We start from the raw sequence: 53,348 nt of genomic DNA on the forward strand, positions 1-53,348 counted from the left end.
GAACCAAAGATGGAGCGGAGCGGAATCGTGGTTGCGAGAAGGCAACGAGCCAATCGCAAGCTTGCTTGCAGTTGGCGACTGCCCGCGAACCAAAGATGGAGCGCAGCGGAATCGTGGTTGTGTGAAGGCAACGAGCCAATCGCAAGCTTGCTTGCAGTTGGCGACTGCCTGCGAACCAAAGATGGAGCGCAGCGGAATTGAGGTTAATTTTTTGGCTAAGGGTAGCTGGTTAAAAAGAAGGTGAACGAGGAGATCAAGATGGAAAAGAGAATTGGACTCATAGCAATTGTGGTGGAAAAAAAAGAAGCGGTGGAAAAGCTGAATCAGGTACTTCATGATTATGGCGAGCATATTGTCGGCCGAATGGGAATCCCCTATCATCAGCGAAATGTTTCAGTGATCAGCGTCGTTGTGGATGCATCCACCAATATTATCAGCTCGCTTTCCGGGAAGCTGGGAATGATTGACGGCGTGAATATTAAAACTGTTTATTCAAAATTGCCGAAAGGTGAAGAAGTGGATGAAAACCATGAATAAAATAACAGAAAAGCTGGAAAAAGAGCAGTTGCTGGAAAAAGAAGAATTCAGATGGCTGCTGGAAAATAACACCCCCGAGTTACGGGCAGATCTTTCAAACCGGGCGCAAAGAGTAGCCGGGGAAACCTTTGGCAAGGGGGTTTATGTCCGGGGGCTGATCGAATTCAGCAATTACTGCAAAAATGATTGCTATTACTGTGGCATCCGTTGCGGCAACGAACAGGCCCATCGGTATCGCTTAAGTGAAAAGGAAATTCTTGACTGCTGTGCCATCGGATACGACTTGGGTTTTCGCACCTTTGTGCTGCAGGGTGGTGAAGATCCGAGCTTTTCAGATGAAAAGATGGTTGAACTGATCCGCAAAATTAGGAGTGGCTATAACGACTGTGCTATTACCCTGTCGTTGGGAGAGCGCCCCCGGGATGTTTATCAAGCTTTTTTTGCCGCCGGTGCCAATCGTTATTTACTCCGCCACGAAACCGCCACTGCGGAGCACTATCAAAAGCTCCATCCCCGAGAACTGCAGCTGGAAAACCGCACCGAATGTCTCCACCATCTCAAAGAAATCGGATTTCAGGTCGGGACCGGCTTTATGGTCGGGTCGCCCCATCAGACGGTCGAAAATCTGGTGGCGGATCTGCTCTTTATCAAGGAACTGAACCCCCAAATGATTGGAATCGGACCATTTATCCCGCATCAGCATACCCCTTATAAGGATGCTAAGGCCGGCACCCTGGAAGAAACCCTGCTGCTCATTTCAATTCTACGACTGATGCTACCCAAAGCCCTGATTCCGGCGACCACGGCGCTGGGAACGATTGATCCCAACGGCCGGGAACTGGGAATCCTGGCCGGCGCCAATGTGGTCATGCCGAATCTGTCCCCGGTGTCAGTCCGAAAAGATTACAGCCTTTATGATAATAAAATTTGTACCGGTGACGAAGCCGCTGAATGCCGGGTTTGCTTAAGTAAGCGGATGGAAGGAATTGGCTACGAAATTTTAACCCACCGGGGCGATTACCCTCAAAAATAAAATTCAGGCACTTGTTTCAATAAACCAAAATAAAAACTTTAGGAGCGTAAAATGTATAATGTAATGTCAAAAAAAGCAGTTGAATTTATTGATGACCAGGAAATTCTGGACACCCTGGCCTATGCCGAAACAAATAAAACCAATGCTGTCCTGATTAATGAAATCATTGAAAAAGCCGGTACCTATCAGGGGTTGACCCATCGGGAGGCGGCCGTTTTACTGGCCTGCGAGCTGGAAGAACAGAATGATAGCTTGATAAAACTGGCGATGGATATCAAGAACAAGTTTTATGGCAATCGCATTGTCATGTTTGCGCCTCTTTATTTGTCAAATTATTGCGTCAATGGTTGCATCTATTGTCCTTATCATGCCAAAAATAAAAATATCAGCCGTAAGAAACTGACTCAGGAAGAAATTGTCAAGGAGGTCATCGCCCTTCAGGATATGGGCCATAAGCGGCTGGCTCTGGAAGCCGGCGAAGACCCTAAAAATAATCCCCTGGAATATATCTTAGAAAGCATCAAAACCATTTACAGCATCAAACATAAAAACGGCGATATCCGCCGGGTCAATGTCAATATCGCCGCCACTACGGTCGATGACTATCGACAGTTAAAAGAAGCTGGAATTGGAACCTATATCTTATTCCAGGAAACCTATCATAAGGAAAACTACGAAATGCTCCATCCCACCGGACCCAAACATGATTACGCCTGGCATACTGAAGCCATGGATCGGGCCATGGAAGGTGGCATCGATGATGTCGGGATTGGGGTCCTCTTCGGGCTGAACATGTACCGCTACGATTTTGTCGGGATGCTGATGCATGCCGAGCATCTTGAAGCCGCCATGGGGGTTGGCCCCCATACCATCTCGGTGCCGCGGATCTGTCCGGCTGATGATATTGACACCGGCGATTTTTCCAATGCCATTGCTGATGAAATATTTGAAAAAATTGTCACCGTGCTGCGAATTGCGGTACCTTATACCGGGATGATCATTTCCACCCGGGAGTCCCAGGCGTCCCGGGAGCGGGTGCTAAAACTGGGGATTTCACAGATCAGTGGCGGTTCCAGTACCAGTGTCGGTGGTTATGATACCCCCGAACCGGAAGAAGAAAACTCCGCCCAATTTGAATTAAATGATACCAGGAAACTGGATGAAATTGTCAACTGGCTGTTAGAAATGGGACATATCCCCAGCTTCTGCACCGCCTGTTACCGGGAAGGGCGCACCGGCGACCGCTTTATGCAACTGGTCAAATCCGGCCAGATTGCCAACTGCTGTCAGCCCAACGCAATTATGACCCTGAAAGAATATCTGGAAGACTATGCGGCACCGGCGACCAAACTAAATGGCGAGAAAACCATTGCCCGGGAACTGGCTTCGATCCCCAACGACAAGGTCCGCGGGATTGCCACCGCCCATCTAACCGAACTCAATTCCGGCAAGCGGGATTTTAGATTCTAAAACAATAAAGGGACTCACGCAGCTGATTTTAGTTTGCGTGAGTCCCTTTTAAATAGGAAGCTAATCAATTAAAAATTTAATTGGCCGAGGTGAATTCAATATCAATATTACCGCTGCTTGTTGATATGTCAAAAGTGTTTTTTCCATTTTCGGAGTGGGGGATGTCAATTTTGCCACTGAGACTGTCGGCAGTGATCGTGTAATTGGCGGGATCTCCGAGGATGCTTCCGATAACATTACCGCTGAGGGTGGTTATGGAAAGATTATTGGCGGCAAGTTTATTGAAGTTCACATTACCACTGCTGTTTCCAATAGAGCTATCGCCATTGATACTGGTATCAACTAAGTCGATATTGCTGCTGAGTGAAGATATTGACAGATTACCAGCGATTTTTCCGTTAGTGAGTTGTATTTCGCCGCTGGATGTTCCAATTTCCAGGTCTTTGCCAGCACGAAGATTGTCAAGAGCAAGGTCGCCACTCAAGGTAGAAGCACTAATATGATTTGCAGCCATCACATTTTTTAGGGTGATCCGTCCACTTGCAGTACTGGTGCTAACAGCAGCCAAGCCATCGAAGTCGGTCAGATCAAGATTCCCGCTCATGGTGGCAGCTTCAACTTCGCCGGTGAATTTTTGGGGAATAGCAACAGTCAGCGTTCTTTTTTGATTACTGATATTAAAACCAATGTATTCATACCAGTGTTTGTAAAGGGAACGATTGATATTCAGATTACCGTTGGCCTGTAGTTGGATGGTGTAAGCATCTTTTTTATTTTCATAGCAAGTTATTTTTATTTTGTCCTCGTCGGTTCCGACAATGATGACATCAGCATCGAGTTCACTGACAGTCAAGCTGGAAACACTTGCCAGATCATAACTGTAGCTCGTTTCCTCATCGGGAAGACTGGTATTAAACGAACTCCAGTTAAAACCAGCCAGCGCAAACGCCAGTAAGGCAATGACAAAACCAAGGATAATCAAACCACCGGCGACCAGCATTATTATTTTTTTGATTGATTGCATTTAAACGATCTCCTTTTTGATAAACAATGATTTAACCCAGCGCAGAAATCTCCTAGTCAGGCTGATCAGCCATACCGATAATTTCGTGACCCCGAAAAAAGCAAGCACCCCGATTCCGATACAGATCAGCGATAAACCAAACATCAGCAGACCAGCAGGAAAGCTTTGGGCGAATAAGAGACTGAAAATTCCGGCCACACCACTAAGTACAAAAGCAGCAACCGACGCATACAAGGAAATAATAACCGCCCAAACGGACACGTAAACAGCAAGGATGACGATAAAAAAGGCTGCCAGCAAGGGAAACCAGAGCGGAAATCCAAGCACCATCAGGACGATTTCCCACAGCTTCAATCCGGCTTTTGGTTGAATCTTGGCTTTCATCAGAGTCGGTAGCGGCAGCTCCAGGAGGGTGTTCTGGACAATGGTATCAATATCGCCGATGGCTGCCACCGCTTCTTCTTCACCCATACCATCTTCGATCCGGTCATCAATCATTTCTGCATAAAACCCCTGGGTTACTTCAATTTCTTTGGGGGGTAGTGCAACAAGTTTTTTCTCCAGGCTTAATAAAAATTCTGTTTTATTCATCTGTATAACACCTCATTTCTTCTGTAATAAAATTATAAACTGTCATAACCTCTTTCCAATTGTCAAGAAAATCAACGATTCGATTTCGACCAATTTCAGTTATTTTGTAATATTTTCGAAGTCTGCCGTTATGTTCCACCGAGTTCACGACCACACACTGGGTTGTCTCCAATCTTTTTAAGATCGGATAAAGTGTCGATTCGGAAATTTCGATATAGGGACTCACATCCTTGATGATCTGATAACCATATGAATCGCCACGATTGAGAACGGTCAGTACACAGATCTCCAGCAGTCCACGTTTTAATTGAATGTCCATATTAATACCTCCCCTCGCACAATACTATACAACACATAGTATTGTTCAGTCAATCTTTTTTTTAAAATAATCAAAAAAAAGCCTGGATACAATCACGATAATTACAAATTGATTGTATCCAGGTTCTATTGGAATGCGGTTTTAATTACAGCAGCGGAGAAAAAAGTCGGGATATCGATTCTTTGATTTTGACCCGCCGGCTCCGGTTGCGATAGAGTTCTTTGTTATAATAGGTGCATTTTTTAATATCTTCAACAAAGATGTTTTTAAGCTTAGTAGCAACCTTGCGATCATAAATAAAGGCGTTGGTTTCAAAATTCAGCCGGAAGCTGCGGATATCAAAATTACAGGATCCTACTGAACAGACCGAATCATCAACGACGATGGTTTTGGCATGAAGAAAGCCATTTTCATAGATGAATATCTTAGCGCCATATTCAATCAGCTCGCCCACATAGGCCAGAGTGACCCAGTAGATAAAAATATGATCCGGCTTGTTGGGTATCATAATCCGGACGTCAATGCCCGATAACAGCGCAATTTTCAAGGCTTCCAGAATACTTTCATCGGGCACAAAATAGGGCGATTGGATTAGAATATAATCTTCGGCGGTGTTAATCATCCGCAGGAAGCCCTGCTTGATTTGCTGGTTGATGTTATCCGGACCGCTGGAGACAATCTGGATGCCGGCTCCTGATTTTTGCGGAATGTTGGGAAAGTAGTGATTGAGTTTGGTGTCATCGATAAGCAGCTCTTCATTGGAACTGGCGCGCCAGTCGAGCAGAAAACGATGCTGCAATTCATAGGCGGCCGAACCGACTATTTTTAAGTGGGTATCCCGCCAGTATCCCATTTTTTTCTCCAGCCCCAGATATTCGTTACCGATGTTAAACCCGCCCACAAAACCGGTGACACCATCGATTACCACAATCTTGCGGTGATTCCGGTAATTCACCCGGAGATTCAGCAGCTTAAACCGGGATGGAAAAAAAACACCAATTTTTCCGCCGGCGGATTCAAAGCCATCGAGGATCGAGGAGGGCAGATAACGGCCGCCCATAGCGTCAAAAAGCAGACGAACCTCCACGCCTTCCAGGGCTTTGCGGGTCAGAATATCAAATAGTTTAGCGGTCAGGGTATCATTTTTAATAATATAGTATTCCAAATGAATCGATGAGCGGGCTTCTTCCATGGCGTGGAAAAGGGCGTCAAATTTTTGATAGCCATCGGTGAAAATCTCGACCGCATTATTGCTGGAGTAAAGTGATTCACTGACATTTAAATGAAATTCGATAGAATGACGATACTTTTCGATGGGGGTGTCCGGATCGATGGCGATAATCCGCGACAGCGATCGTTGCTGCTGTCTTAATAAATGGTGATACTGAATATTTTCGGGGGTGTTGTAGCGGAAAATTTTCCGTTTGGTCAAATTCTGGGAGAATAGAATATAAAATAAAAAGCCTAAAATAGGAACCATCCATAAAAACAATAACCAAGCATAGGTGCTTTGTGGGTTTTTACGTTCCAGAAAAATAATGGTGAAGGTCAGGGTAATATTGACGATGAAAATAATTACTGTAAAAATTGCGATAATGCCCAATAACATGAAAACCTCCGAAAGTATATTTCATCTATTATAGCATAAAAGGCATCAAATGGAATAGTCCTGTTTCGGAGGATTTGATTTCTCTTGACATTTTCGGGATCGTGATCTTATAATAGACGTTGTCTCAGGTTTGTGGTTGAAAGTCGATGCCAGATGCAGGCGAAGCGATCCACGTAAGACAATTCAATAGAGAGTTGTTGATCATGGTGCGTCTTAGAAGTAAGTCCAGCCGGGTACACCGAGAGAAGGAGTTGTGATGCGAACACTGAGCTAAACTTCCAGCTGGCGAGTGTGGGGGAAAAGACCAGGTCAACTGAGACAGCTTTTTAAAAATGAGGGATCTTTTTTAGATGATATTTTGTGACAAGAATTTGACACAAATGATTTTGACTAAAGGGGATTGGATTGGGTATAATAAGAATATACTCAAAAGCACTTTATTATAAGTGTAAACGAGTAAGGTTGACCTTTTGAAAGGAGTTGTCGTTATGAGATTCACAATTTACGGAAAAAATATGCATGTATCAGAAGGTTTAAAAGAAACATTAAAAAAGAAACTGGGAAAATTTGATCGTTACTTTGGTCAGGAAACAGAAGTGTATGCCACCTTCAGCAAGGAAAAGAATTTCCAGATGCTGGAAGTAACCATACCCGTTGGAAAAACCATTTTAAGAGCAGAAGAAAGATCTGAGGATATGGTGACATCGATTGAGGATGTTGTTAATAAACTTGAAGGTCAGCTCAGAAAACATAAAACCAAATTGCAGAAACGCAATCAGGACGAAACGGCTAAATTTAATCTGGAAGCGATCGAAGGGATCGAAGACGATGTGTTCCAGCCCAAAGTAGTCCGAACCAAAAAATTTGCCGTCAAACCCATGAATGTAGATGAAGCAACCTTACAAATGGAATTGCTGGGACATGATTTCTTCGTATTTCTCAATGGAGATACCGATGATGTTAATGTTGTTTACATGAGAAAAGACGGAAATTATGGTTTAATCGAACCTACTTTCTAAAACGCTCTTAAGAAAAAATGAAAAGAACGACAGACACCCCTTGAATAATAGTTTTAAGGGGTGTTTTTGATGATGTTGTTTTAAAAAATCAATTTATTTTCAAATTTATACATTATTTAGGCATAAAGTTTTGACAGAACTTTTCTTTTGTTTTAAAATAGATCTATATGCATTATTATCTAAGCATTAATATAGATGAGAACACCTAAGAAATGATTATAAATAAATAGTGGGGTTAAGATAAATATGTTAATACTAATTGCGATTATTTTAGGTTTTTTAATTGGAAAGATTCGAAGAGGGAGTCTGCATGGCTTCAGAGTCAGAAAGATTTCCTTGTTACCAGTAGGAATTTTAGGGTTGGTGTTGCAGATTGCCTTGCATCTTTATATTTACACTGGCGGCATTGCCCTGATTGAACCCTATCTGGAGATTGTAAACTTTGCCAGTTATATCCTGATATTGGTCATGCTGGTGTTTAATCTGGATGACTTCTGGGTTATCTTGATGGCCGTGGGGATTACTTCTAATTTTGTGGTAATCTTTATTAACGGTGGTCACATGCCGGTTGCCCAGGGTATCATTGATATTTTGCCGGCAGCCTTCGGTGAACAGATTACCCAGGGATTGAACCCCTTATATGCGCTGATTCAGCCCAATACGTTGTTATGGTTTTTGGGTATTAATCTGCCCATTCCGGTTCCCTACGTGCCCCTGGTCATGAGTCTCTACGGATCGGTAGCGGGTGTTACGGTTGGTTCAATTGTGACGATTATCGGTTTAATTGGTTTTATCCAATATGTAATGAACAAAAAGGCCTCGATCATGCATGACGATCGAAATGATCGCAGTGAGGATGAAGGTATTTTTGGCGATGATGAAGATAACGGATTTGATGGTGTATCGATCCAGAACAGTTATCAGGAAGGTTATGATGAACCGGAAGATATCGACGATTACTATCGGGATATGGCGGCAACCGGTGGCATCCGCGGTGATCGGGATGAAAATGCGACGATTATAATACCAGCTGAAGGCTTTAAATCGAACGAAAATAGCGGATCTCAAGATAGTTTTGAAACCATGTTGATTCCAGCTACGCTAGATGGAGTGAACTCTGAAATCGGAACTGAAACCGAAGAAATTATTATCAGAAAAAATGACAGTCAGGAAACCCGGGTTATGGAACCGGTTGATGACGGTAGCACCAAGATTATCAGTAATATCCAGGAAGTTGGAACCTATATCAAGGGTGACAAAGAATTAGAAGCTGCCGATATGGAAGAGATCTTAAACAGTGATGATGCCGGCTTCTTTACCAAGAAGTATTACGAGGAAAAGCTGGCAGTTGAAAAAGAACGGCTGATTCTGCAAATGCGGGAAATAGAGCTGAACAAGGTGGCTAAATCCCTCAGTGATCCCGATGGCGAACCCCATCCAGTGCCAGAATCTGATTTGCGAATTGTCGAAAGCTTCAAACTGACCGATCTTGACCAGCCCTTTGTTTTGCGTAGTGAAACCAATACCTATGATAGCGGCGTCAAAAGTAAAGATGAGGAAGACGTCGAGTTTTCAGAAGATGAGATGCTCAATGTCTGGCAGCGACTCAATCTAGAAGACGAAAAACGAAAAGCTGATCGACGCAAGCAACTGATGCGAGAAACCAGTAAAGAAGCAGAAAGCTTGATTAACGGAACACCCCGAGATGATGGTGGCATTCCGCTTAAGGAAATAGAAGAAGTTACCGAATCAGTTGTGGGGCGGGTATACGAAAGTACCAGCGAAGACAAGGAAAGAATGCTGGCAAATATGGACGATGATGAACGAAAAGATTTTCAGGAAACGGTCGATGAAAGAAAACGGGCCGGCTATGAACTGGTTGAATTGAAACTAGATGGCAAAGATGTGGCCTTTTGGCGCAAGAAAAAATAGATAATAAAATATGTTAAAGGGACTGTATAAAAAAATACAGTCCCTTTTAAATTATATAAAGTTTCATTAAAGAGAGTATGCTATAATAAAGTTTAGTGTACTAATTCAATAAATAACTATAGCAAGAAAGCTACAAAGGAGTGAATGTATTGGGAATTTTAGATCAGATATTTGATAGCAATAGAAAAGAATTAAAACGGATGCAAAAAAAGGTGGACCAGATTCTGGAGCTTGATAGCCGGTTCGCGGCGATGAGTGACGAGCAGTTAAAAGGTCAGACCCAGCTGTTAAAAGAACGACTTGCGCAAGGGGAAACCCTTGATGATTTATTAGTGGATGCCTTTGCCACCGTTCGGGAAACCGGCGCCCGGGTATTGGGCATGAAACATTTCCCGGTTCAGCTGCTGGGGGGCATGGCTCTCCATGAAGGTAATATTGCCGAGATGAAGACTGGGGAAGGTAAAACCCTGGTATCAACGTTACCCGCCTATTTAAATGCCCTGGATGGCCGCGGTGTCTACATCGTCACGGTTAATGATTATCTGGCTCGACGTGATAGTGAGTGGATGGGAAAAATTCATGAGTTTCTGGGACTGCAAGTAGGTCTGGTTGTCCATGGCTTATCCTTTGCGGAAAAGCAGAATGCTTATGCTTGTGATATTACCTACGGAACCAACAATGAATTTGGTTTTGACTACCTGAGAGATAATATGGCCTCGGTCAAGATCCAGCAGGTCCAGCGGGAACTTAATTTCGCCATCATCGATGAAGTGGATAGCGTGTTGGTCGATGAAGCCCGAACACCGCTGATTATTTCCGGCAGTGGGGACAAAAGCACCAAGCTGTATGCCCTGGCGAATAGTTTCGCAAAAGGCCTGAAGGCCGATGATTATATTAAAGACGAAAAAGCAAAATCAGTGATGTTATCAGACGAAGGGGTCATCAGAGCAGAGAATTATTTTAATCTCACCAATCTGGCGGATATGGAAAATATGGAAATTTCCCATCATATCAACCAGGCTCTTCATGCCAATACCCTGATGTTTAAAGATCGGGATTATGTGGTAAAGGATGGTGAAATCATTATTGTTGATGAGTTCACCGGACGTTTAATGCCGGGACGACGTTATTCTAATGGCCTTCACCAGGCTATTGAAGCCAAAGAAAATGTCAAAGTCAATCGGGAATCCAAAACCCTGGCAACCGTCACCTTTCAGAATTATTTTAGAATGTTCAATAAATTATCGGGGATGACCGGGACGGCTAAAACCGAAGAAGACGAATTTCAGACCATCTACAATCTCAATGTTTTAACCATCCCCACCAATAAACCGCTGATTCGTCAAGACCTCAATGACTTGATTTATAAAAGTGAGCAAGGGAAGTATCTGGCTGTGACTGAAGAGGTCAAAAATCGCCATGCCACTGGTCAGCCAATTTTGATTGGGACTATTTCGATTGAAAAGTCAGAGCTGCTCAGTACTTATCTGAAACGATCCGGGGTTAAGCACAATGTCTTAAATGCCAAGTTCCTGGAAAAAGAAGCGGAAATTGTTGCCAATGCTGGTCAAAAAGATGCCGTTACCATTTCCACCAATATGGCTGGCCGTGGGACCGATATTGTTCTTGGTGAAGGCGTTATCGAACTGGGTGGTCTTCATATTCTCGGTACCGAACGACATGAGAGTCGGCGGATTGATAACCAGCTGCGTGGTCGCGCCGGTCGTCAAGGCGATCCCGGTTCATCGCAATTCTTTGTCTCGCTGGAAGATGATCTGATGCGGGTATTCGGATCAGAAAAAATTCAGGGTCTGGTTGAATCCATTGGTCTGGATGAAGAAACGCCCATCGAAAACAAAATGCTCACCCGTGGAATCGAGAATTCCCAGAAACGGGTGGAAGGCCGTAACTTTGATATCCGCAAGCACGTACTTCAATATGATAACGTCATGAATCGCCAGCGTGAGCTGATTTATGAACAACGGCAACAGGTTATTGATGGAAAAGACATGGAAAATGAAATCTGGAGTATGACCGAAACTCTGATTAACGCTTATGTCAGCATGTATACCGGCGATGGCCAATATTACGACGATTGGGATTTGGAAGGCTTGTACAAGCATCTGGAGGCCAATGTCCTGCCTAAGGAAAGCTTAACCCTGCCGGAAAAACCGGAAACGACGGAAGTATTGGTGGAAGCGATTCTGGGTGAGTGCCGGAAAGTACTGGAAGATAAAAAAGAAAAACTGGGTCTGGAACAGCTTCAGAATATTGAACGGATGATTCTGTTAAGAAGCGTCGATGCCGCCTGGATGGAACATATCGACAATATGGAACAGCTGAAACAGGGGATCGGACTGCGCGCCTATGGTCAGAATGACCCGGTTAAAGAATACACCAAAGAGGGTTTTGACATGTTTGACGACATGATCATGCGGATTCAGGAAGATACCGTCAAATATCTTTTCAACCTGAATATTCAGGTGGCTCCAGCGGAAGAAGAACAGGTAATATCAGTGGATTTCAGTCAGCTGAAGACCAACGAAAATGAAATTGAGGGAAAACCGGCCGGACCGGCCAGCGCTCAGAATAAGGTCGGCCGAAACGATCTTTGTCCCTGCGGCAGCGGGAAAAAATACAAGAAATGCTGTGGCGCATAAAAATAATTAAGGTTGTCGATAAACTACCGTACCGACCAATTGTTAATCTGTTGTTCGCCGCGGAATCGGACAGGCTCTGCCGTGTCCGCTCCGATGCGTACAACATGATGTAACAATTGTCGGTACTGGGTTATCTTTTTTGACGATCTGAAATAATTTTAATAATTATTCAAACAATAAAAATAGAAGGGGTGTGATATTGATGATAGATTTGTATGAAGAAAAACAGATCATCAATGCAATGGAAACGAAACTGAAGGAAATGGGGAATTCACTTTGACTTGCCACGGCTTGTCAAAGAATTGGAAGCGCTAGAGAAGAAAACTGAGAATCCCGAATTCTGGAATGATCAAAAAAGTGCGCAAATTGTTTTAAAAGAGCAGAAGCTGATTAAACTCAAGGTCGATCATTATAATGAGCTGGCTGAAGCGCTGGATGATATTATGGTGATGCTGGAGCTGGCGGAAGACGGGGAGTTGCTGGAAGGGTTCAGTGCATCGATCCGGGAGCTAGACGAGAATCTCGACAATTTCCGGACCGAGACCCTGCTTTCCGGCGAATTTGACAGCAACAATGCAATCATTTCGCTACATCCTGGAGCTGGTGGAACCGAATCCCAGGACTGGGCCTCAATGCTTTTGAGAATGTATACCAGGTGGGCAGAGAAGAAAAAATTCAAGGTTAAAACCCTGGATCTTCAACCCGGCGATGTCGCCGGTATCAAAAGCGTCACCCTATTGATTGAGGGGATTAACGCTTACGGCTATTTAAAAACCGAGCGGGGCGTGCACCGGCTGGTGCGGATCTCGCCCTTTGATTCATCCGGTCGCCGGCATACCTCCTTTGCATCCCTGGATGTGATGCCCGAGGTGGATGAATCGGTAGAAATTGAAATATTGCCGGAAGATATCCGGGTTGATACCTTCCGCTCCAGTGGTGCTGGCGGCCAGCACGTCAACACGACCGACTCCGCCATCCGGATTACCCATTTAAAAACCGGGATAGTGGTGCAGTGTCAAAACGAACGATCCCAGCATCAGAACAAAGAGGTGGCCATGAACATGCTTAAAGGCAAGCTGGTGGAAGTCATGGAACAGGAAAAGATGGATCATATTGACGACATCAAAGGCGACTACAGCCAGATTGCCTGGGGCAGCCAAATCCGTTCCTACGTCTTCCATCCGTACAACATGGTCAAAGACCACCGCACCAATGTCGAAGTGGGTAACGTCGGTAGTGTTATGGATGGCGATCTGGACGGCTTTATGAACGCCTATCTCAATACCATGGTGTAAATCTCAAAGTTATAAATTGCGAGAGACGGCAATTACGAAAGTGCCGTGAGCTTCGCTACCGGTTTGCGCAAAACAATTTCTACACTGTACGGCGTACAGGCTACCGCCTGTTCGCCTACACGTTACAAAATTGTTTGCGGAAACCGGCATCAAAGCAATCATTGTTCGTTTTATATTCGTTTCTCAGTTAAATCAGAAGAATTGTTGGAGGGGAAAATGGCAAAGACCTATCAGGAAATTAACGAAAAAATCGCCCGCGGCGAGGCGGTGGTTGTTACCGCCGAAGAAGTCATCGGGATTGTAAAAGAACGGGGCGTTCAAGAGGCCGCCGAATATGTGGACGTTGTCACAACCGCCACCTTCGGGCCGATGTGCTCATCTGGCGCCTTTCTGAATTTTGGACACTCGGATCCACCGATCCGGATGGGTGAGATCACCATCAATGGGGTTGAAGCCTACGGCGGTCTAGCCGCAGTCGATACCTATCTGGGTGCAACTCAGCCGTCTGCCGACCGGGGCATTGAATATGGCGGTGCCCACGTGATTAGTGATCTCATCGCCGGAAAAGAAGTTCATCTGGTGGCAAAATCCCAGGGGACTGATTGTTACCCCAGAAAAGAGCTGGATACCTGGGTGAAGCTGGAAGATTTGAATGAAGCCTATTTGTTTAATCCCAGAAATGTCTATCAGAATTATAATGCGGCCATCAATGGCTCCAGTAAGCGTATTTACACCTATATGGGGATATTACAACCGAATATGGGCAATATCACCTATAGTACCGCCGGTGAATTAAGTCCCCTCCTCAATGATCCCTTACTTAAGACCATTGGTATGGGAACCCGGATCTTTTTTGGCGGCGCTCAGGGTCATGTATCCTGGATGGGAACTCAGTTTAATAGCGCCTGTCCCCGCGATGACAAGGGCTACCCCCAGACCCCCGGTGCGACGCTGGCGTTAATCGGGAACATGAAAGAAATGGATCCCAAATATATTCGCGGCGCTGTTTATGAAGGCTACGGTACCTCGATGTTTGTTGGCGTCGGTATCCCGATTCCGATTCTCAACGAGGAAATTATGTCTTTTGTCGCAGTCGAAAATAAGGATCTTTACACCAATGTGATTGACTATAGCGTTCCTAAAAAAGCGAAACCAAATCTGAAAAAAGTCAGCTATGCCGAGCTCAGAAGCGGGTCCGTGGATATTAATGGCAAAAGCATCAAGACTTCGCCGCTTTCCAGTCTGAAAATGGCCAGAGAAATTGCCGAGGAACTGAATAACTGGATCAAAAAAGGCGAGTTTTTCCTTCAGGAACCGATTCAGAGCTTCCCGATGGGAAATACCATTAAGGGTCTCGAAATCAAGGAAGGAGAATCCCGATGATAGCAAAAAAAATCTTATTGTCTTTCCCGCAAAAGTCAGCAGGTCAGCCGATGGCGATGGAACTCATTAAAACCTACCATCTCGATTTTAATATTCTTAAAGCATTTATCGATGACAATATTAAAGGAACCCTGCTGATCGAAATAAAAGGCGAAGAAGCGGATATTGAAGCGGGGATTGTCTATCTAAGAGAACATCAGATTGGCGTCAGAGATATTCAATCGGTGGTTGAGGTTGATGAAAATAAATGTGTTTCTTGTGGTGCCTGTACTGCGGTCTGTGCCGTTGGAGCGCTGGAAATGACTGTGGACTGGTCTTTGGTTCATCACGATGATAAGTGTCTGGAGTGTATGCTGTGCGTCAAAGCTTGTCCAATGCGGGCCATTCACGCCCTGATCTGAGGATGTTGTATGAACCCCGAACCTATCGAAAAGTAATGAAAGCCGAGGATCTGGATTATTTCCAGGTCCTCGAATTTGAATCCGACCTTTTTATTGGCGTCGATCATGGCAGCATGACGCCTCAGTTGACCGAGCGGGTGACCGCCGAGCTGCGGATGCTGCGCAAAACCATTGTTGACTACAATAATGACAATTCGGATTTTATTAAAACACTAACGCCGCTGACATTAAATCCCAATGCGGCCGCGATTGTTGCGGATATGCTAAAAGCCGGAAAAACAGCCGGTGTGGGACCGATGGCCGCCGTGGCCGGAGCGGTGTCAAAACATATTGGCAAAATGCTGGAATTGTATTCAACCGAGATTGTGGTGGAGAATGGCGGAGATCTGTTGATCCGGACAAAAAAAGAACGACGAATTGCCCTCCATACCGGAAATCCGCATTTTACGGATCTGGGCTTAAAAATAACACCCCGGGAAAATTCGCTGGGCGTTTGCACCTCATCGGGCGTTATGGGTCATTCCTTGAGCTTCGGGAAGGCCGATGCGGTAACTGTCATCAGTGCCGACATTCCCCTTGCGGATGCCGTGGCGACTGCGCTATGCAATCGCATAAAAAAACCGGAAGATGTGAAAAAGGGTCTTTCCTGGGTAAAAAACATAACAGGGATACTAGGTGCCCTAATTATAATTGAAGATCAACTGGGTGCCTGGGGTGAAATCGAACTATGTTAGATTATGTTATTTATTAATTCTATTAAATACGTAACCTGAAAAAAGGAAAGGAGAACCAGTGAAACTAAGCGAAATACTAGGAAGTAAACGGCTGTATCTTGATGGCGCCATGGGGAGCCTGCTTCAGAATAAATTGGAATCAATTGGAGCGGTACCGGAGGCCTTAAATCTGACCCATCCTGACTTGATCAAAGATATTCATCAATTATATATTGATGCCGGAGCCAATATCATTCTTTCCAATACCTTTGGGGTTAATGGTTACAAACTCCAGGGCAGCGGCTATACCGTCGAACAATTGGTCACGGCTGGAGTTGCGAATGTAAAATCATTGAACCCTGATTATACAGCGCTGGATGTCGGACCACTAGGGACTCTGATCGGAGCCCTGGGAGAAGTGTCTTTTGATGAAGCCGTGGACTATTTCAAAGAGGTCGTTATCGCTGGTGACAAAGCCGGTGCCGATTTAATCGTCATTGAAACCATGACCGATATCTGTGAGGCTCGGGCGGCTCTGGTTGCTGCCAAAGAAGTATCGGAGCTGCCGGTAATTGTTTCGATGACCTACGAGGAAAATAGCCGAACCCTCACTGGCAGTGATGCCTTAACGGTGGTTGCCATCCTGGAAGGACTTGGAGCCGACGTAATTGGCATTAATTGTTCCACCGGGCCAGATGCAATGCTGCCGATTATCAAAGAGCTGGTTCGCTATGCCTCGGTGCCAATTATGGTGGAACCCAACGCCGGGTTGCCGCACATGAAAGATGGCAAAACCGTCTATGACATTACCATCGACCAGTTTACCGATTATATGGTACAAATTGCCGAAATGGGGGCGTTAATTCTGGGCGGTTGCTGTGGCACAACCCCAGCGTATATCGAAAAAATGAAACGGGCAACCAAAGAGCTCCCCATTTATCCGGTAACACAAAAAAGTTTTACCGCCGTATCCTCAAGTACCAGGACGATTATTTTGGGCGAGGATATCAATATCATTGGCGAATGCATCAATCCCACCACTAATCCGGTGCTTAAGGCATCGCTGCGCCAGGGCGAACTGACAGTCGTGAACCAATTGGCCAGTGATCAGAAAAAAGACGGGGCGCATATTCTCGATATCAATTTAGGCTTGCCGGATATTGATGAATTAACGATGATGCAAGAGGCAGTCGATACGGTCAGCCGACTGGTGGACTGTCCCCTGCAGATTGATTCATCTAATCCGGAAGTCATCGAAGCGGTGCTGCGAGGCTATCCCGGCAAGGCGATCATTAATTCAGTAAATGGAAAAAAATCATCAATGGATAAGATTTTCCCCATTGCTAAGAAATACGGCGCTCTTGTGCTGGGGCTGACGATGGACGAAACCGGAATCCCCAGCTTGGCGGCCGATCGTTTTGCCATTGCTGAGAAAATCATTAAAACGGCCGAATCTTACGGCATCAACAAAAAAAATATCCTTATTGATGCCCTGGTGTTAACGGCTTCGGCGCAACAGGCTGAAGTTCGGGAAACCATCAAAACGCTGGAAAAACTCCGGACTGAGCTGGGAGTGCCAACGGTGCTGGGAGTTTCCAATATTTCTTTCGGCCTGCCCAACCGCGAGCTCTTAAACCGAACCTTTTTAGCAATGGCGCTGGAAGCCGGACTGACCACCCCGATTATGAACCCCAGTGATAAAGAAATGATGGACACCATCAAAGCATTCCGGGCGCTCTGGGGCTTGGATGGTCAATGCATCGCTTATGCCAATGCCTATAAAGACAGCAGCTTTGGCGAAGCCAAGTCAGAAACGGAGCGAGCCGCACTGGGTTTAAAAGAAATCATCGAAGAGGGTCTTACTGACCGGGCGGCCGAAGCCACTGCCATTCTTTTAAAAACCAGAGAACCACTCGATATTGTCAACAACGAGATCGTTCCCGCCCTTGATGCGGTGGGGGATGCCTTCGAAACCGGAGAATGCTTCCTGCCCCATCTGATTTTTGCGGCGGAGACGGCGCAAAAGGCCTTTGAAGTCATCAAAGAAACTATGGCCAAAGATGGTCAGGCTCAAGTGGTCAAAGGAAAAATCGTGTTAGCCACCGTTGAGGGGGATGTCCACGATATTGGAAAAAATATTCTTAAAGTAATTCTGGAGAACTACGGTTACGAGATTCTCGATCTAGGTAAGGATGTCAAGGCTGAAATTATTATCCAGACCATTCAAGCTGAAGACATCAAGCTCGTGGGTCTCAGCGCCCTGATGACAACTACTGTTAAAAATATGGAAAAAATCATCAAAGAAATCAAGGCTAGCTGCCCGGCCATCACCATCATGGTGGGCGGGGCGGTCTTAAACCCCGAATATGCCAAAACCATCGGTGCCGATTATTACGGCAAAGATGCCCGTGAAGGCGCCAGCATTGCCAAAACAGTATTTGAATAAGAATAAAAAACATAAACGGCTGAACCATCATTTTGGTTTAGCCGTTTTATCGTGTTGAAGGATTATAGTTTTATCTTTAAAAGTTCGGCTAAAAGAGGAGGGAGTCCTATTTTAGCCGAAAGAAAAGTCGCAATGAGATCAATTTATAACCATCGGGAGCCTGGCTTTGGTATAATCAGCAACCGTTTAAGATTTAATCAATTGGAAGGCATCCACATCAAAAAGCCCCAGATCGGTCAGGCGTAGCGAAGGAATTACCGGCAGCGCCATAAAGGAAAGGGTAATAAAGGGATCGACACCAGGGGCGACCCCTAATTTGTGGGCACTTGCGAGAAGTGAAGCGACCTTTTCCTGAACCACTTCCCCCGAATCAAGACTGATCAGACCGGCCAGGGTCAGGGGGACGGCTCCGATTATTTTATGATTCCCAGCTACCACATAGCCGCCGCCAATTTCAGCGAGATGATTGACTGCCAGCAGGATATCCTGATCATTATCGCCAACGACAATAATATTGTGAGAGTCATGCGCAACGGTCGTGGCAATGGCACCGCCTCTGATCCCAAAGCCCTTGATAGCCGCCACGCCGACATTGCCGGTATAATGATGCCGTTCAATAACACAAAGCTTAGCATAGCTTTCATTGGGGGCAAAAAAGCCGTCTTTCCCCGGTAGGGATTCAAGCAGATGATGGGTTTCGATCTGATCCTTGACAATTTCGATGACATGATCTTTTTTGCGAAGCGGGAGCTGCAAGTTTGCCGGGGTAAGGGTCTGGATATGAACGGAACTAAGAAGCCGGGGGTCAATCTCATAACAGGGTTTATGTTCCCAGATGCTGTCGTTCGCCGGGCGGCCGTTTTGATAGACCTGCTCCACATCCATGGTGCCGAGATCGGATACGATTACCAGATCGGCTCGGTAACCGGGAGCAATGGCGCCCAGTTTTTTTAGCCCATAAGCCTGGGCGGTGTTAATAGTGGCCATCTTGATCGCCTTGATTGGACACAATCCCAGATCAATGGCCTGTTTGATATTCCAGCGGATGTGTCCCTCCTGATGGATGTCTTCTAAATGTTTGTCGTCGGTACAGAAGAGGAATCGGTCGATGGGTAACTCTGTTGTTAATAAGCCGCTGATGATAGCATGCAGGTTTTTAGCGGCAGAACCTTCCCGAACGAGAATGTAGAAACCAGCCCGCAGTTTTTCGAGGGCTTCGGGCCAGGTAGTAGATTCATGCTCACTGTTGATCCCGGCGCAGGCATAAGCCTGGAGTGACTTGCCCGCCAGCCCCGGTGCATGACCATCAGCAAGCTTATGTCGGCATAGCGTCAGCTTATCAAGAATCACCGGATCACCGCTCAAAACATCGGGAAAACACATAACTTCTCCCAGTCCCAGAATTCGGGGATGATCCAGATAGCTCTGCATATCGGCGGCTAAAAAAGAACCGGCACCGTTTGTTTCAAAGGGGGTGGCGGGCACCGAAGAGGGCAGCATTACAAAAACGTTTAAGGGGATCGCTTCAGTGGCGTTTAGCAGATAGTTCAGCCCGATTTTTCCGGCGACATTCACAATCTCATGGGGATCGGCAATAATCGTCGTGGTACCGGTGGGAACAATCGCTCGAGCCAGCTCAAAGGGTGTAACCATGGTGGATTCGATGTGCATGTGGGCATCAATAAATCCCGGAATAATATATTTCCCCTCCAGATCCACCTCTTCGAGACCCTCGTAAGATCCGATCCCCACAATAGTACCATTGGTAACGGCCAGATCAGCCAAACAGATTTCTTCAGAAAATACGTTAAGAATCCTGGCGTTTTTAAAAACCAGATCGGCTTTTTCAAAACCATTGGCGACAGCAATATTTTCTTTGAGTTCTTCTTTATATTTTCTCATGTTCCATCCTATCTATAATAAGCAATTTTTAGCAGTGATTCTATTGGGTGCGATGAATTATTATAACCTGATATATGCCCTTTTTTTACAAAAAAAAGCATTTTTTATATGAATCGCATCAAAAAAGGGTTATAATGACAAACAGAACATCAATTTATTCCTGTACTTCAACTTACTTTTAAATTATAATAATTACAAAGTAGACAGTAATTCTAAGAAAGTGGTGAACAAAATGAAAAAATGGCGCTGCACAGTATGCAATTATGTACATGAAGGTGATACCCCGCCAGACAAATGCCCGATTTGTGGAGTGGGACCGGATAAGTTTGTTTTAATTGAAGAGTCGGAAGTCATTGATACTGTTAAAGAAAAGAAATGGCGTTGTACCGTTTGTAATTATATCCATGTGGGCGAAACCCCTCCAGATGTTTGCCCAGTTTGTGGCGTGGGACCCGAAAAATTTGTTCTGGTTGAAGAAGTCGCGGATGGTTTAACCGATAAAAAAAGAGACGCCTTACAGACGATATTATTTAATGTCAGTTATGGTTTATATATTATTTCATCAATCAAAGATGAAAAACTCAATGGGATGGTATCCAATACCTTTATTCAGGTCACCAGCACTCCCTTAAAAGCCAGCGTCTGCCTGGGAAAAGGAACATTGACATCTGAATATGTCCGAGAATCCGGAGTCTTTGGAGTCTCCATTCTGGGAAAAGATAATCATGATCTGATCAAACATTTTGGTTACCAGAGTGGCCGAGATGTTGATAAATTCAAAAACCTCAGCTATATTACCGGTAAAACCGGCTGTCCCGGTTTACTGGAAACCCTCTGTTTTGTAGAGTGTGAGGTGGAGCAAACCATCGATTTGGGAACCCACTATATGTTCATCGGCAAGGTTGTTGACGGCGACGGGTTCAGCAAAGACGAACCGATGACCTACGCTTATTATCACGCCACCCGATAGTTAATAAAAAGCCCATGCGAAAATCGCATGGGCTTTTTTTTAGGTGGTGGTTTTTTCTTTTAATTCAGGAAAAGCCTCTAAAATAGTCTTAACCAGCTTGTTGCAGCCATGGAACAGGGTGTCCGTGGTGGGCAGCTGATAGTCTTGTTCATAAGCCTTAATCGTATCAGCCACTTCATTCTCGGTCATATCATCATGATTAATTGTGATCGCAATAACCTTGGCTTCAGAGAAGCGTTCAATCAGTTCGATTTCACTGGAGAGGGTGGGCATTTGCAGATAATCAAAATCGACCCGGTTTACTCGCTTGGGTGGATGCTGAACAATGATGCCATCGGGCTTTCCGCCGCGGATGATGGCACAGGAACTGATAAATGCCGGATGACTAAGGGCGCCCTGTCCTTCCAGAATGATCACATCCGGTTTTTCGTGAATATTTGCTTCAACAACCGCATTTTCCAATTCGCCAGTCATAAATTCAGAGGGAATGGCATCCAACGCAATTCCGTATTTTTCACCCTGGATTAATGAGGTTTGACCGGTACCGATAAAGCTGGCCCGTAGTCCCCGTTCTTTCAGGGCGGCAATCAGCAGCATCGCAGTGGTTCGTTTACCGACGGCACAATCGGTGCCGAGGATAGCGATCTTCGGCGTTTTGACATTTAAAATATCACCGGTAAAAAGATGGAGGTAGCGATTGGCAAGTGGTTTTCGGATATCATAGAGTTTAACCCGATAGCGTTTTGCCTGTTGTTTAAATTCAGAATCTTCAGAAATAAATTCATGGAGACCATTGACAATATCCATTCCCAAAGACATGGCATTGAGAAAAATACGCCGTTCGTTGATGGATAAGATGGCATCCTTTGGGGCGATGCCATAAATAAAATACTTGGGAACCGCACTTAATTGATCCATGGCTTCGGATAAATCACGGTAGATAGGGATACCATTGTTAACCCCTTCCAATATTTTTCCGGCATCCATGCCTGATTTGGTGCTGTCTATCACACATGCGATCTGGTATTTTTGAGAACGTCGGATTAAACCATTGGCAGTCTTTCCATCGGATTCACCAAATTGACCTTCACAGTAGAGTAAAGCTTTTTCTTTCATAGAGTTTAGAACTCCTTTCACGTGGACAAGAACAAGTTTTTTACTAGACAAACGATTCAATTAAATTTTCTTAAAGTGTTTGAGAATAAAAGCAGTTCGATACGCACTCTTATAATCATACCACATAAAACGGTAAATAAACGCTTCCTTAAGAAATGCCAGAAATAAGCAGCACTTCCTAAAAAAACTCGATTAGCCGCTAGAGCAGTTTTTGATAAAAAATCAAACTTGTATATTGACAAAAATTGCCCCGGATGATATATTGAATATATGTTCAATATATCATCCGGGAGGGATCATGGCTCGATCAAAGGAACAAAACGAAAGAATGAGAGAAACTCGCAAAGAAAAGATTCGTAACGCCGCCCTACTACAATTTGTCAAACAGGGGCTATTTGCCACGCGGATCCAGGATATAGCTGCAGAAGCCGGAATTGCCCAGGGGCTTTTATATCATTATTATGCATCAAAAGACGAAATCTTCGTGGATCTCATCAATGATGCCCTGGATAAGACCATTGAGGCATCCTACTCGGTTCGGGATATGGAGACCGGGCCAGGTGAAAAAATCCGCTTTGCCCTGGAAAAACTGGTGGAGACAATTGAGCACAGTCAGACTTTTTTAGACACCTGTCGTTTGATTACGCAGGCAACCAATTCAACGGCAATTCCACTGGAAGCTCAGAATCTTATTCTGGAAAAAAGAAATATCCCCTATCAAGTCATTGAAAAAATTATGGAAGCAGGACAGAAAGAAGGAACCGTGGTAGCGGGCGATCCCAAAATGTTGTCCATTTTTTTCTGGACAAGTATCAATGGTCTGGCGATATACTATTCAACCAATGATAATCGGGGCGTAAAACTGGATTATTGGGTGATCGCATCGATGTTTTTGATTGAAACTGAAAGAGAAAGAGAGGAATAACGTTATCATGAGTACAAAAGCAAAAATAATGCACTATACATTGAAATATCGACATTTCTTTAAAGGGCAATTGCGTCCGGAAGTGATTGATAAAAACACTTCAATTGAAAAGCTGCGTCGGGATTGTGATGAAACTGCCGTACGTTTCTTTAAACAAATCCCGGGGATCACTTTTAAACCCAGTGATTACCCGAATTTTTATGCGGAATGGGTTGAAATAGACGATGCTCCTGAAGAAAAGGCAGTCTTGTACTTTCATGGTGGCGGTTTTGTCATGGGTAATGCCAGATCGCATCGAAATATTGTTGGCAATTTTGTCAAACATCTGGGCATTAAAGCTCTGGTCTTTGACTATCGGCTGGCTCCGGAACACCCGGCACCAGCAGCGGTCAATGATTCAGCTGCCATTTATAGCTGGTTGCTTGAGCAAGGGTATCAGCCTGAAAAGATCGCTTTTGTAGGGGATTCGGCCGGTGGCGGGATTGCTTTGGCCACACTGCTAAAATGCAAGGATAATGGTATACCGCTACCCGGGGTCTGTGCGACATTTTCACCATGTATTGATATGACGATTTCTGGAGAGTCTCATAAAACCCGGGTAAAGGCCGATCCCTGCACCCCCAAAGGTGCAAATGAGACCTATCTTGGCTATTATGTGGGTAATGGCGATCCTAGGCACCCTTATGCGTCCCCGCTATTTGGAGACTTAACCGGTATACCACCGCTTATCATTCAAGTTGGAAATAATGAAACACTGAGAGACGATTCAACCCGTTTTGCAAAAAAAGCCAAAGAATCAGGTGTTGAAGTTGAGATGAAGGTCTGGCAGGGGATGTTTCACTGTTTTCCATTGCTGGCTCCAATGTTCCCGGAGGCAATTGCAGCCATGGAAGAGGTCTGTCAATTTGTCAGAAAAAAGCTGCAAGACTAAGATGAATGTGATCGGGAATTATCCTTGCCTTCCTCTTTCAACGGGGCTATAATTTAACCATATGGAGGTAGTGGATGAAAAAGACAGGTATAGTGCTTTTAGTTTTGAGTTTTGTAATTTTGGGACTCACCGGCTGTGGACTGGCAGAAATTTTTAACAGGCAAACAGCTTCAGCTGGCACTGAAGCAAAGAAGCTGCCGGAAATGCTAATAAATGAGCCTTTCTTAGTAACTACCGTCAATGGCGATTATAGTGTCACGATTAACGGAGCGAGAAAAACTGCGGCAAGAAGTAAGGACACCAGCGTCAATCCCAAACAGGTTATTTTTCTGGATTATACATACAACAATATCAGTTATGAAACAAAATATAATATGGAATTCTTTTTGGCGCAGGGCGACTTTGTAGTCGTAGATGACCAGGGGAATACCCTTGAGGCCTATAATATCAAAGATCCTGACCGCATGATTCAGGAGACCCCAAGCGGCGGAAGTTGTTCGGCAAGCATCGCCTATGCACTGGAAACAGATAGTAAAAACCTCACCATTACCTTTATCAGAGGAAAGGGCAGAGAGGTTGCCCAAATTACCATCCCTATCAAATAAAAGGGTTCGCATATAATTGTTTCAAAAGAAATGATTTGTTCCGATTTTTACAATAAGATCAATGAAAAATAGCGTAAAGTATAGTCAGAAAGACAAAGCGGTCTGATTTCCCCAAGGGAAAGAAGCGGCGTTGTCTTTTTTTATTTCCGAAGAAAATGATGCGCTTGCGTGTGGGCGATGGTTTTCCGAGAACTGATGAGAAATACCAAGCGGTATTTCTCATCAAATAAAAAAAAGAGGAGAAAAAAATGATGGAAACTAAAATCGATTTTTTATACTTAAGTGAACCGGATATGATTAAAGCCGGGGTTTTGGATATGGCTGAATGTGTGGATACCATGATTGAAATGTTTAAATTGATGAGCGATGGCGATTATATTATGGGTGGAGCGAATCAGAATTCTCACGGAATTATGCTGTCCTTTCCAGAAACGTCACCCTTTCCTAATATGCCACTTAATGGACCGGATCGACGCTATATGGCCATGCCCGCCTACTTAGGCGGTGAATTTGATATGGCCGGAATGAAATGGTATGGATCCAATACCAGCAATAAGGAAAAGGGTCTGCCGCGATCCATTCTGACTGTGATGTTGAATGAAAAAGAGACGGGTGCCCCCATGGCACTGATGTCAGCAAATATCTTAAGTGCTATTCGCACCGGGGCGATTCCCGGAGTTGGTGCCAAATATCTGGCCAGAAAGGATTCACAGGTGGTGGGGATTATTGGTCCTGGGGTGATGAATAAAACCGCTTTAGCATCCTTTATGGTGACCTGTCCGAACATCAACACGATTAAAATTAACGGTCGGCGAAGCGTCACCGCAGAGGCATTTGCAGACTACGTCAAGACAGAATTTCCCCAGATTACGACCATTGAAATTGTGGATAGCATGGAAGCCGCAGTCAGAGAATCCGATATTGTCAGTGTGGCAACCTCCGGATCGGTTGGCTCTGAGTCCTATCCCTATATTAAGGAAGAATGGATTAAACCCGGAGCCTTATTCTGTATGCCAGCAAATGTCCGGTTTGATGATGACTTTATTTTAAACCGAGCCAGAAATGTGGTTGATAATTTTAAGCTATATGAAGCCTGGAGTGAAGAATTGCCGGCACCGCGTTACGAAATTGTAGGATTGCTGGCCGTTCATTACATGGATCTGATTGAAAAAGGGTTGATGAAACCGGAGGATATCAGCGATTTGGGTAACATTATCGCCGGCAGAACTCTTGCACGACAATCGGAGGATGAGATCATCCTTTACACTGTCGGTGGCATGCCGGTGGAAGACATTGCCTGGGGAACAAGACTCTATCGCAAGGCTCTTGAAAAAGGGATCGGAACCAAGCTGAACCTTTGGGATGAACCCTATCTGGCATAAGCGGTTGTAACTGAAAGGAGAATAACAATGCGAATCACAGAACACCCGATTTTGGGTGAAAGTAATAAAGGCCGCTTGGTCACCTTTTACTTTGATGGAAAACCATTAGAAGGATATGAAACGGAGCCGATTGCCATGGCACTGCGGGCTGCTGGGGTGATGGTTTTACGCCATACTCATAAAGAAAAGGCGCCAAGAGGAATCTTTTGTGCCATTGGACGCTGTACTGATTGTGTCATGGTTGTGGATGGAAAAGCAAATGTACGAACCTGTGTCACTCCGCTGGTGGCAGGAATGACCGTTCAAACCCAGTACGGGGTTGGTGCAAAGAAATAAGAACAACTCGAGTTGAGGACAAGAAAAAGGAATGGGTGGGTTATGAAAAGATATGATGTAATAGTCGTCGGCGCAGGTCCGGCCGGGCTATCGGCCGCCATTGAGGCGGCAAAAAGAGGACTGCGGGTTATTGTTTTTGACGAAAACGCCAGACCCGGTGGACAATTATTTAAACAAATCCATAAATTTTTTGGATCAAAAGAACATAAGGCTAAAATTCGCGGCTTTAAAATTGGCGAGGATTTACTAAAAGAAGCCCAAACTGCCGGGGTCGAGGTCGTTCTTAACGCCGTGGTGTTGGGGCTCTATCTGGATAAGGAGGTGGTGGTTTCCCATGGTGATGAGGTGACTCATTACAAAGGGGATGCCATTATTGTCGCAACCGGGGCTTCTGAAAACATGATCACCTTTGACGGCTGGACCTTACCTGGGGTTATTGGTGCCGGAGCGGCTCAGACCATGATGAATCTTCACAGTATTCGGCCGGGAAAAAAAGTGCTGATGCTGGGAACTGGCAACGTCGGGCTGGTGGTCAGCTATCAATTGCTGCAAGCTGGCTGTGAGGTGGTTGCTTTGGTGGATGCCGCCGCCAAAATTGGCGGCTATGGGGTTCATGCTGCCAAGCTGGCTCGCTGTGGGGTGCCCTTTTATTTATCCCACACTATTATCAAAGCCCATGGACAGGATTGTGTTACCGGGGTGACCATCGGTGAAGTGGATTCAAAATGGCAGGTGATCCCGGGATCTGAGAAAGATTTTGAGGTCGACACCATCTGTCTGGCGGTCGGTTTATCGCCGATGTCCCAGCTGCTTAAAATGGCTGGCTGCGAGATGGAAGAAAATCCCGCTAAAGGCGGTTATGTGCCAATTGGTAACAGTTATGGCGAAACCTCCATACCGGGTATCTTTGTGGCTGGTGATGTTTCTGGAATTGAAGAAGCCAGTTCAGCCATGATTGAAGGACGGATTGCCGGCGTGGCGGCCGCCGCTCGACTGGGATTTATTGACAAGGCAGAACTAACCGAAAAGACCTGGGAGTTGGAACAGGCACTACTGGCTCTAAGAGCGGGGATGTTCAGTCCTGAAAATAAGGGCCGGGAAGTTATACACACCGAGGAAGGCTATGATGTCTCCCAGAGTTTGTTGACAAGAGGTTATCTCACAAATGATGAAGTTTTAACCTACCCGGGAGTCACCGCAGCGCAGGGGATTCACGCCGTTATCGAATGTTCTCAGAATATTCCCTGTAATCCCTGTCAGGATGCCTGTCCGAAAAAGTGTATCACCATTGGTGAAAAAATTACCTCGCTACCGGTGGTCAACAGCGATGCCCAATGCTCCGGCTGTGGACTCTGTGTAGCGGCCTGTTCCGGACAGTCGATCTTCTTAGTCAAAGAGGACGAAGAAGTGGGTACGGCAATGGTTACCATCCCTTATGAATTTTATCCATTGCCTGAAAAAGGATGTCAGGGAATGGCGCTGGATCGCAGTGGCAAAGAAATCTGTGCGGCCGAGATCATCGAGATTAAAAACGTTCCGGCTTTTGATAAAACCAGTTTATTAACCATGAAGGTGCCATTTAACATGGCCATGAAGGCCCGGTTCTTTAAACAAGTGCAGGAGGTGTGATGATGAATAAAATAAATGATCGATCCCGAAATCTGGGTGACTACAGTGTGGGAGCAGATGACGCCATGATAATCTGCCGTTGTGAAGAAATCACCAAAGGCGATATCAGACAAGCGGTTCACGCTGGGATGTTCACATTAACAGAAATTAGACGGTACTTAAGAACCGGTATGGGTCTTTGTCAGGGTCAAACCTGCGGCCGTTTGATTAAGGGGATTGTAGCCCGGGAACTTGGAGTATCTCCCCTGGATCTGGAACCGGCGGTCTCCCGGGCACCAATGCGGCCGATTGAAATGAAGGTTTTAGGAAATGAAAGATAGCAGCGAAAGAAAAATAGAAATTAGATGAGGAAAATAACATGAAAAACAATGCAGACATCATTATTATTGGCAGCGGCGTGATTGGCAATGCGGCCGCCTATTATCTGGCTAAAAAAGGCTGTTCTGTTATTGTCCTGGAAAAAAGCGAAAGCATCGGGAACGGCGGTTCGTCACGAAATGGCGGCGGTGTTCGCCAGTCCGGCCGGGATAAGCGGGAACTGCCACTGGCCATGTATGGCATTAAAAATATCTGGCCGACTCTGTCTGAGGAGCTGGATATGGATGTGGAGTATTATCAGCAAGGTAATTTGCGACTGGGCAAAACCGAGGCGCACCGGAATATCTTGAGCGGATTGACCAAAAACGCCGCCGATGGCGGTTTGAATGTACGGATGATCGATGGCGAAGAAGCCCGAGCGATCTGTCCGTATCTTTCCGAAGAGGTCACTGGTGCCAGTTGGTGTCCCACCGACGGTCATGCCAACCCGATGTTGACAACCCTGGCTTATTATCGTAAAGCGCGGCAATTGGGGGTTCGCTTTATCACCGGCGAAGGGGTACAAGAAATCCGTAAGATCCGGGGTAAGGCCAGGCAGGTGGTCACCCAAAACGCTGTTTACGAAGGTGAGACAATTATTCTGGCCGCCGGTTACGAAAGTCGCGAAATTGCGTCCCAGTTGGGGATTGACATCCCCATGACCCAGGCGTTGTTGGAGGTATTGGTAACCGAAGCCCTGCCGCCGATGTTTTACCAGATGCTGGGAACAGCCGCCGCCGATTTTTACGGCCATCAGAGCACCCATGGATCCTTTGTTTTTGGGGGATCATCCGGGTTTGAAGGGGTGAACCGGGACAATGGCACACCGACGACCGCCAGCATCACGGCTTCCTGTATCTGCCGGGGGATTATGAAATACTTCCCGATGCTTGAGGAAGCAAAGATTGTCAGATCATGGGCGGGCTGGATGGATGTCTGTGCCGACATGGTACCGGTAATTAGTCCGGTGGAGGAAGTGCCGGGACTCATTATCGCTGCCGCCTTTTCTGGCCATGGCTTTGGCATCGCGCCCACGGTGGGGCTACTTTTATCCGAAATGGCAACAGCAAAAACAACAACCCTGGATTTGAGTGCGTTTCGATATGACCGCTTTAAAGCGAAAATTTAAGGAGTAAATAGAATCGTTGTATTTCCGAATATTCGTATGTTATAATGTGTCTATGCCAAAGTGGTAAAAATAACAGGACGGAGGAGGCCAATGATCGGTGATCAGAATAAAATAATTGTCAGTCCCAAACAGCCCTATTTTGTAATGGCAACCTCTCGTTATTACAAGGCTGTGGTGATGGATTATGGCATTTCTCATTTTTATAGTTTTAATAATGATGTCATCGGCAGTTCGGTTATTGCGGTACCCGACGGATGCATTGATATGCTCTTTTGCTGTGATGACAAACAGCCTTATGCCAATATTTGCGGAACGGTGTTGCAGCCCCGGGTGGTGAATAATCTACGCAGTTATTTTTTCGGCATTCGTTTTATGCCCGGTTTGTCCTTTAAATTTAATAATGTGGTGATGTCAGATTTTGTGGAAAATGAAATTCCCTTTCTGGAAGTGATTAAAGATAAGGAATTGTTTGATAAGATCACTACCAGCAGAGATTTTAATTATCAGATTCAGGAATTTATGAAAATGTACATACCCCTGTATCAGAAGTCTCAGGCAGACGATAAAAATCTGGAGTTGAAGAGCTTTCTATTAAAAAAAATAAACGCCACCGCCGGACAGATCAAGGTCAGTGAATTGGCAGAGAACGCCGGTTATTCGGTTCGCTACATCAATAAGGTATTTTCCCAGGAATTTGGTTTGCCGCCGAAGATCTTTTGCAAACTGATCCGGTTTCAGCATTTACTGAGCAATCTGAATAATTTTGATAAAAATATTTTTGATGCCAATCTGGCACAGCTTTCCATTGAGTTGGGTTATTATGACCAGTCCCACATGATTCGTGATTTTTATGAATTGTCCAACACAACACCGGGAAAGTATATCCATTCGTTAAAAAAGATCGAATACAACAAGCGGTTAATTGTAATTTAAAGATTAATTATTATATAAATAAAAGCAAGAGCAAAGGTGCTCGGATATCTGTTAGCAGGTGTCCGGGCATCTTTTTTAGGTACCAATAACTGAAGAATTTAATTATAAGGAGAATTATAATGGAAAACAAGAAAAAATTGGGATTGGGAAGCGCCGTATCCGTTTGCGTGGGACTCATTGTGGCGACCAGTTGTCTACTGACTCTCGGTCGTGGAATGGGTCTGGCCGGAACAGGATTTGTTGTGTCGTTGTTCATTGTGCTGATTTTAAATATCATGCTGTCCATAACATTTGGTGAGCTTTATTCGATCATGCCGAATGTAGAAGGTGGACTGGGACAATATACATTGGCTGGTCTGGGGCCGGTGGCGTCGATCATCTCAAATCTGTCAGCTTATGTCATTACCAGCATTCTGGCGGCTTCGGTGGAGATGGCCATGTGTGGGATGGTTATTAATCAATACTTTTTACCAATGATTCCCGCTCCGGTTCTCAGTGTGGCGATTTTGACCATCTTATTTTTTATCAATTACAATGGGGTTGACCTTTTTGCAAAGGTTCAAAATATTGTTGTTATTTTACTCATCGGATCAATGACCGTGATGGGAATTATCAGTTTTTTTAAGCTGGGGGTTGGCCCGGTGGTAACGGCAGCCCAGCAGACAGCAGCTCCGGTAGTCGGGATCAGTGGCTATGTCTCACTGGCAGCCGTAGTATTCTGGCTGTTTATCGGTATCGAATTTGTGATTCCCCTGGCTAAAGACCTAAAGAACCCTAAGCGCGATGTCCCCCTTTCGATGATTCTGGGGATTGTGATGCTATTTGTTGTTCAGGCGATGCTGGGTGTTGGCATGACGAACTATGTCACCTTAGCAGAATTGGGAAGTGCATCATTACCGCATATGATCTTTGCTGAGAATTTATTAGGTCAATTTGGGATCTACTGGATGGGGATTGTCACCCTTCTGGCTGGCGTCAGCACCGTAAATACTGTACTTGGTAGTGTCGGTAGAATTCTTTCCGGGATGGCCCAAGATGAATGTATGCCCCGTATATTTGCGAAAAAGAACAAACGCAATGTACCGATTGGCGGTCTCATTCTCATTTTTGGCGGGAATTTTGTTTTGCTGGCAACAGGATTTACCCAATCATCGGGTCTTTCAAATATCTTACTGGCGGCATCCTGTTTCTGGTTAACCTCATATATTCTGGTGAATGTTTCAGTGCTGGTACTGCGAAAAAAATATCCGGATATGCCGGGTCGAAATAAGAAATTGACCTTATTTGGAATTCCGCAAATTTTATGTATCGCCGGGAACCTTTTTATGATCTGGAATATTGCCGAAGGGGAAGCGCGAACCCTGATCTACAAGATATTCTTTATTTTGTTAGCTCTGCTGGTCACCTATTCGGTGGTGTGGGTGAAGATCATTAAAAAAATGCCTCTATTTCACACACCGGATGTGCATGCACTTAATCTGAAAAGTGAGGCACCAGCAGTGATCATCGAACCGAAAGCGGTTGTCGAACCAATGATTGGCTAGTCTGCGCTAAAAAATGAACAGCATCATTTAAGTAAGGATCAGAAATTTGAATAAGGACTAGAAATGTCGAAAATAAAAGTCATGCATCAGTGAGATGTGTGGCTTTTTTTGTGATCATTTGTGATCATTATTGAATAATAAAAAAACATTATGAAAAGCATCTTTAAGTCGATAACAAAAAAATAGGCATTGTATTGAAGGCTGCTGAAGTTATGCGTGCTTGATTTTATTGAAAGCGGGTATAAAAATTCAGATTCTATCAAATTATCTGAAGTTAGATAAAATGGATTGATGTGGTAGTGATTGCTCACGATGGAAAAGACAATGTTGTAATGATAAAGAAAACAAAATCCTTGTCACCTTATCCCAGAAACCAGATCATAAAAAATAAGGAGAAGAAAATGAAGAAATTTAAAAAATTTGCAATTCTGCTTTCATTGGTATTGGTATTAAATACCATCCTACCCCAGGCCGCAGTTTTTGCGCAAGCGGCGAATAACAGTATAGAAACTAACGGAGCCACCGTTAATGTTACCCTGGCCGATGTTGATCCGGCTTTCGGGACGGTCACTCTCAGTGGCAGCGGTCAAACCGGCCCGGGAGCCTACCCCCAGGGCTCCACCCTGAAGGTAAATGCCGTGGCCAACCCGGGCTATGCGGTTTATCTGATTTCGGCATCAATGGGGGGACTGATCTACGAAACCCCACTGACACCCACTACTTTTAACTTAACTGCGGATACCCTGATTACAGTTAGCTTTTATGCGGTTACACCACCGCCGGTCAGCACCGTACAGGTTCAAGTAGAAGACCTCAATCCCATCTTTGGCAGTGTCGCCATTAGCGGAACAGGTGGACAAACCGGTAACGGTGCTTATCCCACCGGATCGACGCTCAGTGTTAATGTAACCCCCATTAATGGTTATAAGGTCACCAGCATTTTAGCAACCTTTGCGGATGGCACCACCCAGGTAGTTGACAATGCTGCTACCGCTGATTTTATTTTACATGATGATGTCGGCATCTCCTTTACTTTTGATGGGGCTTATAATATCGTCGTGGAAAGTTCCGATCCAACCAGAGGAACCGTGTTTGATGAAACAGGTTCGTATAGTTTGCTGGATAGTGTTTATTTGTACGCTGCCGGCAACCCTGGTTATGAATGTACGGGTTATTATTTTATTGATTCAAATAATAACACCTCATACTCGACTTATACTGTGCCGGTGAATGTACCGGTAACGGAATCCGGCACCTATCAAATGATTTTTGAGCCGATCATGTGTAGTGTCGCAGTCGCCAGTGACGGCAACGGAACCGTCACTGGTGGCGGTAATATTGCCAACGGTTCCAAGGTAACGCTTACGGCCACGCCGAATGCCGGTTATAAGTTCAGCCAATGGATCGACCAAAACAATGCGGTGGTGGGAACCAGCGCAGTTCTGAATGTCACAGTGACGGATAATGTCAACTATACGGCCAATTTTGTTCCGGATACCGTGGATATTCAGGTTTCGGCCACCCCCACCGGTGGCGGCACCGTAAGTGGTGCTGGCACCTATATCAGTGGTGATGCGGTGACGCTTACCGTCACCCCGGCGGCCGGATTTACCTTTGTCAATTGGATCAACACCGAATTCCCGGCGGCTGTCAGTGAAAATGCCAGCTATGCATTTACCGCCAGCGATGCCACTGCCGGAGCTTATACAGCAGTATTTGAAGCAACCCAGATGCCGGTAAAAATTTCAACCATTGCTTCACCAGCAGCCCTTAAGACTATTACTGTGACCCCGGTAACCGGCACCTATGCCAGTGGAACGGTGTTGCCTTTGAGTGCCAGCAGTACCGATTCTGGCGTGACGTTCTCAGGATGGTATGCAAACGGCGTCTTATTATCAAAATCGCCGACCTTTTCTTATACCGTTACAGAGCCGGTACTGATTAATGCCGTTTTTGGGACGAATTGGGGTTCGGTGATTGTTCTGGGAAATCCGTTTTCATCAAGAGATGTGGATATCGAAGTCCAACCGATTGGAACCAACCTGAGTTATAACGGTTCCTCGGATACCTATGATTTTGTGAACTGGACCAACAGTGCCGGGACGGTCGTGAGCACTGATCCGAATCTCACGGTGCAGGTGCAAAAAGGGTTACAGACCTATATTGCCAATGTTACCCCCAAAACATTCACCATATCGGTTGCGGCAACCCCTACACTGGGAGGAACCGCTCAGGTAACCTCGGCAACTTCGATAACCTATGGCAAAACCGCCACTGTTGTGGCGACCCCAGCTAATGGCTACAGTTTTGCCGGCTGGACCGATGGGGATACCGGACAAAGTGTCAGCGCCGATCTGAGCTACTCCTTTGAGCCTAGTAAGAATACCCGCCTGATTGCCAATTTTTCTCAGCAGGGGTATACCATGAGTCTGACTGCCAATCCAACCAATGGCGGAACCGTCAGCGGGGGAGGGACTAACCTGGTTTATGGTCAGCAAGTAAATATCCAGGCCACTCCGGCGGACGGCTATGTTTTTAATAATTGGGTGGATGGATCGGGAAGCATCGTGTCCACAAATTCCAATGAAAAAATTACCGTCACCACGAACTTGGCACTGGCGGCCAACTTTTCGGCGGTTCAATATCCCATTACGGTTACGCCTGCGCCGGCAGCAGGTGGAACCGTCACTGGCGGCGGTTCCTTTGAAGATGGCACAAGTGTAACCTTAAGCGCCATTCCCAATGAAAACTATAATTTTATTCGCTGGACCCAGGGCGATTCGGATTTAGCCGTGAGTACCAATCCTCAATATACCTTTGCTGCCAGTGAAGCCAGCCAGGGACAGTACACGGCGGTTTTTGCACCGGAAACCTATCTGGTGAATATTTCGATGGTCGCTCAGAAATCGATTGCCGATCAGGTATCAGTCAGTCCCGCAAAGGACATTTACAGCTACGGAACGGTTCTAAATATGGCGGCCAATACCAGCAATGCAGCAACTCTGTTTCTTGGCTGGTATGAGGATGGTAAGCTGATCAGTAAAACTGCAGATTTTAATTATACGGTAACAAAAGCGACCAATCTGGTGGCTGTCTTTGTCACGGATTACGGCGTGATTATCACCCAAGGCGATCCCGCGGCGGCGAAAAAGACAGATATCCTGATTGGCCCTAAAAATACGACCAAAACTATTTCGGCTGAAACCTCGGCTAATTATGATTTTGTCAATTGGACCGATGCAGCCGGAAACGTCTATCCCGATGTCATCTTTGACGTGACCTTTGGACCGGATCCGGTGGAAACCTATGTAGCAAACTATACTCCTAAAACATATACCGTGGCAGTGGCTGGCCAAACCCCGGGCGGAACCGTGAGCCAGTCCCAGGATTCGGTACTCTATGGCCAATCGCTGACGGTAACGGCAACCCCGGATAGCGGCTATGCCTTTGTGAACTGGACCGATGCCCTGGCAGATCCTCAGCCCGGAGCTGTTTTAAGCACCGATGCTAACTGGATCTTACAACCGGATGCCAATATGTCCTTACAGGCAAATTTCACTCCGATTGCCTATACCCTGGGCATTAATGTGGCGGCAAGCGGCGGCGGAACCGCGGCCTGGGCCAATTACCCGCCCACTGGTCCCTTTTATGGGGAGGTGATCACAGCTGTAGCAACGCCAGATCCCAATTACGTTTTTGATGGCTGGGTCAATGCCGGCGGAGATGTGGTCTCAATGGACAGCTCCTACGATGTTACGGTGACAGGAAATGATACGTTAACCGCCCAGTTCCATACCAGCCAGAATAATATTGGCGCGGTAGCAAACCCGACTACTATGGGAACCGTTACCGGTGGCGGAACCTTTAACTATCAGACCCAGACAACCCTCACCGCCATCCCCAATACCGGTTTTGAATTTGTCAACTGGAGCAACAATCTGGATGACACGGTTGTCACCACCCCAGAACTGGCAGTAGATGTCGCAAATGATGTCATCTACACAGCCAATTTTGACGTCTTAAAATGCCCGGTGACCCTGACCCCGGTGGATCCAGGTCGGGCTGTTTATGGCAGCGTGGCCATGGCTGTCTATGAAAATGGGGTCCTGGCACCGGCTGGAACCATCCCGGAATATGGCGACAAGGTGGTCTTAACCGCCACCGCCAATCAAACCATGCCGAATTCGATATTTAAAGATTATCTGGACGGCACCGGCGCACTGATTTCCTATGATTCAGTTTATACCATCGAAGCCATCGCCGAACCACTGGTAATTCAGTATGATTTCGTTCAGGAATATACGGTAACTGTTCCTGTTTCTGCCGAGTGGACGGATAATTATCAACGGAACCTGCTGCCCGGCGTGGTTCCCCAGGTAACCCAGTTTCCCAACCAACAGGTGAGTGGGAATTTTAAGGATTCCATTACCCTTAACTACGGAACAGTGGATGCCAATCTGGTTTTTGATGGCTGGTATACCGATGAGGAAACCCCGGTTTTAGTCAGCAATGAGCTCTCATTCAGCTATCAGCTACTGGATAGCACCCCGTTGGTGGCCAAGCTGCATTTAAAAGATATTGGTATTTTGGTTGAAAATGCCTACATTCCGGATCAACCCCTTCCCGGGGTGGATTTAAACGGCGGCGAGGTGTCCGGCAGCGGCTATCGAAATGCCGGGGAGACCTTTAATATCAGTACTACCGTGGATGCCAATTATAGCTTTGAAAACTGGACTCAAGTTAATACGACCCTGAGTAAAAAAAGCAACTTTGTCTATACGGTAGCTGGACAACCGGGAGTGGATGCACCCCCGATTCAGGCCAATTATTCGCCGGAGGCCTGTTACCTGACTCTGAATGCCAATCCAAAAGGCAGCGGCCAGGCCGCTCCCTCGGGATATTATCCCTATGGAACCCTGGTTACTATCTCTCAGGGAAATCAGGCCGGGTATGCCTTCTCGCATTTTGAAGACGGCAACGGCAATACCTTGAAAAGTGTTACCCCCAACACTAAGGCAGGCACACTGACTCTCTATATGACCGGAAATACAACCGTTGTGGCGGTTTATAAAGAAAGTAGTGGCAGTGAAGCCCAAAAAATCGTGAAAATCGCCGCCGCCGCTGCTACGGCTGCCGCCATTGCCGCCGGTATCGCTGCGGCCATCTATTTTGGCGGCGATGAGCTGCTGGCTGATGGCGCATTGGATTTAGCAGAGGTAGCATTAGAAGATCTGGGTGAAGTGGCTGGCGGCGTTGTTGACAAAAACCCGCCAGACCCTGATCCGGATCCCGACGATCCCGATAATAAAACCGATATCCTGATTACTACCGTCGCCTCACCGCTAGATGGCGGAACGGCCATTGGCGGAGAATCCTACCGGGTTGGCGAAATGGCGGTCTTAAAAGCCACCGCCAATCCAGGCTGGGTTTTTGAAAACTGGACCGGTGAGGGTGCCGTAGTCATTGATGATCCAGAGGCAGAAAGCATTTCATTTCTGGTTGATGAGGCTGACGAAGGTTCTGTTTTAACGGCCCACTTCAACCAGGAATTTACGATTACCACCAGTGCCACCCCGGAGAGCGGCGGAACCGTTACTCCCACCATGACAGTAGTCAGTGGTGAAGCAGCCACCGTGACAGCCACCGCCAATGAGGGTTATCTCTTTGACGGCTGGTATGAAAATGGGGTTCAGGTGTCAACCGAAGAAACCTATACCCTGGAAGCAGTGGCAGCTGATCATACTCTCACCGCCCAATTTGAAGCGGGATTCAATGTCACCCTGACGGCTGATCCAGTGGCGATGGACACCCTGGTGACTTTTACCGGAGAGGGATTATCCCAAACCGGGGAACATACCGTCACCGCCACCTTATTAGATACCGAAGCTGAAAATTACGTCTTTAATGGCTGGTATGTCAATCTGACCGACCCGGCACCGGTGTCAACCGAAGCCACCTACACCTTTACCCTAACTGCAGACACCAGTTACATTGCCAGTTATAGTCAGCAATACACCATTACCACCACTGCCACGCCAGCAGAAGGCGGAACAGTTACCCCGACCGAGCAGGTGATCGCCGGTGGAACGGCCACCGTGACAGCCACCGCCAATGAGGGTTATCTCTTTGAAGGCTGGTATGAAAATGAGGTTCAGGTGTCAACCGAAGCAACCTATACCCTTGAAGCAGTGGCAACGGATCATAGTCTCACCGCCCAATTTGAAGCGGGATTCGAGGTAAACCTCACCGCTGATCCGGTGGCGATGGACACCCTGGTGACCTTTACCGGAGGCGGATTATCCCAAACTGGCGAACATACTATTACCGCCACCCTGATCGATACCGAAGCTGAAAATTATGTCTTTAATGGCTGGTACGTCAATTTGACCGACCCGGCACCGGTGTCAACCGAAGCAACCTACACCTTCACCCTAACCGCAGACACCAGTTACATTGCCAGCTATAGTGAACAATTTACCATTACCACCAGTGCCACCCCGGAAGAGGGGGGAACGGTTACGCCAACTCAGCAGGTCACTGTTGGCAATGATGCGACTGTCACAGCAACGCCAAATGAAGACTATGTTTTTGATGGCTGGTACGAAGGTGAAGCCCAGGTTTCTGAGGACGAAACTTATGTCCTGGAAGCGGTGGCAGCTGATCATAATCTCACCGCCCAATTTGAATTGGGTGCCAATGTCACCCTGACGGCTGATCCGACCACCATGGACACCCTGGTGACCTTTACCGGAAACGGATTATCCCAAACCGGAGAACATACCATTACCGCAACCCTGGATGATGCGGAAACCGATAATTATATCTTTAAAGGCTGGTTTAGCGCATTGACGGATGACGTGCCGGCTTCTACTTCAGAAACATATACCTTTGACTTGACGGCGGATACCAGTTATATCGCCAGTTATGAAGAAAACGCTTTTACCGTGGCAGCAGAATCAGAAGATGCTACCCAGGGAACCGTCACCCAAACCGGAACCAGCCCCTATAAACTTTCGGATTCAGTAACTGTCAGTGCTACCGCTTTAAAAGGATATGCCTTTGCCAACTGGACCGATGAAAACAGTGCCGTGGTCTCGCAAACAGCCGATTATACTTTTGATGTCACTGAAAATACAACATTAACCGCCAATTTTGAAGCCGAAGCGGCGGTCACCATTCAAGTCCAATGCGATTATGTGGAGGGCGGTACGGTGACTTCGGATGATAAAGACATACCAGAAACTGGACTGGTCATTACAAATGGCGAGTCGGTCACCTTAAAAGCCGAGGAAAAGAAGGGCTACGAATTTGAAGGCTGGTATGAGAACGGAAAAGAAGTCGAGAAGAAGGATTCATATACCTTTACTGCCGCAAAAGACCGGACCCTGGTCGCCGCTTTTTCTCACAAAGGAGTTATGGCGTTGGCTTTCCCGGATCCCCTTGAAGGCGGACGGGTTTATAAGGTTTACCAGACATCCGAAACAAAAGATGAATTTTATCTGAACGCCGTGCCATTTACCGGCTATGAATTTGTAGGCTGGTACGATATTGCCGGAATAAAGGTCTGTGATACCCCGGAATATGATTTTGTGGCTTATTACTCCCGGGTGCTTTTTGCCAAATTCAAGCTCGAACAAGTTGCCGTGAATGTTAGTATTGCACCAGCTGGCGGTGGCACTGTATCCGGAACGGGAACCTATGATTATGGAAAGGCAGTCACCTTAACGGCGACCCCGGAAGAAGGGTATATTTTCAACGGCTTTATGGATGCTACCGGAAACCGGTTGAGTTCCGATGCCGTTTATACCTTTACCCTGCGGGCGGAGGCAGACCTGACCGCTAACTTCTCCCCGCAAACCTATACCATGACCACCACCGTTAATGATCCGGCCCTGGGGACGGTTTCTAATAGCGATTCGGATGGCGTCTATCCGGCTGGCGCCGCGGTTTCACTGCAGGCTTCACCCGCCAGCGGTTCGCAATTTGTGGGGTGGTTTGAAAACGGCCAATGCGTGAGTCAGACACCCAACTATACGTTCACAGCCACCGCCGACCGCAATCTGGAAGCCGATTTCAGTAATGAAGAATTTGTCCTGACGCTAATGGCTGACCCGGTTACTGGTGGAACCCTATCCGGTGAGGGCGGCTACAATCCCTCCACAGATGCCGATCAGGCAAGTATCTCAGCGGTTGCCTTGCCAGGCTATGCATTTACTGCCTGGATGGATGCAGACACCGGGGAACAGGTCTCAACTTTAAGCAGTGATGCCATTACGCTAACAAAAGACACCAATCTTACTGCGGTCTTTACCCCCAATGTTTATCAGGTCGAGCTGACCGTTGGCGAGGGTGGTACCGCCACCGGGGACGGCTATTACAATTTCGGTGATACTGTCAATTTATCGGCTACTGCCAAAGATGGCTATAGCTTTGCCGGTTGGATGATAACCGATGCCCAGGGAACGCAGTCCTGTATCTCACCAGATGGGGATTATACCTTTACCTTAAATGAAGACTGGATTAATCTGGCACCGATCACTATTTCCGCAACCTTTAAAAATGCTAAAGGGGCTCTGATTATTCCTTTGGCCGAAGAGTACCTTCGTGGCAATATTGCCAGAGGCTACCATTTGGATGCCATCGTTGGGAATCAGACAACAGTAGAAGCCATCCCCGGTTATGGCTATGAATTTACCAACTGGACTGATATGAAAGGAAATGTCCTTAGTCAGGATGCAGTCTATACCTTTACGGTCACGGGTGATACCGTGGTGATGGCTCATTTTAAATCTAATGCGACGGTAAAGCTGACCGTGACGGAACAGTCTGTTTTACAAGGCAAGGCGCTCCTGGTGGGGGATCTTATTTCTGGTGAAAAGACTGTCGAATCCGGCCAATATGTGATGGCTTACGCAGTGGCCTACCCTGGCTACCAATTCCTCCACTGGGTCAATCAGAACGGATTGAAAGTTTCTAATGCGAGGAGTTATCTTTTTAGAATATCTGAAGATACGGCCTTAACAGCGGTGTTTGAAAAAACCACCCATGACATTAGTGCCAATGTTGATCCAAAAGGTGCTGGTTATATCACTGGCCAGAAAACCTATGCTTATGGCGATACGGCCACCCTAACAGCTGTGCCGACTCAGTCCGGTTATATCTTTGGCTACTGGTCTGATGAAAATGGCCGGATTAAAGGGGCGATATCACCAGTCTTTAAGACGACGGTTAATGGCAGTAAAACCTATACAGCCCATTTTGTCCAGGGGAAATACAGCATCACCGCCAAAGCGGTTCCTGAACAAGGGGGAACGGTATCCGGAGGCGGATCATTTGGACAGGAAGAGGCGGTCACCTTAACGGCAGTTCCCAATATCGGGTATCAATTTGATGGCTGGTTTGTGGCTGGCGCCAGTGTCAGCACCGATGCCAGCTGGGCCTTTGATGCCACCGAATCGGTGGATGCGGAAGCTCACTTTTCGACGGTTCCGCCGTCCGACAGCAATGGACCGAGTCATCCTCACCCCGGTCTTCCACATCGAGGGAGAAATAAGTAAAATTTCACATTAACAGATAAAGCACCCATAATCAAAAAAGATCATGGGTGCTTTATTAATTGATTTTTTAAGGGGGGTGTATTTGATTGCATCACTTCTGTTAGTTTAGTATAATGATTTATAAGTAAAATTGAAAGGGCGGTTATGATGGATTTTAAAAATAAACGAATAAATCAAATGCTCAAGAATTTTATCATAATCTTTGTGCCGGGATTACTTATTGTGGCGGTTTTGGCGGGGATCTTTATTAATATCAATATTGAAAACAGCAAAAATATTATTAAAATCAGACAACTGAACAATAGCGAGATTGTCAGCGTCAATGTCAATTCGATCTTTGAAGATATCAAGTCAGACGGAAATATTATTCTGAACTCCAGTGAAATTAAGGCTTATGTGGCTAATGCCGCAGAGGTCAACAATCAAAATGAACTCAAACGAATTTTTTCCAATATGATGATCAATAAAAAAATCTATGATTCAATCCGGTTTGTCGGCGTCGATGGCTATGAGAAGGTACGGGTGAATGCGGCCGATAATGGCACCACCGCTGCCGTAGCGGATAGCGAGTTAGAATACAAAGGCGATCAGTTCTACTTTGCAGAAGGAATGAAACTTAACGCCGGCGAGCTTTTTATTTCGCCCATGGATTTAAGAATGAACGGTGAGGAAGTCGAAATGCCTGTCAAACCAGTGATGCGACTGGTATTGCCGGTATTTAATGATCAGAACGAGCGTCAGGGAATGCTGGTTTTGAACTATCTGGCCCAAAATATGTTGGATCAAATCGAGAATTATTCAAAAAGCAACATGGATATGAAAATTTTGCTGTTAAATGATGACGGCTATTATTTATTAAGTGAGAACAGCGACAAAGACTTTTCGTTTGTGTACGCCGATCAGCAGGGCGTTTCATTCAGTCAGGAAAATCCCGAAATCTGGCAGGCTATTTTGAATAGTGGCAGCGGATATTTTGATGATGGCAAAGATCTTTACTTTTATGCCCCCATTTATCCCCTCCAAGGTTATCGGAATCTCCATTGGGTGCTGGTTGGTGCCGCGCCGTTAGATGTTCTGGGTGTTTTTGCCAACGAGGATAACCGCACTATGGTGCTCATTGCGGCTCTATTGGTTCTTGTTTTAGGCATCATCAGCCTGGTTGTGTCCTGGTTATTGCTGATCAAAAAAGAAGCCAGCTCACGAGAAAAAATAACCGACGGTATTTTCAAAAATTCCAAAGAAGGAATCATGATTATGGATGCCGAAATGCGGATTGTCTATATCAATAAGGCGTTCTCAAGCATTACCGGCTATCCCGAAGATGAAGTCATGGGTCAGAAACCCATTGATTTCAAGTCAGGGGTGAAGCTGAGAGAAGTCTACAGTAATATCTGGAAAACCGTCAACAAAGACGGCAATTGGCAGGGTGAAATTGTCGATGAAAGAAAAGATGGTACCACCTATCCCAAATATATTACCATCTCAAAAATATTTGACAGTAAAAGTGATACCTTAAGTAATTATCTGGAGGTTTTTGAAGATTTAACCAATATCAAAATTGCCGAAGAGGCCATCAATAAAATTAAACATTACGATGAGGTCACCGGATTGCCAACCCAGGCGCTTTTTGAAATTAAAACCCGGGAATTCATCAAACAATACGATAGCTTGGCCATCATTATCCTTCAGGTTACAAATTTTAACGCCCTCTATGATAATTTAGGAAAAAAATCTGGGACTATTTTAATCAATGAAGTATCCCAGCGGATCCAGACATTTCTAAGAGATGAGGATCTTTTAGGGATTTTCCACAAAGACCAATTCATCATCGCCCGGATCAAGAGCAGTGATAAACTGGAAATGGGACATCTGATGAATAAAATGATGACCTATCTCAAAGAGCCGGTTGAAATAGAAAACGAGCGGGTTTATTTAAATGTGTCCATTGGCATCGCCGTTTTCCAGGAAGACAGCGCCGATCTGGAAAAACTCATTGAATACGGAAATATTGCCAAAAACTATGCCCTTCAAACCGGTGACAACACTTATGTATTTTACGAAAAAGAAATCAAAGATAACTATCTTAATAATCTGAAGCTGGAAACAGAATTGCGAAGTGCACTTGAGAAGAACGAACTCAGTTTAGCCTATCAGCCGCAAGTTCAGGTTGAGACGGGAGAAATCATCGCCAGTGAGGCGCTGCTGAGATGGAAAAATCAGAACCTGGGACAGGTAAGCCCGGGGCAATTTATCCCAGTGGCAGAAAGAACGGATTTAATCATCCCGATCGGGAATTGGGTTTTGGAAGAAGCCATAAAACAAAACAAAAAGTGGTACGATATAACGAACAAAAAAATTGTCGTGGCGGTGAATTTATCCCCCATTCAATTCAAAAAATCAGACCTGCCGCAGATCATTAAAGATCTTCTGGAAAAATACCAAATGCCGGCAGAATTATTGGAAATTGAGATTACTGAAGGTATTCTGGTGGAAAATATCGAAGGACTCAGCGGCCAGTTGGAGAAGATCAAAGCCCTGGGGGTGAAGGTGGCCATCGATGATTTTGGAACTGGATATTCATCATTAAAATACCTTCAAAATGTCAATTTTGACAAACTGAAAATTGACCGGGAATTTATCAAAGATTATCCGCAAAATGATACCGGAAACATTGCCAAAACGATTCTCCATCTGGCTGCGCAAATGGACATCAATGTGATTGCTGAGGGGGTTGAAACCCGCGAACAGTTTTTGTTTTTAAAAGAAAACAACTGTCAGGAAATTCAGGGCTATTATTTCCATAAACCGCTGTCGGTAAGGGACTTTGAAACGCTGATAACAGAGAGTCGTTCGGGCAGCGAGGATTAAAGAAAAATAACCCTTCATATGATATGATTAGCCATTAAGTCAGATTCATAAAAAAGAATTTGCCAAAATAAAAAATGCTGTGATTGATGGCAATTGTTTCGATGATCCCTTTTGCAACGTCATTGTGGGGAAGAAACGGTGAAAGGATTCAAAGTGAAGCAATTAAAAAACATTTTGTCCCCCCAGGATTTAAAGCATCTGTCAGATGCAGAACTCCAAAATCTGGCGGGGGAGCTACGCAATAGAATTTTAGAAACGGTATCAAAAAATGGTGGCCACCTGGCTTCAAATCTCGGTATCGTTGAAACAACCCTGGCGATCCACCGGGTTTTTGACACTCCCGAGGATCAAATTGTTTTTGATGTCGGGCACCAATGTTATGCCCATAAATTAGTAACTGGGCGACAGCAGGAATTTGACACCCTGCGGCAGTGGAACGGAATCTCCGGTTTCACCAATCGCAAAGAGAGTGACAAAGACGCTTTTGGAGCCGGCCACAGCGGCACCTCGATATCGGCGGCGCTGGGTCTGGCCACGGCCAATCAGCTAGACAGTAAAGATAATTATGTTATTGCCGTAGTCGGGGATGGCTCATTCACCAATGGGATGATTTACGAAGCCTTAAATAATTGTAACAAAAAAAACCTGCGCCTGATTATTATCTTGAATGATAATGAAATGTCGATTTCTGAAAATGTCGGCGGACTGTCTAATTATTTATCAAAAATCAGAAACAGTCAGAATTATTTTAATTTAAAGCATCAGACTCAGTCGTTTTTACACAAAATACCCTTAGTCGGGGATGGCCTGGTTGAAGGCACCCGAAAATTTAAAAAGCACATTAAAAAACGGGTCGTTGCCGAGAACTTCTTTGAACATCTTGGTCTTGATTACCTGGGGCCGGTTGATGGTTGTGATCTCAAAAAACTGGAATCGGTGCTTGGCGAAGCAAAAAGCAAAACCAGTTGCTGTCTGGTTCATATCCACACGGTTAAAGGTAAGGGCTATCCTCATGCTGAGGAACATCCGGAAATGTATCACTCTTCAGGGCCCTTCGACCGAGCTAAAGGGATTGAAAAAAAAGCATCAGAGAACAGCTTTTCAACCGCATTTGGGAAAATAATGGTTGAAGCCGCCAATAGTAATGACTCCATTTGTGCCATTACCGCCGCCATGACTGGTGGCACTGGCCTGGATAAATTTAGCCAGACCCATCCCCAGCGTTTTTACGATGTGGGGATCGCCGAAGAACACGCCGTTACCTTTGCTACTGGTCTTTCGGCCAATGGCAAGACCCCGGTCTGTGCTATCTATTCAACCTTTGTCCAACGGGTCTATGATCAACTGATTCATGATGCGGCGATTCAAAAGCTGCCGTTGATTATGGCTCTGGATCGCTGTGGACTGGTGCCTGGCGACGGGATTACCCACCAGGGTATTTACGACTGCTCCTATCTATCTTCGATCCCGGGAATGGCGATCTATAGCCCGGAAACCTATGACGAAATGAAACAGAGTTTTAAGCAATGCTTTGAGCGCAAAAATCTGGCCGTCATCCGCTATCCGAAAGGAGCTGAGCAGCAATACGATCGCAGCGGTTTTATGGACTGCGGGGAGTTCAGTTATCAGGATTTTGAAGCAACTGGCGAAGACTTTGAGGATCCCGAAATTGTGATCCTGACCTATGGCCGAATTACCAAAAACGCCTATGATGCAATTCAATTATTAACAGCAAACAAGCGGATCCGGTTAATTAAACTGGTCAAGGTTTACCCGCTGCAGATCGAAAAAATCTGCTCACTAATGGGACAACCAAAGCTTGTTTATATTCTGGAAGAAGGCATCAGAAGTGGTGGAATCGGCGAAAAACTGGCGGCCGTATTTGCTCAGAACGAAGATTTCAGACCGGGAAAGATCCGCATTCGCGCCATCGAAAACCCCTTGATGGAACAGGGCGATCTCCCTGCTTTGTATGACTGCTGCGGTTTTTTACCAGCACAGCTTGCCGACGAAATTATGGAAATATTGGGAAATAAATAAAAAACGGCGTAAGCCGTTTTTTATATTTCCGCAATAATATTGCCCATTTCTTCGATGTAATAGCCGTCGATGCCTTCAAATTCCAGCCGGAATTCTTCGGAACGGAGAATTTTAATAATCGTCTGAACCGGAGCCGAGTTGAAATCTTCCTTCTTAATGACCAGTTCATAACGTTCTTTTTGTAGCGGGATAAAATCAATGTCCTTAATCTGGCTGGCCACTTTTTCCTGTCCCACGGCCACATCTGCTCCACCCCGGCCAACCGTGCTGGCAACGGCAAAGTGAGATTGGCTCTCGCGCAGATAGCCGTTAATTGAAGCGCCGTTGATCCCCAGCAGGCGCAGGTGCTCATCCAAAAGGATCCGTGATCCTGAGCCCTTTTCGCGGTTAATGATGGTCAGATTCGGCTGGGCCAGATCAGCCCAGGTGTGAATGTTTTTGGGATTGCCTTTGGCCACATAAAAACCCTGAATCCGGGCGGTCAGATGGATAATAATGGTGGGAACGCCTGGCAGCAGGCGCCGTACATAAGGCAAATTATAATCGCCGCTGTCGCCATCCCAGAGATGGGCAGTAGCAACTTGAACATTACCCTGATAGAGCGCAACCAGGCTGTTATAGCTACCAATATAAGATCGCAGGGTACGGGTTCCCGGTGCTTGCTTTTCAATATGACTGGACAAAACATCCAACATCAAATCCTGCCCACAGATAATAAAATCATTCCCCGAAAAGGTCGGGATTGTCTGGACTAAGGATGGTTGAGAAGGATTGATTACGGATCCCGCCAGCGGTTTCTGAATGCATTTGGAGCTGGCAATGTATTCTTCCACGTCGCTGAGCGTAAAGCGAACCTTTCGGCCGACCTTATAGGAATTCAATTCGCCCCGTTTGATCAACTCATAAACTGTATTCTTGGCTATCTTAAGGATGTCAGCAACATCTTGAGCGGTTAAAGCGGTGTTATTTTCCATATTCATCTCCATGTCGTTAGTTATTAAATGAATTATAACACGTTTCATCACGTTTGACAATTTGCAATTTTAGTTATATTGATTGACAAACGTGATGAAAATTATTATAATAGGAAAAAATAGAAAATAATCCGTTATATAACGTTTCGAATCGTTATATAACGGATTATGGTAATGAAATACTTATTTATAAACATTGATGGACATCGTTTTAAAAACCGCATAAAGATCGCAGCCCTTGGTGATGTTCATGCTTTCCATTGACTTTTTAGTGATCAATGACATCAACGGAATACCGATGTCCAGGACAATTTTGACACCGTCTTCATTTGCAATAAGATCCACCACGGTGCCTTTGAAAATATTTCGGGCACTGCTGGTAAATGGTTCAAGGCTAAGAATAATATCCTCTGGCCGGATGGAAAGCTTCACTTCTCCGGTTAAATCGGTATGAACGTGGATGTTGACATCATCAATTTTGACGAATTGTTCATCTTGTTCCTCAAATACCGTTCCCTGATACTGATTGGCTGAACCCTTTGACTTTAATAAATAGTTTTCGAACTGGGACTGGGAAATACGCAGATGCTTGCCCAGACGATGCGCATCAAGATCCCCCCGTTTGATCATCTCGTAAACTGTGTTTTTAGTTATTTTGAGTTTTTTGCTGATTTCTTCTGGGGTGAATAAAAGTTCGTCATTCACTATGATCGCCTCCTTCTGATTGTTGTTTTATTGACTAATTGCGAGATCATAAAAGCTTCAATTTATTTTTGCATTAAAATAGACAGCGAAGCTGACAGCCATATCGCAATTGCATGGTTGTTTCTATTATAACCAATCTCAGGTGAATGTAAAAGAAATAAAACAGTCTGAAGAGGTTATTTAAAGAAAAACTGATATCGATGTACTGAAAAAAAACAGAATAATCATTTGACTTGAACAATTCTGTTTTGTATAATGAAAAATAATCAAACACAATAAAACATAACTAAAGAAAGAAAAAGGAGAAAAGTGATGAAGTTGTTTAAAAAAGGAATTGTCTTAATCGCATTGTTGTCTATGGTTTTTGCACTGGCAGGGTGTCAGCCAGCAGCCAAGGAGGAAGCGAAGTCTGAACCGGTAGCATTGACCATTTCGGCGGCAGCTAGCTTGAAAGATGCGATGGCAGAAATCCAGACGTTGTATTTAAAAGAAGCGCCTGATACGACCTTAACCCTTAATTTTGGATCATCCGGATCGCTGGCTCAGCAGATTCAGCAAGGCGCAGAGGTAGACGTCTTTATGTCGGCATCATCAAAGGAAATGAATAATGTCAAGGATGCGGGATTTATGAATGACAACACAGTAAAAAACATACTGGGAAATGAAATTGTTTTGGTTGTTCCTAAAGATTCAACAACGACCATTGCCGATTTTGCCCAGGTGGTCGATCCAGCCATTACAAAACTAGCGTTAGGGGAACCGTCAAGCGTTCCAGCTGGTCAATATGCAGTTGATGTGTTTACATATTATAATGTCATGGATCAAATTTCAGACAAAGTTATTTATGGAAAAGACGTAAAAGAGGTTTTAACCTGGGTTGAAACTGGAAATGTCGATGCTGGAGTCGTTTATTCCACTGATGCCAAAATATCAAAGACGGTAAAAATTGTTGCAACAGCTCCACCGGAATCCCATAAGGCGATTGTTTATCCTGCCGGGGTTGTAAAAGCCAGTACAAATGCAGATGCAGCATCGGCTTTTGTAGACTTTTTAAGTACCGCTGCAGCCAAAGAGATTTTTGTTAAATATGGTTTCACAACCTTATAACATTCGATACAAAATGATTATTGAAGGGGGTGATTAGAATTAATTTCGATTTTTCGCCAGCATGGATATCAATTAAGGTTACTTTGACAGCAACGGTCGTAATCTTTTTTCTGGGTCTCATCATTGCCTGGTTAATGACAAATTATAATGGTAAGTGGAAGGGATTAATCGATAGCATTCTAACGCTCCCTCTTGTCCTGCCACCGACCGTAGCAGGATTTGCCATTCTTTTGCTGATTGGGAAAAATGGCCCGGTTGGAAATTTCCTGGAAATATTTGGGGTCAACATTATCTTTTCCTGGTATGCGGCTGTGATTGCGGCCATCGTGGTGGCCTTTCCCCTGATGTACAAAACCACCATGGGAGCCTTTGACCAAATTGATCCGAATCTTCTCAGTGCGGCCAGAACGCTGGGAGCCTCAGAAGCCAAAGTATTCTGGCGGGTAGCTGTTCCGGTTGCCAGACCGGGGATCGCCGCCGCCACAGCGCTGACCTTTGCCCGTTGTCTCGGCGAATTTGGAGCCACCCTGATGGTGGCTGGCAGCATTCCTGGAAAAACCGAAACCATCCCCATTGCCATCTATTTTGCCACCCAGGGCGGAGAGATGCAAGTAGCGCTGATCTGGGTACTGATTATCTTTGCTATTTCGTTAACGGTGCTGGTTATTAACAATTATTGGGAAAGTCATAAAAAGAAACAGCAACGGGGGTTTGGAGGGTAATCGATGGAGTTTGTTATTGACATAAAAAAGAGACTATATGATTTTCAACTGGACGTAAGCCTCCAATCCAAGGAAGAAATTATTGGAATTTTAGGCGCTTCCGGTTCGGGAAAGAGTATGCTACTGCGATGTATCTCCGGACTGGTTAAACCAGATGAAGGCCAAATTATTATTAACAGCAAAACATTTTTCGACTCAGAAAAAAAAATCAACCTGTCGATGCGGGACCGAAAGGTGGGGTTCCTTTTTCAGAACTACGCCCTTTTTCCCAATATGACGATTGCGGAAAATATCGCTTTCGGACTCGACAAGCTGTCTAAGACGGAAAAAAATGAGCGGGTCAGTGCCTTGATGGAAAAATACCATTTGGGTGATATCGGCAAACGATACCCCACGCAAATATCCGGGGGACAGCAGCAGCGGGTGGCCTTAGCCAGAGCGGTAGCAGTTGAACCGGACATCTTATTGTTGGATGAACCATTTTCAGCCTTGGATGTGCATCTCAGAAACCACATGATGCGAGAAATGTCAGAGTTGTTAAAAGAGTTTCAGGGATTGACCCTTTTTGTTACCCATAATCGCGAGGAAGCTTATCGTCTGGCTGACTATATCGCTGTTTTTAAAACCGGAAAGGTCGAAATATTCGGACAGAAAGATGCCATCTTCAAATGGCCGGCCTCATTGGAGACCGCCAAAATAACCGGCTGTAAAAATATTGTGGCAGCAACCCGACTTTCTGAAAATCGGTTGCATGTACCGCAGTGGAATATTTCGCTTACCACGGTCATGAAAATAGAACCGGAAAACGGTTATATGGGGATCAGAGCCAATCAGGTTAAACTGGTGGACGAGCCGGATGACCAGCAAGAAAACTATTTTAAGGTCTGGATCGCTGATGAAAGTGACGGACCCTTTCGAACATCATTGTATTTAAAAATAGGTTCCCGACCGGAATCGATACACGATTTTCATATTCAGTGCGAAATCAGCAGGGAAGAACGCAACCATTTAGATAATCTCAGTGAACCATTTGTCATTTATATCAATCCGGAATTTGTGTTCTTTGTTGATCAATAAATTTAACCACCATTGTCTCATAATTAAAAACAGGAAATCAGCGATCGCTGATTTCCTGTTTTTGCGTTAAAAAGATTGAATAAAGATTTAATCCATAAAAACAATCGATTTATTCATTGTTTAAGACGCCACTGGGTATATAGTAAGAAGTGACACATAAAAACCTGAAAGGCGGGAAAATAGCGATGATGATGGAAAAGCTGTCAACAGTATTAGTGGAAAATCTGGGGCGCTATGAAAAAGGTTTGCTGCTGCCCCAGATACCTCCGATAAAATCAGTGAAGGTTGTTAATCAATCAAGTCTGAATATAAAAGAAAAAAAGAAGGTGGCCGTTTCGGCGGAGATTATTATGAAGAACGGGTTTAATCAAATCCTAAATGCCTATGACCGATTTTTTGAAAATCAGAGCGATCCGGAAGGTGTTCATCAGGTGCGGGTTCGAATCCGCAAGTTTCGGGCGATTCTGGCTTTTTTTATGCCATTATTCAAAAACGAAACCTATCAGCGGCAACAGGATATCCTGAGGAAAATGGGACAGCAATTTAGCGAAGTCCGGCAACTGGATGTTTTACTGGAAGGCGTTTCAGAAATGGAAAAAAATGCGAACCTCGAGATCAGTACCTTCGGGAAGATTAAAGACCATCTTCAAGGCAAACGGGAAATGGCCTTTAATCAGTTAATGGCCGACCTCGAAACGGATGCTTTTGCCCTGGATCTGCTCGACATTTGGGTCTGGAAGCTCAATGATCCCTGGGAAGCAGGGTCACCGGATCTACAAGTGACGCTTAAAGACTATACCGAAAAGTATCTTGATAGTTGGCTGAAAAAAATCAAAAAAAGTATGGAAAATCTGGATATAAAAGATCAGCAGGCGATTCACCGAGTTCGCATCAAAAGTAAAAAACTTCGATATGTCATTGAACAGCTGTCTTCCATTCTTGACCGGAAGACCCGTAAATCGATGGAAGCGTTTGAAAAAATGCAGGACGATCTCGGCTATTACCACGATGTCTTCGCCAACCAACACTTGCTGGAACAGCTTGTTTCCGCGAGTGATGACTGCCACCTCCACTACCAGGCCGGCATCATCATCGGCTGGCAGATGATGGCAGGCAATCGCAAGATCAAGAAATTTATAAATTAAGTAAAAACGTTAGACAAAAAGATAAAGCAGTACCGACAATTGTTACATCATGTTGTGTGCATCAAGGCGGACACGGCGAAGCCTGTCCGAGCTTGCAGCACACAACAGATTAACAATTGGTCGGTACGGTATTTCAATGATAACCGTTAAATATCTCAAATAAACTTTACAGTCAGCTTGTCAGGTGTAAAGATAAGTGCTATACTTTTAATCATCAAAACCCGGTTAAAAGTAGGAGGCATAAAAGAATGAAAGAGATCTTGTTAAAAATAAAAAAACTGAAAAAAGAAAAAGATGCGGTTATATTAGCCCATTATTATGTCAATGATGAAATCCAGGAAATTGCCGATTATGTCGGCGATTCCTATTATCTCAGCAAAATTGCCGTTGAACTGCCCCAAAAAGTGATTGTCTTTTGCGGCGTTACCTTTATGGGCGAAAGCGCCAAAATTCTCAGTCCGGAAAAAACCGTGATCATGCCGGAAGCCCTTGCCGATTGTCCGATGGCTCATATGGCAGCCATCGAGAAAATTGCCGAAGTCCGGGAAAATTACGAGGATCTGGCGGTCGTTTGCTATATTAATTCAACCGCCGAAATCAAAAAATACGTGGATGTCTGTGTGACCTCATCCAATGCGCTAAAAATTGTCCGGGCTTTGCCGCAGCAGAATATTTATTTTGTGCCGGATCAAAACCTCGGCCAATACATTGCCAGTCAGGTTCCGGAAAAGCATTTTATTTTTAATGACGGCTATTGTCACGTCCATGACGAAATCATGATTGACGAGCTGGAAGACGCTAAAGCCGCCCATCCCAATGCCAAAGTGCTGGTGCATCCCGAATGTACGATGACCGTGATTGGCGCTGCCGATTATGTGGGGAGTACCTCGGGAATTATTGATTATGCCACCACCAGCAACGCCGATGAATTTATCATCGGAACGGAAATCGGCATATTATAT

General features: G+C 45.3%; 38 protein-coding genes. 30 read left to right on the forward strand and 8 right to left on the reverse strand.

Annotated elements, in window-relative coordinates; translation table 11 throughout:
• Window positions 1-258 precede the first annotated feature (258 nt).
• The 3 genes from Q7J41_RS09850 to hydG are packed head-to-tail and all read left to right on the forward strand — an operon-like array spanning window position 259 to window position 3,040.
• Window positions 259-537, forward strand: a complete 279-nt coding sequence (locus tag Q7J41_RS09850) for a TM1266 family iron-only hydrogenase system putative regulator (RefSeq protein ID WP_304887597.1) — start codon at window positions 259-261, stop codon at window positions 535-537.
• Window positions 530-1,570 (forward strand): [FeFe] hydrogenase H-cluster radical SAM maturase HydE, encoded by a 1,041-nt coding sequence (gene hydE / locus Q7J41_RS09855; RefSeq protein ID WP_304887599.1) that lies wholly within the window; start codon window positions 530-532, stop codon window positions 1,568-1,570. Before Q7J41_RS09850 ends, hydE begins: the two co-directional genes overlap by 8 nt.
• A gap of 51 nt (window positions 1,571-1,621) precedes the next feature.
• The gene (gene hydG / locus Q7J41_RS09860) at window positions 1,622-3,040 is read left to right on the forward strand and encodes a [FeFe] hydrogenase H-cluster radical SAM maturase HydG (RefSeq protein ID WP_304887601.1); all 1,419 of its coding nucleotides are present in this window, start codon (window positions 1,622-1,624) and stop codon (window positions 3,038-3,040) included.
• 76 nt (window positions 3,041-3,116) lie between these two features.
• Here the strand turns inward: hydG and Q7J41_RS09865 are convergent, their stop codons facing one another.
• The 4 genes from Q7J41_RS09865 to cls form a co-directional block, all read right to left on the reverse strand.
• Window positions 3,117-4,064, reverse strand: coding sequence for a DUF4097 family beta strand repeat-containing protein (locus tag Q7J41_RS09865; RefSeq protein ID WP_304887603.1), 948 nt, complete (start codon window positions 4,062-4,064; stop codon window positions 3,117-3,119).
• Window positions 4,065-4,655, reverse strand: coding sequence for a DUF1700 domain-containing protein (locus Q7J41_RS09870; RefSeq protein WP_304887605.1), 591 nt, complete (start codon window positions 4,653-4,655; stop codon window positions 4,065-4,067).
• Window positions 4,648-4,974, reverse strand: a complete 327-nt coding sequence (locus tag Q7J41_RS09875; RefSeq protein ID WP_304887607.1) for a PadR family transcriptional regulator — start codon at window positions 4,972-4,974, stop codon at window positions 4,648-4,650. The genes Q7J41_RS09870 and Q7J41_RS09875 overlap by 8 nt, the downstream gene beginning before the upstream one ends.
• A 145-nt stretch (window positions 4,975-5,119) precedes the next feature.
• Window positions 5,120-6,583, reverse strand: coding sequence for a cardiolipin synthase (gene cls, locus Q7J41_RS09880; protein WP_304887609.1), 1,464 nt, complete (start codon window positions 6,581-6,583; stop codon window positions 5,120-5,122).
• Window positions 6,584-7,071: 488 nt separating this feature from the next.
• On the opposite strand from cls, the gene hpf reads away from it, so the two are divergent.
• From hpf to Q7J41_RS09920, 8 genes are all read left to right on the forward strand, one after another.
• Window positions 7,072-7,602, forward strand: coding sequence for a ribosome hibernation-promoting factor, HPF/YfiA family (hpf, locus tag Q7J41_RS09885; RefSeq protein WP_304887610.1), 531 nt, complete (start codon window positions 7,072-7,074; stop codon window positions 7,600-7,602).
• 246 nt (window positions 7,603-7,848) lie between these two features.
• Entirely contained in the window at window positions 7,849-9,534 is a 1,686-nt protein-coding gene (locus Q7J41_RS09890) for a DUF5317 family protein (RefSeq protein WP_304887611.1), read from the forward strand.
• A gap of 149 nt (window positions 9,535-9,683) precedes the next feature.
• Window positions 9,684-12,194: a preprotein translocase subunit SecA gene (secA, locus tag Q7J41_RS09895; protein WP_304887613.1), complete on the forward strand. Its 2,511-nt coding sequence runs from the start codon at window positions 9,684-9,686 to the stop codon at window positions 12,192-12,194.
• Between the two features lie 202 nt (window positions 12,195-12,396).
• A protein-coding gene (gene prfB / locus Q7J41_RS09900) for a peptide chain release factor 2 (protein WP_304887615.1) occupies window positions 12,397-13,489 on the forward strand; the annotation gives its coding sequence in 2 pieces (ribosomal slippage) (window positions 12,397-12,471 and window positions 12,473-13,489; 1,092 coding nt in all).
• A gap of 216 nt (window positions 13,490-13,705) precedes the next feature.
• Window positions 13,706-14,872 carry a homocysteine biosynthesis protein gene (locus Q7J41_RS09905; RefSeq protein WP_304887616.1) on the forward strand — a complete coding sequence of 389 codons (1,167 nt, stop codon included), beginning with the start codon at window positions 13,706-13,708 and terminating at the stop codon, window positions 14,870-14,872.
• Window positions 14,869-15,273: an NIL domain-containing protein gene (locus tag Q7J41_RS09910; RefSeq protein WP_304887617.1), complete on the forward strand. Its 405-nt coding sequence runs from the start codon at window positions 14,869-14,871 to the stop codon at window positions 15,271-15,273. Before Q7J41_RS09905 ends, Q7J41_RS09910 begins: the two co-directional genes overlap by 4 nt.
• Window positions 15,274-15,275: 2 nt before the next feature.
• Window positions 15,276-16,007, forward strand: coding sequence for a UPF0280 family protein (locus Q7J41_RS09915; protein WP_304887619.1), 732 nt, complete (start codon window positions 15,276-15,278; stop codon window positions 16,005-16,007).
• A gap of 109 nt (window positions 16,008-16,116) precedes the next feature.
• On the forward strand, window positions 16,117-18,432 hold the full coding sequence (locus Q7J41_RS09920) for a homocysteine S-methyltransferase family protein (RefSeq protein ID WP_370651007.1): 2,316 nt from the start codon (window positions 16,117-16,119) through the stop codon (window positions 18,430-18,432).
• Between the two features lie 186 nt (window positions 18,433-18,618).
• Here the strand turns inward: Q7J41_RS09920 and ade are convergent, their stop codons facing one another.
• Window positions 18,619-20,334 (reverse strand): adenine deaminase, encoded by a 1,716-nt coding sequence (ade, locus tag Q7J41_RS09925; RefSeq protein WP_304887622.1) that lies wholly within the window; start codon window positions 20,332-20,334, stop codon window positions 18,619-18,621.
• A gap of 232 nt (window positions 20,335-20,566) precedes the next feature.
• Between ade and Q7J41_RS09930 the strand changes: the two genes are divergently transcribed.
• Window positions 20,567-21,304: a flavin reductase gene (locus Q7J41_RS09930; protein ID WP_304887623.1), complete on the forward strand. Its 738-nt coding sequence runs from the start codon at window positions 20,567-20,569 to the stop codon at window positions 21,302-21,304.
• 39 nt (window positions 21,305-21,343) lie between these two features.
• Here Q7J41_RS09930 and Q7J41_RS09935 read toward each other — a convergent pair whose 3' ends face one another.
• A complete protein-coding gene (locus Q7J41_RS09935) occupies window positions 21,344-22,420 on the reverse strand; it encodes a DUF1611 domain-containing protein (RefSeq protein ID WP_304887626.1) in 1,077 nt (358 codons plus the stop codon).
• Between the two features lie 298 nt (window positions 22,421-22,718).
• Between Q7J41_RS09935 and Q7J41_RS09940 the strand changes: the two genes are divergently transcribed.
• From Q7J41_RS09940 to dxs, 13 genes are all read left to right on the forward strand, one after another.
• Window positions 22,719-23,345, forward strand: coding sequence for a TetR/AcrR family transcriptional regulator (locus Q7J41_RS09940; protein ID WP_304887628.1), 627 nt, complete (start codon window positions 22,719-22,721; stop codon window positions 23,343-23,345).
• A gap of 7 nt (window positions 23,346-23,352) precedes the next feature.
• Window positions 23,353-24,276: an alpha/beta hydrolase gene (locus tag Q7J41_RS09945; RefSeq protein WP_304887631.1), complete on the forward strand. Its 924-nt coding sequence runs from the start codon at window positions 23,353-23,355 to the stop codon at window positions 24,274-24,276.
• A 74-nt stretch (window positions 24,277-24,350) separates the two neighbouring features.
• On the forward strand, window positions 24,351-24,881 hold the full coding sequence (locus Q7J41_RS09950; RefSeq protein WP_304887633.1) for a DUF5067 domain-containing protein: 531 nt from the start codon (window positions 24,351-24,353) through the stop codon (window positions 24,879-24,881).
• 248 nt (window positions 24,882-25,129) lie between these two features.
• Entirely contained in the window at window positions 25,130-26,263 is a 1,134-nt protein-coding gene (locus Q7J41_RS09955) for a tyramine oxidase subunit B (RefSeq protein ID WP_304887635.1), read from the forward strand.
• A 27-nt stretch (window positions 26,264-26,290) separates the two neighbouring features.
• Window positions 26,291-26,599 (forward strand): (2Fe-2S)-binding protein, encoded by a 309-nt coding sequence (locus Q7J41_RS09960; protein ID WP_304887638.1) that lies wholly within the window; start codon window positions 26,291-26,293, stop codon window positions 26,597-26,599.
• A gap of 42 nt (window positions 26,600-26,641) precedes the next feature.
• A complete protein-coding gene (locus Q7J41_RS09965) occupies window positions 26,642-28,228 on the forward strand; it encodes an FAD-dependent oxidoreductase (protein WP_304887639.1) in 1,587 nt (528 codons plus the stop codon).
• Window positions 28,229-28,230: 2 nt separating this feature from the next.
• A complete protein-coding gene (locus tag Q7J41_RS09970; protein ID WP_304887661.1) occupies window positions 28,231-28,548 on the forward strand; it encodes a (2Fe-2S)-binding protein in 318 nt (105 codons plus the stop codon).
• 38 nt (window positions 28,549-28,586) lie between these two features.
• Window positions 28,587-29,714, forward strand: a complete 1,128-nt coding sequence (locus Q7J41_RS09975) for an FAD-binding oxidoreductase (RefSeq protein WP_304887641.1) — start codon at window positions 28,587-28,589, stop codon at window positions 29,712-29,714.
• A 90-nt stretch (window positions 29,715-29,804) separates the two neighbouring features.
• Window positions 29,805-30,647 (forward strand): helix-turn-helix domain-containing protein, encoded by an 843-nt coding sequence (locus tag Q7J41_RS09980; protein ID WP_304887642.1) that lies wholly within the window; start codon window positions 29,805-29,807, stop codon window positions 30,645-30,647.
• Window positions 30,648-30,766: 119 nt separating this feature from the next.
• Complete coding sequence (locus Q7J41_RS09985) at window positions 30,767-32,191, forward strand: APC family permease (protein ID WP_304887644.1); 1,425 nt, start codon at window positions 30,767-30,769, stop codon at window positions 32,189-32,191.
• 401 nt (window positions 32,192-32,592) lie between these two features.
• Entirely contained in the window at window positions 32,593-41,748 is a 9,156-nt protein-coding gene (locus Q7J41_RS09990; protein WP_304887646.1) for an InlB B-repeat-containing protein, read from the forward strand.
• Window positions 41,749-41,892: 144 nt separating this feature from the next.
• The gene (locus Q7J41_RS09995; RefSeq protein ID WP_304887648.1) at window positions 41,893-44,616 is read left to right on the forward strand and encodes an EAL domain-containing protein; all 2,724 of its coding nucleotides are present in this window, start codon (window positions 41,893-41,895) and stop codon (window positions 44,614-44,616) included.
• Window positions 44,617-44,754: 138 nt separating this feature from the next.
• The gene (gene dxs / locus Q7J41_RS10000) at window positions 44,755-46,656 is read left to right on the forward strand and encodes a 1-deoxy-D-xylulose-5-phosphate synthase (protein ID WP_304887650.1); all 1,902 of its coding nucleotides are present in this window, start codon (window positions 44,755-44,757) and stop codon (window positions 46,654-46,656) included.
• 20 nt (window positions 46,657-46,676) lie between these two features.
• On the opposite strand, the gene Q7J41_RS10005 is transcribed toward dxs, so the two are convergent.
• Together Q7J41_RS10005 and Q7J41_RS10010 are read right to left on the reverse strand one after the other, a co-directional pair.
• Complete coding sequence (locus Q7J41_RS10005; RefSeq protein ID WP_304887652.1) at window positions 46,677-47,630, reverse strand: helix-turn-helix transcriptional regulator; 954 nt, start codon at window positions 47,628-47,630, stop codon at window positions 46,677-46,679.
• A 183-nt stretch (window positions 47,631-47,813) separates the two neighbouring features.
• A complete protein-coding gene (locus Q7J41_RS10010) occupies window positions 47,814-48,335 on the reverse strand; it encodes an excisionase family DNA-binding protein (protein ID WP_304887654.1) in 522 nt (173 codons plus the stop codon).
• 312 nt (window positions 48,336-48,647) lie between these two features.
• Between Q7J41_RS10010 and modA the strand changes: the two genes are divergently transcribed.
• The 5 genes from modA to nadA form a co-directional block, all read left to right on the forward strand.
• Window positions 48,648-49,442: a molybdate ABC transporter substrate-binding protein gene (gene modA, locus Q7J41_RS10015; protein WP_304887655.1), complete on the forward strand. Its 795-nt coding sequence runs from the start codon at window positions 48,648-48,650 to the stop codon at window positions 49,440-49,442.
• A 38-nt stretch (window positions 49,443-49,480) separates the two neighbouring features.
• Window positions 49,481-50,164: a molybdate ABC transporter permease subunit gene (gene modB, locus Q7J41_RS10020; RefSeq protein ID WP_304887663.1), complete on the forward strand. Its 684-nt coding sequence runs from the start codon at window positions 49,481-49,483 to the stop codon at window positions 50,162-50,164.
• A 3-nt stretch (window positions 50,165-50,167) separates the two neighbouring features.
• Window positions 50,168-51,241 carry a sulfate/molybdate ABC transporter ATP-binding protein gene (locus tag Q7J41_RS10025; protein WP_304887657.1) on the forward strand — a complete coding sequence of 358 codons (1,074 nt, stop codon included), beginning with the start codon at window positions 50,168-50,170 and terminating at the stop codon, window positions 51,239-51,241.
• A gap of 185 nt (window positions 51,242-51,426) precedes the next feature.
• Entirely contained in the window at window positions 51,427-52,386 is a 960-nt protein-coding gene (locus tag Q7J41_RS10030) for a CHAD domain-containing protein (protein WP_304887658.1), read from the forward strand.
• Window positions 52,387-52,634: 248 nt separating this feature from the next.
• Window positions 52,635-53,348, forward strand: a 714-nt coding sequence (nadA, locus tag Q7J41_RS10035; RefSeq protein WP_304887660.1) for a quinolinate synthase NadA, incomplete at its 3' end; no start/stop codon positions are given.

This window comes from Acetobacterium sp., from assembly GCF_030652775.1.
Taxonomy (GTDB): domain Bacteria; phylum Bacillota; class Clostridia; order Eubacteriales; family Eubacteriaceae; genus Acetobacterium.

Excerpts from the sequence above, each read along its gene's own strand:
- ade (WP_304887622.1), bottom strand. The coding sequence starts at position 20,334 with ATGAGAAAATATAAAGAAGAACTCAAAGAAAATATTGCTGTCGCCAAT.
- Q7J41_RS10005 (WP_304887652.1), bottom strand. The coding sequence starts at position 47,630 with ATGGAAAATAACACCGCTTTAACCGCTCAAGATGTTGCTGACATCCTT.
- Q7J41_RS09930 (WP_304887623.1), top strand. The coding sequence starts at position 20,567 with ATGAAAAAATGGCGCTGCACAGTATGCAATTATGTACATGAAGGTGAT.
- Q7J41_RS09985 (WP_304887644.1), top strand. The coding sequence starts at position 30,767 with ATGGAAAACAAGAAAAAATTGGGATTGGGAAGCGCCGTATCCGTTTGC.
- Q7J41_RS09850 (WP_304887597.1), top strand. The coding sequence starts at position 259 with ATGGAAAAGAGAATTGGACTCATAGCAATTGTGGTGGAAAAAAAAGAA.
- Q7J41_RS09950 (WP_304887633.1), top strand. The coding sequence starts at position 24,351 with ATGAAAAAGACAGGTATAGTGCTTTTAGTTTTGAGTTTTGTAATTTTG.
- Q7J41_RS09955 (WP_304887635.1), top strand. The coding sequence starts at position 25,130 with ATGATGGAAACTAAAATCGATTTTTTATACTTAAGTGAACCGGATATG.
- Q7J41_RS10025 (WP_304887657.1), top strand. The coding sequence starts at position 50,168 with ATGGAGTTTGTTATTGACATAAAAAAGAGACTATATGATTTTCAACTG.
- Q7J41_RS09975 (WP_304887641.1), top strand. The coding sequence starts at position 28,587 with ATGAAAAACAATGCAGACATCATTATTATTGGCAGCGGCGTGATTGGC.
- Q7J41_RS10030 (WP_304887658.1), top strand. The coding sequence starts at position 51,427 with ATGATGATGGAAAAGCTGTCAACAGTATTAGTGGAAAATCTGGGGCGC.
- Q7J41_RS09910 (WP_304887617.1), top strand. The coding sequence starts at position 14,869 with ATGATAGCAAAAAAAATCTTATTGTCTTTCCCGCAAAAGTCAGCAGGT.
- Q7J41_RS09980 (WP_304887642.1), top strand. The coding sequence starts at position 29,805 with ATGATCGGTGATCAGAATAAAATAATTGTCAGTCCCAAACAGCCCTAT.
- Q7J41_RS09920 (WP_370651007.1), top strand. The coding sequence starts at position 16,117 with ATGGGGAGCCTGCTTCAGAATAAATTGGAATCAATTGGAGCGGTACCG.
- Q7J41_RS09990 (WP_304887646.1), top strand. The coding sequence starts at position 32,593 with ATGAAGAAATTTAAAAAATTTGCAATTCTGCTTTCATTGGTATTGGTA.
- hydG (WP_304887601.1), top strand. The coding sequence starts at position 1,622 with ATGTATAATGTAATGTCAAAAAAAGCAGTTGAATTTATTGATGACCAG.
- Q7J41_RS09935 (WP_304887626.1), bottom strand. The coding sequence starts at position 22,420 with ATGAAAGAAAAAGCTTTACTCTACTGTGAAGGTCAATTTGGTGAATCC.
- Q7J41_RS09875 (WP_304887607.1), bottom strand. The coding sequence starts at position 4,974 with ATGGACATTCAATTAAAACGTGGACTGCTGGAGATCTGTGTACTGACC.
- Q7J41_RS09940 (WP_304887628.1), top strand. The coding sequence starts at position 22,719 with ATGGCTCGATCAAAGGAACAAAACGAAAGAATGAGAGAAACTCGCAAA.
- Q7J41_RS09965 (WP_304887639.1), top strand. The coding sequence starts at position 26,642 with ATGAAAAGATATGATGTAATAGTCGTCGGCGCAGGTCCGGCCGGGCTA.
- Q7J41_RS09915 (WP_304887619.1), top strand. The coding sequence starts at position 15,276 with ATGTTGTATGAACCCCGAACCTATCGAAAAGTAATGAAAGCCGAGGAT.
- cls (WP_304887609.1), bottom strand. The coding sequence starts at position 6,583 with ATGTTATTGGGCATTATCGCAATTTTTACAGTAATTATTTTCATCGTC.
- hpf (WP_304887610.1), top strand. The coding sequence starts at position 7,072 with ATGAGATTCACAATTTACGGAAAAAATATGCATGTATCAGAAGGTTTA.
- Q7J41_RS09870 (WP_304887605.1), bottom strand. The coding sequence starts at position 4,655 with ATGAATAAAACAGAATTTTTATTAAGCCTGGAGAAAAAACTTGTTGCA.
- Q7J41_RS09960 (WP_304887638.1), top strand. The coding sequence starts at position 26,291 with ATGCGAATCACAGAACACCCGATTTTGGGTGAAAGTAATAAAGGCCGC.
- Q7J41_RS09890 (WP_304887611.1), top strand. The coding sequence starts at position 7,849 with ATGTTAATACTAATTGCGATTATTTTAGGTTTTTTAATTGGAAAGATT.
- modA (WP_304887655.1), top strand. The coding sequence starts at position 48,648 with ATGAAGTTGTTTAAAAAAGGAATTGTCTTAATCGCATTGTTGTCTATG.
- Q7J41_RS09945 (WP_304887631.1), top strand. The coding sequence starts at position 23,353 with ATGAGTACAAAAGCAAAAATAATGCACTATACATTGAAATATCGACAT.
- Q7J41_RS09970 (WP_304887661.1), top strand. The coding sequence starts at position 28,231 with ATGAATAAAATAAATGATCGATCCCGAAATCTGGGTGACTACAGTGTG.
- Q7J41_RS09995 (WP_304887648.1), top strand. The coding sequence starts at position 41,893 with ATGATGGATTTTAAAAATAAACGAATAAATCAAATGCTCAAGAATTTT.
- Q7J41_RS09905 (WP_304887616.1), top strand. The coding sequence starts at position 13,706 with ATGGCAAAGACCTATCAGGAAATTAACGAAAAAATCGCCCGCGGCGAG.
- Q7J41_RS09865 (WP_304887603.1), bottom strand. The coding sequence starts at position 4,064 with ATGCAATCAATCAAAAAAATAATAATGCTGGTCGCCGGTGGTTTGATT.
- hydE (WP_304887599.1), top strand. The coding sequence starts at position 530 with ATGAATAAAATAACAGAAAAGCTGGAAAAAGAGCAGTTGCTGGAAAAA.